Origin of the sequence: Streptomyces sp. CA-146814 (genome assembly GCF_050942385.1) — a bacterium.
In the GTDB taxonomy this organism is placed as follows: domain Bacteria; phylum Actinomycetota; class Actinomycetes; order Streptomycetales; family Streptomycetaceae; genus Streptomyces.
The window spans coordinates 3,014,179-3,071,380 of the sequence record NZ_CP192068.1 but is presented as its reverse complement, the minus strand read 5'-3'; the positions used below and the strand labels follow the sequence as shown (position 1 = coordinate 3,071,380).

The window sequence follows — 57,202 nt, the reverse complement described above, 5'->3', positions numbered from 1 at the left end:
AAGGGGAGTTGGACGCGATGTTCCTCCGAGAGGCCTGGTACGTGCCCGTCACGTACGCCCGGCAGTACGGGTCCCGGCGCGCGCTGCGCCGGCGCCAGCTCGCCCAGCTGAACCGGATGCTGGCGCACGCCCGCGCCCGGGTCCCGTACTACCGCGCGCACCCCGCCTACCGCACCGGCCCGCTCCGCTCGCTCGCCGAGGTGGCGCGGCTGCCGGTCATCGACAAGGAGGTCCTGCGGGGCCGGCCCGTGGCGGAGCTCCTCGCGGACGGGGCCGACCCCGGCGCCCTGCCCACCTTCCGCACCAGCGGGTCCACCGGGCGGCGGGTCACCGTCGTCCACGACCACCGCAGCCACGACTACCACCTCGCCTCCTGCGTACGCCGGTTCCTGGCCACCGGCCGCTACCGGCCCACCGACCGGCTCTCGCACATCCGGCCGTTCGCACCGCCCGCGCGCGGCTACCAGAAGGCCGGGCTGTTCCGCCGCCATGTGCTGCTCACCGACCGGCCGATGGACGAGATCACGGCCGAGCTGCTCGCCGCCCGGCCGCAGGTCATCATCGGCTACCCGGTCCATCTGCGGTCTCTGCTAAGGGCGTTGGGCCCGGCCGAACTCGCCTCCCTGCGCTCCACGTTGAAGCTGGTGATGACGGAGTCCGAGCTGCTCGTGCCGGAGCACCGGGCGCTGCTGGAGCGGGAGTTCGGGGTTCCGGTGCATGACGAGTACTCGGCGTTCGAGGTGCTCAACATCGCGTACGAGTGCCGCCACCAGCGGGCCCACCTCGCGGAGGACCGGCTGCTCGTGGAGATCCTCGGGCCGGACGGGCGGCCGGTGCCCGACGGAGGTGAAGGGCGGGTGGTGGTGACCGCGTTCATGGAGCGCGCGATGCCGCTGATCCGCTACGACCTGGGCGACGTGGGCCGGATCGACGCCGGACCGTGCCCGTGCGGCCGGCGCTTCAGGACCCTGCGGCTGACGGCGGGCCGCGTCAACGACGCCGTATCCCTGCCGAACGGCCGCCAGTTGTACCCGGACACGTTCCTGCACCTGGCCGCGACCTTTCCCGGTATCGCGGAGTGCGGTGTGGTGCAGGACCGGGCGGGAGCGGTACGGCTGAACGTCGTCCCGGACGGAGAGCTGTCCCCGGCCGCGTGGGACGAGCTGACCGCCGGGGTGCGGGAGCGGCTGCTCGCCGTGGCGGGCTGCGGCTTCCCGCTGGAGGTCGTGCGGGCGGAGAGCGTCGAGATCACGGCGGGCGGCAAGGGCCGGTTCGTCACGTCGGACGCGGTGGCGCCGGGCGCTCCGGAGGCGGCCGTCGATCCGGCCCGCACCGCACCGGCATGACCGGGACGTCCGGCGGGCCGAGCCGGGTCCCCGCACCGGACCGGGCCCCCACCGCCACCCCCGCCCGCCCCGACCGCCGCCCCACCGCACGGTCGTTGGCCTCCCTGCTCGCCGGGCGCACCGCTTTCCGGCTGGCGCTGCTCGGCGCCAACGCGGTCCTGCTGGCGAGCTGGGGCGAGGCGGGGTACGAGCCGTACGCCGCCGCCATGGGCACCGCCCAGGTGCTCACCACCCTCACCACGCTCGGCATCGAGAAGTCCGCGCTGAAACTCGTCCCCAGAGCCCTGCGCACCGGGCCCCAGCTCATCACCGTCCTCCTGGCCTCCGCGCTGCTGCTCGCCGGAGCGGCCGTGCTCTGGCTGGCCGGCACGGCGCTCTTCGTACGGTCCGGAGGTTCCGGAGGTTCCGGCGGCTCCACGGTGGCGCTGGGCCTGCTCGCCGGTCTCTACGCCGCGCTCCTCGGGCTGAACACCGTCCTGGTCGGCCTCTGCCGGGCCCTGGACCGCAACCGCGCCGACGTCCTGAACTTCGCGGTGCTGTCGCTGGTCATCGCCACCGGCGCCGGCGGAGCGAGCCTGCTCGGCTGGGGCCCGGCGGCCTTCACCGGCTGGATCCTCGGCGGCACCGCGCTGCTCAACCTGGCCCAGCTGCCCGCCCTGTACCGGGCCACCGGCCGACCGGTGCGCGGCGGGGTCGTACGGCCCGTGATGACCACCTCCGCGCTGATGGCCTGCGGCGACATCGCGGCCTCCGGCACGGTGAGCGTGCTGTTCGTGCTGCTCGGCGCCTCCCGGCACCACGAGCAGACCGGCCACCTGTATCTGATGATCCTCGCCTCGTCCGTGCTGCTGAACGGCTTCGGCTATCTGCTGCGGCTCTTCCAGCCGCACGTGTCCCTCACCCTCCGCTCGGTGGATCCCGCCTCGCTGGACCGCCGCGTGGTCCGGCGGCTGCTGCCGGTCGCGGCCGTGGGAGCGGTGTGGAGCGCCGGGAGCCTGTGGCTGGCGTGGTCGGCGCAGCAGTCCGGTCTCGTCGCGCCACCGGTCGCCGTCCTGCTGCTGTACGTGCTCGGCGTGCCGCTCGTCTTCACCGTCGGCAGCCTCAACTACCTGCTGGAGAACGCCACTCCGTACACCTTGCGGGCCACCGCGGTGAGCGCGCTGGGCGGTCTGCTCTGCGCCGTCCTGTCCGGCCTGGTCCTCGTGCCGGCGCTGGGCGCGCTGGGTGCGGTCACCGCGCTCACGGCGGGCGAGGTGGCCCACGCCGTGCTCGCCCGCCTCCTGCTCCGGAGCCGTACCTTCCGCAGCCCGCCTCTCCGCAGCAGCCCGCCTCTCCGCGGCCGCGCCCCGAAGACCCGTACGACGACCCCACCCATCACGCGGCCCACCGTGCCGACCGACCTTGGAGCACCACGATGACCCAGCCTCCGTCGCGCCCCGCGGGACCGCCCGCCTGGCGTGGCATCGTCTACCCGCTGCTGATCTCCGCCGCCGCCGTCGGCGTGCTCGTCGCCGCGCTCGCGTTCGGCCTCGGCGCGCCGGAACCCGGTGGTACGGGAGGTGCCGGAGGCGGGCCGCCCGCCGAGGGCCCGCATGTCGCCGAGACCGTGCTCCGGGTCGTCCTCGCCCTCGCCGCGGTGGCCGCCGCCGCCACGGCGGGCGGTCTGCTGGCCCGTAAGCTCGGCCAGCCGCCGGTCATCGGCGAGATCGCCACCGGCCTGCTGCTCGGCCCGTCGTTCCTGGCCGGGATCCTCCCCGGCTCCACCGAGCTGTTCTATCCGGAAGCGGCCAAGCCGCTGCTCGGCGTGCTGGCGCAGGTCGGGCTGATCCTCTTCATGTTCGCCATCGGCTCCGAGTTCGACGCCTCCCAGGTGCGGCGCAGCGGACGGGTGGTCGGCGCGGTCAGCCAAGGCAGCATGATCATCCCGTTCGTGCTGGGCGTGCTCTCCGCGGCGCTGGTCTACCGGGAGTTCGCCGGCGGCGGCATCGGCTTCGTCCCGTTCGCGATCTTCCTCGGTACGGCGATGAGCATCACCGCCTTCCCGGTCCTCGCCCGGATCGTCCAGGAGTCGGGCCTGGCCCGCCATCCGCTCGGCACCATGGCCATGACCTGCGCCGCCGCCTGCGATGTGATCGCCTGGTGCGCCCTGGCCACGGCCATGGCGGTCGCGACGGCCGGCAGCGTCTGGGGCGCGGGCGGGACCGTGCTGCTCGCGGCCGCGTTCGCCGCCGTCGTCCTGATCGCCGGCCGCCCGCTGGTGCGCGCCGCCGGCCGCTGGGCGGACCGTACGCAGGTGTCGTCGGCCGTCCGGCTGCTCGCGCTGCTGGTGCTCGCCTTCTCGCTGGCCTGGGTCACCGATCTGATGGGCGTCCACTCGATCTTCGGCGCCTTCCTGGCCGGGATGCTGGTTCCGCACCGCCCGGGCACCGCGCTCACCGCCGTACAGACACGGCTCGACTCCGTGAACCGCCGGCTGTTGCTGCCGCTGTTCTTCGTCTCCGTCGGCATGACCGTGGACCTCACCCAGGTGACCGGCCACGCGGGCCTGCTGCTGGCCGGGACCGTCGCGGTCGTCACCGCCGTGGTCGGCAAGCTCGCCGGGACCGCCGTCACCGCCCGTACGGCCGGACTGCCCTGGCGGATGTCGCTCGGGCTCGGCGTGCTGCTGAACGCGCGGGGCGTCACCGAGATCGTCGTGCTCCGCGCCGGACTGGACGCCGGGCTCATCAACCAGAACGCGTTCACCGTGCTCGTCGTGATGGCGGTGCTGACCACGGTCATGACCGGCCCGGCGCTGCGCCTGCTGAAACTCTCGCACCCGCCCGCCGCCGATTCCGTACCGACGCCCGGCGGGACAGCCTCCCCCTCCGACACCCCCGCCAAGCACAAGGAAATGGAACTGGCATGAACCTCGCCCCTCCCGCCCCCGTCTCCCTCGTCACCGGAGGCGCCGGCTTCATCGGATCGCACGTGGCCCGCGAACTGCTCGCCGCCGGCCACCGCGTCATCGTCCTGGACGACCTCAGCGGCGGCGAGCGCGCCAACGTCCCCGAGGCCGCCGAGTTCCGGCACGGCAGCGTCTGCGACCCGGAGGTGGTCGACGCCGTCTTCGCCGCCCACCGCGTCGACTACGTCTTCCACCTCGCCGCGTACGCCGCCGAAGGGCTCAGCCACTTCATCAAGCGGTTCAACTACATGAACAACGTGGTCGGCAGCGTCAACCTCATCAACGCCGCCGTCAACGCGGGTACGGTCAAGTGCTTCGTCTTCACCTCGTCCATCGCGGTCTACGGCGCCAACCAACTCCCCATGAGCGAGGACCTGGTGCCCGCGCCGGAGGACCCGTACGGCATCGCGAAGTTCTCCGTCGAACAGGAACTCCGCGTCACCCACGAGATGTTCGGCATGCCGTACATCGTCTTCCGGCCGCACAACGTCTACGGCGAGTACCAGAACATCGGCGACCGCTACCGCAACGTCATCGGCATCTTCATGAACCAGGCCCTGCGCGGCGAGGCGTTCACGGTCTTCGGCGACGGCGAACAGACCCGCGCCTTCAGCTACATCAAGGACGTGGCGCCCTCCATCGCCCGGTCCGTGGAGATCCCGGAGGCGTACAACGAGGTCTTCAACATCGGCGGCGACCACGTCTACAGCGTCAACCGCATCGCCTCCGCCGTCTGCGACGCGATGGGCGTGGAGCTGCGCGTCAACCACCTGCCCGAGCGCAATGAGGTACGGGACGCCTACGCCACCCACGAGAAGGCCCGCAAGGTCCTGTCCACCGGCGACCGGCACGTCGGCCTGGAGGAGGGAATCGGCCGGATGGCCGCCTGGGTCAAGGAGGTCGGCCCGCAGGAGCCGTCGGTCTTCTCCGGCATCGAGGTGGTGCGCAACCTCCCGCCGTCCTGGCGGGCCGCGCTGGAGGAGCGCCGGGCGATCTGAGCGGACGCGGAGGTACGGGGGGCGGGCGCGGGTGGCCCGCCCCTTCGGGGTTCAGCGCGCCGGAGCCTCCACCTTCACGATCCTGATCTTGCCGTTGGCCTCCGGCGCGATGGAGCGCACCGCCTCGGCCCGTACGTCGAAGCCGGGAACCGCCTCCCGCACGGCCGCCGCGATCCGCTCGGTGACGGCCGGGCCGGAGCCCGCCGCGAGGACCACGCGTACCGTCACCTGACCCGGCCGCTCCTGCACCAGCTGCATCCGGGACACCTCGGCGAAGTCCTGCACCGCGTACGTCAGGAAGTCGGCGTAGAACTCCCGCCCGTCCAGGCCCCGGAAGCGGTCCTGGCTGCGGCCCTGAACCCGCAGCACCACCGGCGTGTGGCGCCCGCAGCCGCAGTCGGCCGGGCCCACGGCCACCCGGTCGCCGAGCCGGTAGCGGATCAGCGGCATCGCCTCGCTGTGCAGCCGGGTCACCAGGATCTCGCCCTCCGCCTCGCGCGTACCGTCGGCCGGTACGACCGAACCGTCGTCCTGCTCCAGCTCCACCACCACGTCCGCCGCCCGCAGATGCAGCGCGCCGAGCCGGCAGGTGCGGGCGATCGTGAACACTTCCACCGAGGCGTACACCTCGTGGCAGCGCGCCCCGAGATGGCCGAGCACCCGGGCCCGCGCGGTCGGCGTCAGCCGCTCGCCGCCGAACAGCACCCGCCGGGCGGCCCCGTACCGTACGCCTCGCCGCTCCAGCTCCTCCACCACGGAGGCGATCACATGCGGGAAGCCGACGAGGAAGGTCGGCCGGGCCGCGAGAAACGCCGCGACCTGGTCGTCCAGCGTGGTGCTGGTGTCGATGTGGAACGTACGGAGCAGCCCGAACCGCTCCAGCGGGTGGCGCAGGAACGGCGTGACCCGGAAGTAGGCCATCCGGTCCCACGGCCGCAGCCCCGAGGCCAGCATGTCGTAGAGGTACGACGCCCGCAGATAGCCGAGGTCGTGCTCGGAGTTGCGGATGGTGATCGGGATGCCGGACGAGCCGCTGGTGGTGCCCGCCTTGGTGTTCGCCGTGGTGAAACCGGCCGCGAGCAGCTCCTCGGGCGCCCGGTCGTGGAACTCGGCGCGGTCCAGTGTGGGCAGCGACGGCAGGTCCTCCGGACCCCGGAAGGCGGCCGCCGTCTCCGGTGCGACCAGCTCGCGGTAGCGGGGGACGTCCGCCTGCGCGTGCCGGACCAACTCCACCAGCAGGCGCCGCCGTTCGGCGTCGAGCCGCTCCGGCGAGGCCCGCTCGAGACGGTGGGTCCGGACCAGGTTGCGCAGGACGGGCACGAGCCGCATGACGGGTGCCAGGGCTGAGTTCACGGTGTTCTCCCGAGGATCGGTACGCCGTGCCGGGGGCAGGAGGCGGGCGCGAAGGAGCCGGCGCCCTCCGGCCGGACGTGGACGAGCGTGGGGCGGCGCCGGCGCAGCAGCGTCAGCACGGTCGTGCCGTCGAGCAGCCGGGCGTGGACGCGGTCGGCGCTGAGGTGCAGTTCGCCGCAGTCGGCGGGGACCCCGCCGAGGTGGCCGAGCCACGGCTCGTACCAGAGGGATCCGGGCGCGGGGAGGGTACGGGCGGCGGCCGCCAGGGTGACGCGCTCGACGGTCGCGGCACCCGTCCCTTGCGGTTGGCCGGCGTCACCGACGACCAGCGCGTCGCGGCCCGGTCCGCGAGAGTGTCCGGCGTCACCGACGACCAGCGTGTCGCCGCCCGGTCCGCGATCTCCGGTGCCGTACCGCTCGACGACGTGCGGCAGCGCGTCCGCCGTGGGGGCGAGCAGCACGCGCCAGTCGGTGCCGTACGCGCGCACGGGCTCGCGCAGCGCGGTGGAGACCTCGTACACCTCCCGGCCGCCGGTCCGGTGACCGGCGGTCCGCAGAGCGTCGCGCAGCTCGGCGAGGTGCTCGGTGACCGGCCGGCCGGGGTCGCGGCGCGCGAGCAGCGACGAGCCGAGCGGCATCAGCAGGTGGCGCCGGTGCTCGGCCTCGTCGCGGGTGAGCGGCGGCAGGGTTCCGGTCGCCGCGTACCGCTCCCGGTAGTGCGGGACGGTGGAGACGGCTCGGCGCACGGCACGGGTGTAGCGCGCGTGACGCTGTGGGCCGCGCATCTCAGCAGAGGGTGTTCTGGTCGTGGACGAGCAGCCAGTTCCCGTCGGTGCGGGCGAAGACCAGGCTGAGGAGGTAGCGCAGCGCGTACGGCTTCCCGTCCTCGTCCAGGTCGCGGTAGTGGACGTCGAGCACCGCGACGGCGGTGTCCTGGTGCACCACGGTCCGGACCGTCTCGGTCTCCATCGTCCAGTCGGGGTCCGCGAACCAGTTCTGGTGGAAGGCGCGGACGGCCTCGGCGCCCGTCACCGTCCTCCCGTTCGGCAGGATGACCGTCGCCTCGTCGTGGACGGTGGCCATGTAGGCCGCCAGATCGCGGGCGCGGACGGCCGCCAGGTGGCGGTCGAGTGCGGTGGTGAAGTCCATGGGTCTGCTTTCGATGAGGGCGGAGCCGGGGGAGGGGTGGTCAGAAGGGGAGGTGGTCAGAAGGGGACGGCGACCGCGTGGCGCGGGACGGCCGTGGCGCCGAAGGATTCCTTCAGCTCCCGCACACCGGGGCCGAGTTGGACGGCGGGCACGCCGGTGGCGATCAGCCGGTCGATCTCCCGGAGGTACAGGTCGAGATAGAGGTCCCGGCCGCCGTCGGAGCCGGTCACCGTGGTGAGCCAGCCGTCCGGCGCGTCCAGGACCAGATCGAAGGAGACCGGCCGGCCGGAGCTCTTCTCGCGGTGCGCGAAGTAGGAGGCGCCGGGCGACCGGTTGAGCCGGTCGAAGTAGGCGGGCAGCAGCGGTACGACAGCGCTCGGGCGGCTCGTGTGCTTCATCCGGGTCAGCTGGTCCAGCCGGCTGGCGTGCACCGGGTCGATCGCGGCCACCGCCGACTCCACGACCAGCTCCGGGTCGGCGCCGACCCGTGCGTGCAGCGCAGACAGCCGACGCCTGCGGCCCCGGGGCAGCTCCGCGAAGTACGCGTCCATGCTCGGCCAGCGGTTGTGCAGGACGGTGTTGGGCGCGGTGGCCCGCCGCCGCCTCAACGGGCCTTCGAGGTACGGGAGTTCGTGCGCCTCGGCATCGAGGTGGACGACTCCGAGGCAGCGCGGGCCCAGCCGCCGCCGGACTGCCCGCTCGAAGGCGCGGGTGGCGGCTCGACGTCCGGCGGTGTCCAGGCCGGGGGCGTACAGGCGGCCCGCGCTGAAGCTGTTGGGGAGGTGGACCTGGAACCAGCCCGGTACGGCAGCCCGCCCGGCCGGCCGGAACCGCTGCGCGACCGGCCGGATCCCGAGCCGGCCGCAGAACGCCGCGACCGGCTCACCGGCTTCCCGTACCAGCCCGGCGAAGAGCGGCCGCCGACTGCCCCAGGCGGCCGCCTCCAGCAGCTCCGCCTCCCAGAGCACGCAGGCGCGGTGGCCGCGTACGAAGGAGTCCCAGCCGTCGGGCGCGGGCCCGCCGCCCGGAGTGAAGAGTTCAGTGCGCACGGCTCGGGGCCTCCTGGAGGTCGGGGACGCGGAGGTCGGTGGCCCCGGCGGGCAGCTCGACACACAGGGGCCGTTCGCCGCGGTCGCGGTAGGCCTCCAGCGCGTCGGCGAGGACGGCGGGCCCGAAGACATCGGCGAGGGTGTCGAGCCGGGGCCCGTGCTCGGTGCCGAACAGCGCCCCGTAGATCTCCCGGAACTCCGCCCGCGTGCGCCCGGCGTGCGGAGCGCCGGGGCCGGTGTGGGTGCGGAGTCGGTCGATGAGCGGGTCGAGCGGGCTGGCGGCGGGGGCTTGGGGGGCGGCTGGGGCCTGAGGGTTGGCCGGGACCTGAGGGCTGGCCAGGGCCTGGGGGGCAGCTGAGTCCTGAGGGTCGGCCGGAGCCTGGGGGTCGGCCGGAGCCTGGGGGTCGGCCGGGGCCTGAGAGTCAGCCGGGGCCTGAGGGCTGGCCGGCCAGTAGCGGTCGCGGCCGTGGGTCGTGAGCCAGGTGAGCGCGTGGCCGATCCGCTCCGCCAGCAGCGGTTCATCGGCGCGCGGGTGGCGGGCCGCGAGGTGGCGCCGCGCCGCCTCGGGCGCGCAGCCGTGTGCGTACAGCGCTCCGAGGACTGTACGCATCCGGGGCAGCGTCCCGTACCCGTCCGGCTCCTCGTCCGTCAGCAGCTCCCACAGCACACGGTCCCGGGCCCGCTCAGGGCCCGGCCCGTCTCCGGACGCGGACCGCGCGAACCGGTCGAACTCCTCGTACGCGCCCAGGAACGCGGCCGGACCGAAACCCAGCCGCAGATCGGCGAGGCAGTCGCGGCGGGCGTACAGCCACAGCACCAGCGGCACCGGATGGACGGCGAGCAGATCGCGTACGTACGGACCACCGCCGCGCGACCCGGAGATCTTGCCGCTGCCCTGCTCGGCGCGGACCAGCCCGTACGGGACGATGACCGGCTGCGGGAAGCCGAGGTAGCTCTCGTACACCGGCAGCGTCCGGTCCATGGTGCTGCCCGCGCTGACGTGGTCCTGGCCCGCCGGTTCGCAGTCGATGGACTCGTGTGCGACGCGCAGCGTCCAGTCCAGCGCCCAGGACGGCTTGACGTCCGCCGGGTCGCGGGCGGTCAGCTCGGCGCCGCAGGACAGGCAGCGGTAGCGCGCGGCTCGCCGGTCCAGGCGGTGGATCTCGGTGGTGTTGCGGCCGCACTGCAGGCAGTAGACGGCGAAGAGGTCGCGCCCGTCGTCCTTGCCGAGCAGCGCCGCGAGCCGGTCCGCGTCGCGCTGGAAGCGGCGCTGGACCGTCCGGTACGCACCGGCCCGGTACCGCTCGTACTGGTAGTGGGTCTGCCAGTCGCCGCCCGGCGGTGTCCGGCCGTCCTCGTCGGCCTCCGGCGGCAGGATGCCCATGGCCCGCAGCTCGGCGAGGTAGGTGCGGCAGATCCGGGCGGCGCGCTCCCGGTGCTCGCCGAGCGGCCGCCCGCCGTGGCCCGCCAGCTCCGGGTCCCGGGCGGCCTGGCCGGTCCGTACGGGGTCGTAGTCGTCGAAGCTGAGCAGGATCGCGGAACGGCGGCCCATCCGGCGCAGCGCCCGGTGCACCAGGTGCGCGCAGACGGTGTCCCGGAAGTTCCCGACGTGGAAGTAGCCGCTCGGCGACATGCTGGTCTGGATCAGGACGCGGTGGTGCGGAGGATGGCGGTCGGCGAGCCGGCGCGCGTACTCCATGGCCCAGTGCGCCCCGGCGCGCGCTTCGGCGTACGGGTCATCGACGCGTGGGCGCTGCTTGCGCGCACGTGGTCTCCTTGGCATGGCGGGAGTACAGCGCGCGTTCCGATAAACGACCTATACGAGGACGAGTGCGGGTACGAGGCCGTGCACGCCGGCGGTGGTGAACTCGTGGAGGACTCATAGCCAGCCGTTCTCCTTGGCCGTGCGGAGGGCGTCGATACGGTTGCGGGCGCCGAGCTTGTTCACGATCGTCGTGAGGTAGTTGCGGACCGTCCCCACCGACAGGTTCGTGGCGGTGGCGATCTGCCCGGTCTCCGCGCCCGCCGCGACCAGCCCCAGCACCTCCACCTCCCGCCGGGTCAGCGGGTTGTCGCCGATCTCCCAGGCCGACATGGCCAGTTCGGGATCGATGACCCGGCGGCCCGCACCCACCCGGCGTACGCCCTCCACCAACTCGTCCGGTGACGCGTGCTTCGGGAGGAAGCCGCTCACCTGCGCGTCCAGCGCCCGCCAGAGCTGGCCGGGCAGCGCGACGCCGGTGAGGATCAGCGTCCGGCAGCCGGGCACCTGGTCCCGCAGCAGACCGGCGGCGGTGATGCCGTCCAGGCCGGGCATGTCGATGTCGAGCACCGCCGTGTCCGCCTCCGTCCGGATCACCGCCGGTACTACGTCGCTGCCGCTCGCGACCTGGGCGACCACCTCCATGTCCGGTTCCAGTTCCAGGAGCGCGGCCAGCGCCACCCGGATCATGTGCATGTCCTCGGCCAGCACGATCCTCTGCATGGGTCCCCCCGTTGTCCGTCCGGGCCCGGTCCTCCGACGAGGGGCCTCCGGCGGTTCCGGCGCCTTGTGTACCACCGGGGAGGGGGCCACCGGTGGGGCTCGTATAGCCGAGTGATAGCGGCGCCGGTGAAGCTCTGCCACCACCGGAGGACCGGACGCAGAGGGGGACGACATGGTGCGGGGACTGTCCGTACTGTCCGCACGGACCACGGAGAAGGCGACGGACGAGCGGGCGACGGACGAGCGGGCGACGGAAGAGCGGGCGACGGATGAGGTGTCGGCCGACCCCGTCCAACGCCGCGTCGTCGTCCGGGAACGGCTCCGCTTCGCCCGCGATCTGCATGACCTGCTCGGCCCGAGGCTCCTGGCGATCACGCTCCAGTGCGAGCTGGCGCTGCGGCTGATGGACCGCACGCCGGAGACGGCCCGGAACCGGCTGGCCGAGGCGCTCTGCGGGATGAGGGAGATCCAGGAGGAGGCCCGGCGGGTGGCGCACGGCTACCACTGCCTCTCGCTCGACACGGAGATCGAGTCCGTCCGGTGCCTGCTGGAGGCGGCCGGTGTCCGCACCGAGGCGCGGCCGGCGGGCGCACCGCTGCCCCCGCCGCTCCAGACGGTCCTGGCCACGACGGTGCGGGAGGCCGCCGCCAACGTACTGCGGCACAGCCGCGCCCGCAGCTGCCGGGTGGCGGTGGAGACACCGCCGGGCGAGGTGGTGCTGACGGTCTCCAACGACGGGGTCCGGGCCGCCGGGCGATCGGGCGACGATGCCCGCGCGACGGGCCGGCCGGGCGACGGGGTCCGCGCCGCGGGCCGGCCAAGCCCTCTCGCCGCAGCCGCAGCCGGGGATCTCGCCATCAGAGGGCCGGGGCTGGGGCTGTGCAGTCTCGGCGAACGGATCGCCGCCGCCGGGGGCCGGCTGACCCACGGCCCGTATCCTTCCGGTCACTACACGCTGGAGGCCCGCTTCCCGCTGCCCGGCCCCGCGCCGGACGGTCCACGGGTCCCGCCCGCGTAGCGTCAGACCCCTGCCGAGCCAGCGCGAGAGAGGCCGCCCGTGTCCACCACCGCCCCGCCGCCACCGGACCCCGGAGCCGCCGAGCGCGCCGCGACCCTCCTCACCGCTCCCGGCGCACCCTTCGCGGTGGTGCGGGGCGAGCGGGGCACGCTGGAGTACGCCGACGGCCCGCGCACGCTCCGGGAGTTCGTGGAGACGACCTGGGCCTACGGTGACGCGCCTTTCCTGATCGCCGGTGAACGCCGTTGGTCGTACGGGGAGTTCTTCGCGGCCGCGTCCGCACTCGCCGTCCGGCTGGTCGAGCGGTACGGGCTGTGCCCCGGCGACCGGGCCGTGATCGCGATGCGGAACCACCCGGAGTGGCAGGTCGCCTTCTGGGCCGCCCAGCTGGCCGGGCTCATCGCCGTACCGCTCAACTCCTGGTGGACGGAGGAGGAGTTCACGTACGCCCTCGACGACTGCGAGCCCGGCGTGCTCCTCGTCGACGGCGAGCGGCTGGACCGGGTCGCGGGATGGGCCCGGCGGGCTGGGACGCGCGTGGTGCTCTTCCGTTCCGTCCAGGGTGCGGGTCAACTCCCCGACGGCGTAAGCGTCGAGCGGTACGAGGACCTTTCCGCGCCCGATCCGCTGGCCGCGCCGCCGGACGTGGAGCCCCGGCCCGAGGACGACGCCACGATCCTCTACACCTCCGGCACCACGGGCCGCCCCAAGGGCGCGGTGGCCACGCACCTGGCCCAGGCCGGAGCCGCGCTCAACCCCCGCTATCAGGCGGCCTTTTCGGCGCTCGGGCGGGGCGCGATCCCCGGCATGGGCCCGGCCCCGGTCTCGCTGATGACGTTCCCGTTCTTCCACGTCGCCGCTTTCACGAGCTTCTACGGCGTGATGGCGGCGGGCGGCACGCTCGTCCTGATGGAGAGGTGGGACGCCGGCGAGGCGCTCCGGCTCATCCGCGCCCACGGCGTCACGCACGTCGCGGGCGTGCCGACGACGGCCCTCCAACTGCTGGACGCCGCCGAGCGCACCGGCGACGAGCTGGCGACCCTGACCCTGTTCAGCACCGGTGGCGCCCCGGCCCCGCCCGCTCTGGTCGCCCGCCTCACCGCCCGGTACGGCGAACGCGTCGAGCCGCGCAACGGCTACGGCCTGACCGAGACCAGCGGCGGCGTCCTCGCGAACATCGGCGCCGAGTACCGCGCGGACCCGGCCGCCGTCGGCCGCCCGACGCCCGTCACCGAAACCCGGATCGCGGGAGAGACGGGGCCAGAGGGGCCAGAGGGGTCAGAGGGTCAGGAAGTGCAGGAGGTGCCGGAGGGGCAGGTGGGGGAGCTGTGGCTGCGCGGGCAGTCGCTGTTCCGCGGCTACTGGCGCGACCCGGCCGCGACCGCGCAGGCGTTCCGGGACGGCTGGTTCCGTACGGGAGACCTCGCCGTGCGGCGCGAGGGACGCATCGCGGTCGTCGACCGGCTCACCGACCTGGTGATCCGGGGCGGCGAGAACGTGTATTGCGTCGAGGTCGAGGGCGTCCTGCACGACCACCCGGACGTGGCCGACGCCGCCGTCCTCGGTCTCCCGCACGCGGTGCTGGGGGAGGAGGTCGTGGCCGTCGTGCGGCTGCGTACCGGAGCCGGGGCCACCGCCGACACCCTGCGCGACCACGTCGGCCGCTCCCTCGCCCGGTTCAAGGTGCCGGCCCGGGTGCTGTTCACCGAGGAGCCGCTCCCGCGCAACGCCACCGGCAAGCTCCTCAAGCGCGGGCTCCGGGACCGCTTCCCGGCCGGGGGCCGGTTCCCGGCCCGGGCGGAGGACACCGGCACGAACCTGGCTCGGGCGGAGGACACCGGCACGAACCCGGCCCGGGCGGAGGACACCGGCGCGGACCCCGCCCGGGACCAGGCTCACGCACCGCTCACGGCCGAGTGATCCGGATCCGGTAGTTCCCGTTCCCGTCCTCGTCCAGCACGGATATCCGTACGCCGTTGGCCCGGTCGGTGAACGTCTGGCCGGGGCGGAACGGCGCGTCCGACAGCTCCGCGTGCACATTGGGGCGGCGCGTGCAGCCGCCGCTGTCCTGGGTGGCGTCGGCGACGGAGACCGGGCCCTGACCGGTGTCCACGTCCGAGCTGACCTTGTAGATCAGCACGCCGGGCCGGCACACCGCCTCGTCGTTGCCCGCCGCCGTACGGACCTCCACCGCGTAGCCGGACTGGGCGCTCAGCGGGACGAAGGCGAGCTTGGTGCCGCCCTCGGTGGCCAGCGGGCCGAGCGAGTGGTCGCTGGTGCCGGGCTGTGAGGCACAGCTGATCTGCTCGTTGTCGAGCCAGCCGAGCTTCCACTTGTGCCAGCCCAGGAAGTCGTTGTTGGCGCCCCAGTCCTCGGACATGATGTCCCAGTGGCCCACCGAGCCGCCGCCCTCCATCGTGTAGAGGTCGGGCAGGCCGAAGACATGGCCGTTCTCGTGCGGCAGGACGCGGTAGCCGGTCTGCTCGAACGACCCCGAACCGTCGTCCTGGCGGCTGTAGACGAAGGACGTGTTGGCCAGCGGCACGCCGTCCGCCTCCGGGGCGTCGCTGTTGCCGGAGAAGGTCACCGAGAGCACGGTGTCCAGGGCGGAGGGGCCGGCGTTCGGCGTGACGAGGACGTTGACCAGGTCGTACGCCGAGAAGTCCACCTTCGGGTCGGCGACCGCCACCAGGTCCTCGACCAGCTGCCGGTAGCCCGGTTCGAACGGTGAGCCGCGCTCTATCCCGTACTCCGCGAACGGCAACGGCATCCGCAGCCACTCCTGGACGGGGGCCTCGGGGCGGTAGTCGAGGCGGCCGTAGGAGCTGGTCGTGAACCAGTCGGAGGTCTGCGGGAAGAACTCCGCGAACCGGTCCGCCGCCGGTTCGTCCGCCTCCGCGTCCGGGAAGTCGATCATCAGGTTGAGCGCCCTGACCTCGCCGGTGGAGCGGGCGTAGCCGGGCGGGGTCGGCATGCCGAGCGACATCTGCACGCCCATGGTCGTGGCGATCCGGCACGGGGCGACCGCGGAGTCCTGGGCGGTGGACGCCGGGCCCGCCGCGGCCCGTCCGGCGCCGGGGAGCGTGGTGCTCGCCGACGCCATGGCGGCTATGACCAGGGCCGTAGCTCCGGCCAGGGCGATGGGGCGGCGGTGACTGCGTATCCGGTGGCGGGGCTGCTGCATAGAGGCGCCTTCGGGGTCCGCGGCAGCCGGCCGACCCTGACTGCGCTCTGGCGATCAGCCTGTGCCGGGCACTCCGGAGGCGCTCGCTGGGTGCGCCGATCGGAGGGTTTTCGCCACCGGGAGGCGTGACCCAGGTCATAGCAGAAGGCGGAAATAAGCGGGGAGGCTCTCCCCGTTTGCATCGGTGTCCCCCTGAAACGGGGAGCTGATCCCCGGTTACGAGCGGGGGTCGGCCGATCACCCACCGTCCGGAGAGAGGGTCCGCAGCCGTGGAGACCGCCACCGACGCCACCGACGCGCCTGACGTCACGAGTGCCACCGACGCACGTGGCGCCACGTGTGCCACCGGCGCGCCTGACGTCACGTGCGCCACCGACGCCGCCGCACCGGCGGCCCGGCGCCGTACGCCGCGACCGCGGGCCGACGCGCTGCGCAACCGGGAACGGATCGTCGCGGCCGCACGTGAGCTGTTCGTCGAGTTCGGGCCGGACGTGCCGCTCGACGACGTCGCACGGCGGGCGGGCGTCGGCAACGCCACGCTCTACCGGAACTTCCCCGACCGCGCCGCCCTGACCCACGAGGTCGTGCTCGCGGTCACCTCCCGCACCACCGCGCGGGCCGAAGAGGCCACCGCGGCGGAGACCGACCCGTTCGCCGCGCTCAGCCGTTTCGTGCACGCGGCCGCCGACGAACGGATCGGCGCCCTGTGCCCGATGCTCTCCGGCGTCTTCGACAAGGACCACCCCGACCTGCTCGCCGAGCGCGACCGCCTCGAAGCGGCGGTCGAGGGGCTCGTGTCGCGCGCCATGTCCGCGGGGCGGCTGCGTACCGACATCGCCGTCGGTGACGTACTCGTCGCCCTCTCCCAGCTCACCCGGCCGCTGCCCGGCATCGCCTGCCTGGACATCGACCGCTTCACCCACCGCCATCTGCAGCTGTTCCTGGACGGCCTGGAGGCCCCGGCCCGCTCCGTACTGCCCGGATCGGCGGCGACCCTGGAGAACCTGAGGCGCCGCGACTGACGCCCGGGCCCAGGCCCCGTAACCAACGTCCTCTTACGTTCACGCGCTCACCTATTACGTTCACGCGCTCACCTGTTACGTCACGCACGTACCGCATCCCTTACGCACGTACCGCACCACTCAGGCACGTACCGCACCACTCACGCACTCCATCACGCGTACGCCAGCACGTACCGGCGACTGACCTCGCGACGTCCTCGGCGCTCTCGCATGTCCCTAGGTGGCTACTCCCATGTCAAAAACCGCTGACGCCCCGCTGTCGAGAATCGCCGGCACCGGGCTCCCCGATCCCAGCCGCTGGAAGGCGCTCGCCTTCATCGCGCTCGCCCAGCTGATGGTCGTGCTCGACGCGACCATCGTGAACATCGCCCTGCCTTCCGCCCAGACCGACCTCGGCATCTCCGAGGGCAACAAGCAGTGGGTCATCACCGCCTACGCGCTCGCCTTCGGTGGCCTGCTCCTCTTCGGCGGCCGGATCGCCGACCTCTGGGGACGTAAGCGCACCTTCGTCGTCGGGCTGATCGGCTTCGCGCTGGCCTCCGCGCTCGGCGGAGCCGCCCAGAACGAGGCGATGATGTTCGGCTCCCGGGCCCTGCAAGGTGTCTTCGGCGCCCTGCTCGCCCCGGCGGCCCTCTCGCTGCTCGCCGTGATGTTCACCGACGCCAAGGAGCGCGCCAAGGCCTTCGGCATCTACGGGGCCATCGCCGGTGGTGGTGGCGCGGTCGGGCTGATCCTCGGCGGATTCCTCACCGAGTACCTGAACTGGCGCTGGACGTTCTTCGTCAACATCCCGTTCGCCGTCGTCGCCGCCGTGGGCGCGTACTTCGTCATCCGCGAGCCCTCCGGCACCCGCAACCGCTCGCCGCTCGACATCCCCGGCGTCGTGCTCTCCACGCTCGGCCTGGTCGCCCTGGTCTACGGCTTCACCCGCGCCGAGTCGGCCGGCTGGTCGGACGGGCTGACGATCACCATGTTCGTCGCCGCCGCCGGACTGCTGCTGGCCTTCGTCGTGACCGAGTCGCGCGTGAAGTCGCCGCTCCTGCCGCTGCGCGTCCTGACCGAGCGCAACCGCGGCGGGGTCTACCTCTCGCTGGGGCTCGCGATCATCGCGATGTTCGGGCTGTTCCTCTTCCTGACGTACTACCTGCAGATCGTGAAGGGCTACTCGCCGGTCCGTACCGGCTTCGCCTTCCTCCCGATGATCGCGGGCATGATCACCGGCTCCACCCAGATCGGCACCCGGCTGATGACCCGGGTCCCGCCGCGCCTGCTCATGGGCCCCGGCTTCCTGGTCGCCGCCGTCGGCATGCTGCTCCTCACCCAGCTGGACCTGAACACCAGCTACGCGGCCGTCATCCTGCCCGGCATGCTGCTGCTCGGCCTCGGGATGGGTACGGCGTTCATGCCGGCCATGTCCCTGGCCACGCACGGCATCGAGCCGCGTGACGCGGGGGTCGCCTCCGCGATGGTCAACACCTCGCAGCAGGTCGGCGGCGCCATCGGCACCGCCCTGCTCAACACCATCGCTGCCGGTGCCACCACCGCGTACATCGCCGACAACGCGGCCCGCGCCACGGACCCGAAGCTCCTGGAGCTCCAGGCCATGGTGAGCGGCTTCGCCAGCGCGATCTGGTGGGCGGTCGGCATCCTCGTCGTCGCCGCCGTGATCGCGGCCGTACTGATCAACACCGGCCGCCCGGGCACGGGGACCGATGCTGTCTCCGGCGGCGACGCCGAGGGCGCGGAGGACGAGCTCCGGATCCCGGTGGTCGCGCACTGAGGCCACGGCCGCATGGGTCTGCCCCGGTTCCGCCGTACTGGCGGGGCCGGGGCAGGCGTATGTGTGCGGGTTCAGCGGAGCCAGGGCAGGCGTGTGTCCGTCCGGGAGCTCAGCGGAGCCAGGGCAGATCCGCGTCCGGGCCGTCCGGTTCGAGCCCGTGGGCCAGGACCCGCATGATCTCGCCGAGGCTGCGCACCTGCTCGGGCGTGAGCCGGTCGAAGAGCGCCTGCCGTACGGCGTCGACATGGCCCGGCGCCGAACGCCCGAGCATCGCGTACCCCTCCTCGGTGAGCACCGCGTTCTGGCCGCGCTTGTCGGACGGGCACTCCTCGCGCCGCACCCAGCCGTTCTTCTCCAGCCGGGCGATGGCGTGCGAGAGCCGGGAGCGGGTGATCTTCACGTTCCTGGCGAGCTCGGTCATCCGCATCCGGCGGCGGGGGGCCTGGGAGAGCTGGACGAGCAGCCCGTAATAGGTGTGGGGCATGCCCGCGTCCCGCTGCAGCTGACGGTCGAGGTGGTCCTCCAGCAGCGTGGTGGCATGCAGATAGGCGCGCCAGACGCGCTGCTCCTCGTCGGTGAGCCAGCGTGTCGCGCCGGTGGATGCCGTGGTCATGTACTCCACTGTACGACCTTTTCTTGAAAGTTTAACTAGATAGGGCTAAGGTCTCCGGAGGTAGGAACTTGAAGGTTCAATAACCTGACCGGCGGGATTCCGCAGGACCCTTGAAGAACCATCCCCCGGGATCAGGGATTCATGATCGATGTCCAGTGTCCCGTGGACAGGGAGTCTCGTGGACAGGGAGTGGAGTGTCATGACTGTCACCGCCGGGCGCATGCCCGCCCTCTACCTCTCGCACGGCGCCCCGCCGCTCGCCGACGACCCGGTCTGGCCCGGCCAGCTCGCCGCCTGGTCGGCCACGCTGCCGCGCCCGCGCGCGATCCTCATGGTCTCCGCGCACTGGGAGGAGGCGCCGCTCGCGCTCGGCGCCGTCGCGCCCGTCCCGCTGGTCCACGACTTCTGGGGCTTCCCCGAGCACTACTACCGCGTACGGTACGGCGCCCCCGGCGCCCCGCAGCTCGCCGACAGCGTCCGCAAGCTGCTGCGCGGCGCCGGCACGCCGGTCCAGGACATCCCGGACCGCGGCCTCGACCACGGGGCCTACGTCCCGCTGGTGGAGATGTTCCCGGACGCCGACATCCCCGTACTCCAGATCTCCATGCCGACGCTCGACCCGCAGAAGCTGATGGACATCGGGCGCAAGCTCGCGCCGCTGCGCGACGAGGGCGTGCTGATCGTCGGCAGCGGCTTCTTCACCCACAACCTGGCCGCCCTGCGCCACCAGGGCGGCGGGGTCCCCGGCTGGTCGGCGGAGTTCGACGACTGGGGCGACCGCGCGCTGCGGGCCCAGGACGTCGACGCCCTGCTCGACTTCGAGCACACGTCCCCGGCCGGAAAGCTGGCCCACCCGCGCACCGAGCACTTCGCCCCGCTCTTCGTGACGCTGGGCGCCGCCGAGGAGGAGCTGGACCGGGGCCGGAGTGTCATCGACGGCTTCTGGATGGGTCTGGCGAAGCGCTCGGTGCAGTTCGGCTGAGGGGTACCGGCTGGGGGTTGCCGCGTCGGCAGGTCGGCTGAGAGCACCGGTCGCGAGCAACCCCGAGGCGATACGGGTCGTCTTCCGGGGTAGGCGGGGTCTGGGCGCGAGATCGGAACGTTCCGGGCCGTCAGGGACGTTCTCCGTACGGGGGCGGCGTGGCCCGTGGGTGTGGCTTCCTGTGAGCGCGGCCTCACCCGAAACGGAGTCGCAGGCTCCCCGCCAGGGCTGCCGGGGCCTCTGCGCACCGTGCCTGACCTGCGGTTACGTGGGTGCGCTGACCAGGTTTCGCCCGGTCGGCGCCGGACAGGGTACTGCATGATCGCGAAAATGAATGGGCAGCATGGGAATTCTGTCCGGATTCCAGTCGTTGTTTCCATCGGATGCAGGGCACCCGAAAAGGTGTCGCGACCTACTCAGCAAGGGAGCACGCATGGCAACCCGTGCCGTCGCCCGTCGTTCGTCCACCGCCTCCGGTGGGACCGACCGGGCAAGCAGTGTTCGCGCCGTGGGCGGGGAAATCGCCGATCGCGACCTGGTCGGCATGTACCTGGACGAGATCGCTCGTACGCCGCTGCTCGACGCCGCCAAGGAAGTCGACCTCTCCCAGTCCATCGAGGCGGGCGTCTACGCCCAGCAGGTCCTCGACGGCGAGGTGGAGAGCGAGGCCGGTGGCGCGACGCGTGAGGAGCTGGAGGCGCTGGTCGCCGAGGGCGAGCGCGCCAAGGACATATTCATCCGTTCCAACCTCCGCCTCGTCGTTGCCGTGGCCCGCCGCTACCCGCGCGCGGGGCTGCCCCTGCTCGACCTGATCCAGGAGGGCAACGCGGGCCTGGTCCGCGCGGTCGAGAAGTTCGACTACGCGAAGGGCTTCAAGTTCTCCACGTACGCGACGTGGTGGATCCGCCAGGCCATCACCCGGTCCATAGCCGACCAGTCCCGCACGATCCGGCTCCCCGTCCACCTGGTGGAGGAGCTCGGCCGGATCCGCCGGGTCCAGCGCGAGTTCAACCGGGAGAACGGGCGCGATCCCGAGCACGCGGAGATCGCCGCCGAGCTCGACTCCAACGCCGAGCGCGTGGGCAACGTCCTGGACTGGGCCCGCGACCCGGTCAGCCTCAACATGTCGGTCGACGACAACGGCGACACCCAGTTCGGCGACCTGCTGGAGGACACCTCCGCCGTCTCGCCCGAGCAGTCGGTGATGACGCTCCTGCGCAGCGAGGAGCTGGAGGACCTGATCGGCAAGCTCGACAACAGGACCGCCTCCATCATCAAGATGAGGTACGGCATGGAGGACGGCCGCGAGCGGACGCTGACCGAGGTGGGCAAGCAGCACGGCCTGACGCGGGAGCGGATCCGCCAGATAGAGAAGCACGCCCTACTCGAATTGAAGCGAATGGCACACGACACGGGCTTTGACGCTGTGGCGTGAGCGGATAACCCGCTAGCCTCCCCATCAAGCCGGTCAACCCCGGCCGACCGACCGGTATCGCTCCGGTCACCCGACCGGTTTCCCACCGGTCCCCGGAACTGAGTCCCGGCGCCCACCCCCCCCGGCGTCGGGGCTCATCCATGTCCGGGGTGGCACACGGGGCCAGGGTCGGGGGCCGTGTGCGGGTCCGGGGGCACCCCTGGTTCACCGTCCGGGCGAGGCCGCACCGGTCACCACCCGGGCAGGGCCGTACCGGTCACCGCCCGGCCAGGGCCGTGCCGGTCACCGTCCGGCCGAGGCCGCGCGGGTCACCGCCCGACCAGGGCCGTACCGGTCACCGCCCGGCCGTGGCCGCCCGAGTCAGTCGGGCGCCGAGGCTTTCCATGTACGCCACCAGCTCCGGCGGCCCCTCCACGGCGAACTCGCACTCCACCAGCGCCAGCCGCAGCGCCACCCACTCCAGCGAGTCCGTGCACGAGGACCGCAACCGGCAGCCGGCCTCCTCCCCGGCCGGTCCCGAACCGGGCTCCGGCCCGGCCTCCGGCTCCGGCACGCCGAGCGTCGGCGGCAGCCGCGCCGCCACGAACTCCGCCGGCGCCGCGAACCGTACGTCGAGCCGCAGCTCCGGCAGCCGGCTCGCCAGCGACCGCGCGAAGTACCGCGCCGCGTCGTCCGCCCCGCCCTCGCCGCCCTCCACGGGCAGCGGCCGAGCCGTGAACCGGGCGCCCGTCGCGAACGGCTCCGAGACCCGGTCCACCCGGAACGTCCGCCAGTCCTCCCGCAGCAGGTCGTACGCGACCAGGTACCACCGTCGCCCGGTGCTCACCAGCCGGTACGGCTCGACCTGCCGCTTCGTCTCCGTACCGTCGCCACTGCGGTACGAGAACCTCAGCCGCTCCTGTGCGGTGGCCGCCGACGCCAGCGTCGTCAGGGTCCGCGGATCGATGGTGGCCCCGTCGCCCCGCGTCAGCGGCACCGTGGCGTTCTGCAGCGCCGAGACCCGGTGCCGCAACCGCGACGGCAGCACCTGTTCCAGCTTCGCCAGCGCCCGTACGGAGGCCTCGTCGACGCCCTCGATGGCGTGCCCGGCCCCGGCCCGCAGCCCGACCGCGATGGCGACCGCCTCCTCGTCGTCCAGCACGAGCGGCGGCAGGGCGGCGCCCGCGACCAGGCGGTAGCCGCCCATCGCACCGCGCGAGGCCTCGACCGGATAGCCCAGCTCCCGCAGCCGGTCGATGTCGCGGCGGATCGTGCGCGGACTGACGTCGAGCCGTTCGGCCAGCTCACCGCCGGGCCACTCGCGCGGGGTCTGGAGGAGCGACAGCAGCTTCAGCAGTCGTGCCGGGGTGTCGGTCATGGGATCCAGGATGCGCGGCCATCAGGTCACGATCAGTCCTAATGAACGAATAGCTTCTTCTCATGTCTTCTTCCGCAGCGCTGCCGGACCCGGCACCGAACACCGCACCGAGTACAGCGTCGAGCCCAGCGCCGAGAACCGCGCCGAGCACCGCACCGCCTCTGCCCGAACCCGCCGACCGGCGCCGCTGGTTCGCGCTCGCCATCGTGATGACCGCGGCCTTCATGGACCTCGTCGACGTCACGATCGTCAACATCGCCATCCCGAGCATCAGCCAGGACATGGAGGCCTCCGTCTCCGCGATCCAGTGGATCACCGCCGGATACGCGCTCGCGTTCGCGGCCGGACTGATCACCGGCGGCCGGCTCGGCGACATCTACGGGCGCAAGCGGCTCTTCCTCGTCGGCATCGCCGGGTTCACGATCGCCTCGGCCCTCTGCGGCCTCGCCCCCAACGCGGACATCCTGGTCGCCGCCCGCATCCTCCAGGGGGCGACGGCGGCGCTGATGGTGCCCCAGGTGCTCTCGATCGTGCACGCCACCTTCCCGGCGCACGAGCGCGGCAAGGTCTTCGGCCTCTTCGGCGCGGTCGTCGGCCTCGGTGCGGTCTCCGGCCCCCTGCTGGGCGCGCTGCTCACCGAGTGGAACCTCTTCGGCCTCGAATGGCGGCCGATCTTCCTGATCAACCTGCCCGTCGGCATCGCGGGCCTGATCCTCGGCGCCAAGTTCATCACCGAGTCCAAGGCGCCGCGGGCCATGCGGCTGGACCTGACGGGCGTCGGCCTGGTCACGCTCGCCATGCTGATGCTCATCTACCCGCTCACCCGCGGGCACGAGCTGGACTGGCCGCTCTGGTGCTTCTTCTCGATGGCCGGCAGCCTCTTCGTCTTCGCGTTCCTGGTCCTGCACCAGCGGCAGAAGGCGGTCATCGACGGCTCGCCGCTGATCGAGCTCTCCCTGTTCCGGATCAAGAGCTTCGCCGCGGGCATCGCCGTGCAGCTCACCTTCGGCGTCGGCCTCGGCATCTTCTTCCTGGTCTGGACGCTGTACATGCAGCTGGGCCTGGGCTGGAGCGTCCTGCGGGCCGGTACGACGGGCATCCCGTTCTCCGTCGCCGTCTCGGTGGCCGCCGGGATCTCCGTACAGAAGCTGGTGCCCCGCTTCGGCCGCAAGGTCCTCCAGGCGGGCGCGCTCCTGATGGTCGCCGGGCTGCTGACGTACCTCTGGGAGGCCGAGCACTACGGACTCGCCATCACCTCCTGGCAGATGGCGGTTCCGCTGGTCGTCATGGGCGTCGGGATGGGGCTGATCGTGGCGCCGCTGACCGACGCGATCCTCTCCGAGGTCCCCAAGGAGCACGCGGGCTCGGCGTCCGGGCTGATCAACACCGTGCAGCAGATGGGCACCGCGCTCGGCCTCGGCCTGGTGTCGGTGGTCTTCTTCGGCGCGATCGGCGACCGGCTCGCCCCGCAGGAGGTCGTCCCGGCCTTCGTGGACGCCTTCCAGCAGTCGCTGTGGTGGGTGGCCGGAGTGCTCGCGGTGATCTTCCTGCTGATGTTCGCGCTGCCGTCACGGCCGAAGGCGCACGTGGAGGGCGAGGCGGCGGGTGACGACCTCCTCGCCAAGGAACCGGCGCTGAAGGGCTGAGCGGCGGGCGGGCGGCGAAGGGCTGAGCGGCGGGGCGGGCGGCGGCGGCCGAGGGCAGGCCCGCCGCCGCCATAGCGCGGGCGTCCGGCCGGCCCCCCGCCCCCAGGACGCGGGCGCCCGGCCGGGCTCAGCAGATCCTCGTACGGCTCTCCATCGCCGCCCGGGCCGCGTGCTCGTCCTCGTACACCTCGCACATATGGCGGCCGTCCGGGGTCGCCGTGTGCTCGACCTCCCACAGGCTCGTCTCGCTGCCGTCCAGCAGCAGGAAGGCGTGCTCGTAGAGCGTGAACCCGGCCTCCTGTCCGTCCACTTGGCACTGGCGCCCGAAGATCTGGGTGATGTGGTGGGCGAAGGCGGACCGGAGCAGCCGCGCCTTCGCCTCGCCCGGCCGGTCGCCGTTCTCCGCGCGGCGCAGGACCCGGCGGGCGTGGTCGGCCGAGTTGTCGGGGGCGTACGTCCGGGGCGCGGGGGCCGGGGGAGCAGACATCAGGACCGTCAGGATCTCCAGCTCCCCGCGGCTCGCCTCGTCGCCGAAGGCCGGGGCGTCGGAGAGGCTCCCGGCCAGCCGGGCGGCGGCGATATGGGCGTCGCCCTCGTCGGCGTAGAGCTCGTGGCGGTGGGGCTCCTGCTCGTCCCGGCCACCGCTGTGCACCAGCTCCCACAGGGTCAGGTCGGAACCGTCGGTGAGGAGATAGGTGTGGCGGTAGGTCTCCCGGTGCAGCACGGGGCTGTGGTGCGACGAGTGCAGTGAACTGCTGTGCGCCAGCGCCGAACCGAGCAGGTCGACCGTGTCGTCGGGAAGGTCGAAAGAGTTGAGGGCGCGTCGCAGGAGTCGGTCGAGGTGCTGCTCGGTTGTCTCGTACGGATCGCTCAAGGTGCTGTCTCCAGGCCGTCGCCGCGTGTTACTTGATGCGTGCTTAACGTAGTCCCTGGGTCTGACATCGTGACCGGGGTTCGTAAAAACGTAAGGCGCCTGAGATAAGTTCCCCGTCTGTTCCCGGCGCATTTCGGGCGGTTGGGGGGTGAACTCCCTTGCCCCGGTTGTGAGTCGGGCGCCCGCGCGCCCCTTCGCCTCGGCCGCGCGCCCCCTGCCTCCCTACCTCTCCCCGTACAGATCGGCGTAGGCGAGGAACGTGCCGCCGGCCCCGTGGATGCTCCGGGCCGCGCGCACCGCCTTCACGATCGCGCGGGCCAGCACGTCCGCGCCCGCCGCGAGGATCTCGTTGACCGCTGCCGGGTTCTCCGCGGCCACCGGAACCCGGCCCGTGGCCAGCGTGAACACGGTGTCGCCGTCGGTCAGTAGATGGACCGGGCGCACCGCGCGGGCCATGCCGTCGTGCGCGGTGCCCGCCAGCTTCTGCGCCTGGGCCCTGGTGAGATCCGCGTCCGTCGCGACGACCGCGATCGTGGTGTTGAACGGCGGCGCCCCGCCCCCGGCCGCCTCCGCCGCCTCCCGCTCCCGTGCCAGCTGCCGTACCGCCTCCGCATGCGTCGAGTCCGCCGGGTGCGCGGGCGGCTCCCCGGTCCCGTACTCCCCGAACAGCACCCCGGTACGGGGATCGAGCACCGAACCCGCCGCGTTCACCGCGACCAGGGCGGCGACGGTGACCCCGGAAGCCAGCCGCACGCTCGCCGTGCCGATGCCGCCCTTGAGCTGCCCGGCCACCGCACCCGTACCCGCGCCCACGCTCCCCTCGGCCACCGGCGTCCCCGGCTCGGAAGCGGCCGCCGCCTCCACCGCGGCCCGCCCGGTCGACGCGTCGGGCCGGGCTCGCCAGTCGCCGCCGCGGCCGAGGTCGAAGAGGGCGGCCGCCGGAACGACCGGCACCACCTGTCCGGGCTCCGTGCCGACCCGGACGCCCCGGCCCTGCTCCTCCAGCCAGGCCACCACGCCGGACGCGGCGTCGAGCCCGTACGCGCTGCCGCCCGTGAGCACGATCGCGTCGACCCGCTGCACCAGGTTGCGCGGGTCCAGCGCATCCGTCTCCCGGGTCCCCGGCCCGCCGCCCCGCACATCCACGGCCGCCACCGCCCCGCCCTCCGGCGCCAGCACCACGGTCGTCCCGCTCAACGCCCCGACCCCGCCCACCTGCGCATGCCCCACCCGGACCCCGGCCACATCCGTCAACGCATCCAGCAACGGCGCCGCGCCCTGCGACAACGCGGTCTCCTCCGGCAGCGACAACGGGGTCTTCTCCGACAGCGACAACGCGGTCTCCTCCGACAACGGCTGCGCTCCCTCCGGCAGCGGCGGGCGCGGGTCCTCGGCGGCGGTCATCGGGCACTCCTCGGCTCGGCGGCCGGCGCCCACGGCCGGGCGCAGCCTCGTCCACGTACGCTCCGAACGTACCGGCGCCGCCTGAGCCTGTCCCTGCACCTGTCCGAGCGACCCGCTCACCCTCTTACCGCCCAAAACGGGTCCAATTGCCGTAAACGGTCCTACGGTGGCCGAGTGACCGAGCCGCCAGAAGCCTCCGCCTCCTCCGCCGCAGCCGACCCGGATCCGCCCGTCGACCACACGGGCACGCGCCCGGGCAACTCCGCGAGCGCGGCCCGCGCCACCGGCCCCCGCTCCGTCACCGCCCGCGCGACCCTGGCCGGAGTGGTGGTCTCCGCCCTCCTGATCGTCGCGATCGTCCTCGGCAGCCGCATGCTGCGCAACTTCGACTCGGCGCTCCTCCCGTACGCCGTCGCCACGGTCTTCCTCGCCTTCGGTGTCGCCTACCGCTACACGGTCTGGATCTCCGCCCCCGGCGCGCGACGCCTCTTCAAACAGGGCTGGCGCAGCCTCTTCTCGTACGAGAACTTCCGCCAGGCCCCCACCGCCCTGCCGAAGATGATCGGCACCTACCTCGGCTTCCAGAAGTTCCTCGGCGCCCGGTCCCACGCCCGCTGGGCCGCACACCAGCTGATCTTCTGGGGCTGCATCCTCGCCGCGCTGATCACCTTCCCGCTCACCTGGGGCTGGTTCACCTTCACCTCCGGCAGCGGCTCAGGCCCCGGCTACGAGATGCGGATCTGGGGCATCAAGATCCTCGGCTTCGACTCGCTCTCCGTCCTCGGCTGGCTGATGTTCCACGGCCTCGACATCGCCGCCGTGCTCGTCATCCCCGGCGCCTCGTACTTCCTCTGGCGCCGGATGAAGGACCGCGGCGCCTCCACCGGCCAGCGCTTCGCCTACGACCTGGTGCCGCTGATCGCGCTGATCGTCATCTCCGTGACCGGGCTGCTGCTCACCTTCTCCTCGATCTTCCTGCACGGCGGCGGCTACCAGTTCCTGGCGATCCTCCACATGGTCTCGGTGGTCTTCACGCTCATCTACATCCCGTTCGGCAAGTTCTTCCACATCGTCCAGCGCCCGGCCGCGGTCGGGATGCAGCTCTTCAAGTACACCGGCCGCCAGGACGACAAGGTCTTCGCCTGCCGCCGCTGCGAGGAACCCATCGACACCGGCCCGTACGTCGAGAACCTGCGCGGCACCATGCGCGACCTCAGCCTCGACTTCGACGCCTGGGCCGAGTACTGCCCGCGCTGCAAGCGGGTGCTGCGCGGCAGCGCCTACCTCTCCCATGTGAAGAAGGGCTTCAAGTGACCGCGGAACCGCGAGCCGCCGCCGACCGCCGCACCTTCATCCCGCTCGACCCCTCCCTCGCCCCGCCCGGCACCCGCGCCTTCCGCGACGCGGGCGGCATCCCGGCCGACCAGTGGCACGCCGACCAGAACGGCGAGACGCTCGTCCCCACGCACTGCTGCTTCTGCGGCGTCCAGTGCGGGATGTATCTGCGGGTGGACCGCGGCGGCAAGGTCTTCGGCGTCGAACCCCGCAACCACGACATCAACCGGATGCGGCTCTGCCCCAAGGGCATCAACGCCTACCAGCAGGTCAACCACCCCGACCGGCTCACCGCCCCGCTCATGCGCCGCTCCCGCGACGAGGAGTTCCGCGAGGTCTCCTGGGAGGAGGCGCTCGACTTCACCGTCGCCGAGGTCAAGCGCATCCAGCAGACCTACGGCAACGACGCCTTCGGGCTGCTCGGCGGCGCCAGCCTCTTCTCCGAGAAGACGTATCTGGTCGGCAAGTTCGCCCGGGTCGCCCTCAAGTCCCGGCACGTCGACTACAACGGCCGCCTCTGCATGGTCAGTGCGGCGGGCGCCAACAAGCTCGCCTTCGGTATCGACCGGGCCGGCAACCCCTTCTCCGACATCCTCCTCACCGACTGCCTCCTCATCGCCGGATCCAACGTCGGCGAGTGCTTCCCCGTGATGACCCAGTACGTCTGGGGAGCCCGGGACCGCGGGGCCAGCCTCATCGTCATCGACCCGCGCGAGACCGCCATCGCCCGGACCGCCGACATCCACGTCGCCCTCAAGCCCGGCACCGACTCGGCCTTCTTCACCTCCGTACTGAACGTCGTCATCGCCGAAGGACTCACCGACGAGAACTACCTCGCCGCCCACGCCACCGGCTGGGAGGAGGTCAAGGCCAAGGCCGCCGAGTACCCGCCGTCCCGCGCCGCCGCCATCTGCGGCATCCCCGCCGAGCAGATCGTCCAGGTCGCCCGCACCTTCGCCCGCGCGCCGAAGGCCATGGCCTGGCACGCCCGGGGCATCGAACACCACTCGCAGGGCGTCGAGAACTGCCTCTCCGTGATCAGCCTCTGCGCCGCCACCGGCCACATCGGCAAGCCCGGCGCCGGCTACGGCACCATCACCGGCCAGGGCAACGGTCAGGGCGGCCGCGAGCACGGCCAGAAGTCCGACCTCCTGCCGGGCGGCCGCTCCATCACCAACCCCGAGCACCGCCGTCAGATCTGCGAGATCTGGGGCATCGAGGAGTCCGAACTCCCGCCCGCCGGGACCTCCATGATGGAGATGGTCTGGCAGATGCAGCGCCGCGAGATCCGCGGCCTGATCGGCATCTGCAACAACCCCTTCGTCTCCCTGCCCAACTACCAGGTGGTCAAGGAGGGGTACGACGCCACCGAGTTCCACGCCCAGTTCGACTTCTTCCTCTCCGAGACCGCCGCCAACGCGCACGTCGTCTTCCCCGTCACCACCTGGGCCGAGGACGAAGGGGTGATGGCCAACGCCGAGGCCCGCGTGGTCAAGCACAACAAGGCCCAGGACCCGCCCCCCGGCGTCCGCACCGACACCTGGGTCATGTGCGAACTGGCCCGCCGCCTCGGCGCCGGCGACAAGTTCGACTTCCCGGACTCCCGGTCGGTCTTCGAGGAACTGCGCACCGCCTCCGCCGGCACGGTCAACGACTACTACGGCATCACCTACGAGCGGCTGGAGGAGACCGGCGGCATCGCCTGGCCCTGCCCCACCACCGACCACCCCGGCACCCCGCGCCTCTTCGAGGACGGGAAGACCTATCACCCCGACGGCAAGATCCACCTCCAGGTCGTCGAGTGGCACCCGCCGATGGACCCGTACGACGACGAGCACCCCATGTCCCTCACCACCGGCCGGACCGTGGCCCACTTCCTCTCCGGCAACCAGACCCGCAGGCTCGGCGCCCTCGTGGAGCAGACCCCGCGCCCCTGGGCCGAGATCCACCCCTCCCACGGCTTCCGCAACGGCGAGCCCGTACGGATCGTCACCCGGCGCGGCAGCGAGGTCTTCCCCGCCCTGGTCACCGAGGCCATCCGCCCGGACACCGTCTTCGTCCCCTACCACTGGCCCGTCCCGACCGCGGCCAACGCCCTCACCATCGACGCGCTCGACCCGCGCTCGAAGATCCCGGAGTACAAGGTGTGCGCCTGCCGGATCGAGCACGCCGACCGGATCGACGAGGTCCCCGCACCACCGGTCGCTCCCGGCCATGTCGCCTACCCGGAGACCCAGGTCTCCCGTACCGACCCGCTGCCTCCCACGTCCCCGCAGGGCCGTGGCACCTCGGAGAGGAGCTGATCTCCCATGATGGGCCGCACGATCTTCATCGACCCGGGGCGCTGCATCGGCTGCCAGGCCTGTGTCTCCGCCTGCCGCGAATGCGACTCGCACCGCGGCAAATCGATGATCCATCTCGACTACACCGACGAGGGCCACTCCGTCGCCTCCCTTCCGACCGTCTGCATGCACTGCGAGGACCCGGTCGCACCCTGCGCCGAGGTCTGTCCCGCCGACGCGATCCTGGTGACCGCCGACGGGGTGGTGCAGCAGGCCGACACCACCCGCTGCATCGGCTGTGCCAACTGCGTCAACGCCTGCCCTTTCGGCGTACCGAAGATCGACCTCGGCGCCAAGCTCCAGCTGAAGTGCAACCTTTGCTACGACCGCACCGCCTACGGCCTGGCCCCCATGTGCGCCACCGTCTGCCCGACCGGAGCGCTCTTCTACGGGACCGTCGAGGAGCTCCAGGCCGAGCGCCCCGGTGTCCAGGTCGCCGACACCTTCGTCTTCGGCGAGACCGAGGTCCGCACCGGCGTGGCCATGGTCGTCCCCGCCGAGAAGGTGCAGTGGCCGGTACCCGGCGGGCTTCCCGTCGTCGAGATCAACGGGAAGGACGTCCGCCGATGAGCGTCACCGAACAGCAGCCGGGCGGCGACCACCCGGCCGGAGGAGACCCGCGCGAGGCGCTCCACGACCGGATCGCCGCCGACTCCCTCACCACCCGGCGCGACTACCTCCGGATCGTCACCACCGTCTCCGGCGGCCTCGCCGTCGGCGGCATCGGCGTGGCCGCGGGCATCCTGCACCGTCACGGCGACGACGAGGACGGCAAGGCCCCCGAGGCCAAACGCATCGCCCAGCGGCTCCCGCCCGGCGAGTCCATCGCCTTCCGCTACCCGGGCGAGGAGGACCGGGCCGTCGCCGTCCGGCTCGACGACGGCACCCTCGTCGGCTACTCAGCCGTCTGCACCCACCTCGCCTGCGCCGTCCTCTGGCGCAAGGACCGGGGCCGGGAGGGCGAGCTGTACTGTCCCTGCCACGAGGGCGTCTTCGACGCCCGCTCCGGCGAGGTCACCGCCGGGCCGCCGCCGCGCGGGCTGCCGAAGGTCGTGGTCATCGAGGAGACCGACGGCAGCATCTGGGCCGTCGGGACGACCCGCTCCGGCGAGAGCGTCGAGGAGGGACTCTGCCGCCAGCTCGGCGGCGAACGCCCCGACCTCGCCGCCCGCATCGGCTGCCCCGACATCGGCTCCGGCGCCGAATCCCCGCCGCGGGCCGCGGGCGCCCGACCCCCGGCCCGCCCCGCGAGGCCCGGCACCGGGGGCGCCGGTGCGCCGGCCGCCCCGAGCCGCCCCGGCGCTTCCGCCACCTCCGGCCCCACCGAGATCCCCGGCAGGCGGGCATGACCGACGCCCCGCACCCCGAGCAGCCGCTGCCGCCGCCGGGCAGCCACTATCCGACGTACCACCCGGGCAGCGCCGACCCCGCGCTGAACCGGCCCGTCCACGAGCGGTATCCGCAGATCCGCCCCACCAGCGGCTACGGAGACCCGCGCGTCCGCCACACCGGGCCCGGCCCCGGCGCCGGCACCGACCAGGAGCCCGAGCGCTCCTCCAAGCTGACCGCCCGCCTCGCCCTGGCGATGACCGTGGTCGTCGGCCAGCTCTGGGGCCTGACGGTGCTGGTCGACGAGTGGATGGAGGGCAACACCGGGACGGCCTGGTGGGGCGCCGGGTTCCTCTGCCTGTCGTTCCTCGCCGTGCTCGGCCTCTGGCTGATCGACCCGAAGGACCGCTGACGTCCGCCACGCCCGGAAGCCGGACGCGGCCTGCCGGAGGGTCTGCCCGGTCCACCGGCGGCCCGCGCCGAGCACCCGGCCGCCGTACCCTGGAGGCATGAGTGCCGCCCCCACCCCCGGTCCGCGAGAGTCGAAGCAGCAACAGCAGCAACAGCGGCCGGCACAGTCGCCGCAGGAACCGCGGCCGAAGCCCAAGCCGGTCCTGATCTTCGACGATCCGCTGGACCAGCAGTCCGCGGACGACACGGACCGGGGCTGGGGCGAGCGGCCCTCCGGCGGCTCCGCCGCCGACCTCGCCCGCTTCCTCGACGAGAAGCCGCCCCACCACATCTGAACCGCAGACCGGCGGGCTACCTCTCCCCGTCCCGGCCCGGCAGCGTCCCGCCGCCCTCGCCCGGCCCACCGAAGCCGCCGGTCCCGGCACCACCGACGCCGCCCGCGCCACCACCGCGCTGCGCGACCAGGGCGTCGCGGATCTCCTTGAGCACCTCCAGCTCGCTGACCTCCAGCGTCTCCTGCACGCCCTCCTTCGCGGCCTGCATCGCCGCCCGCCGGGCCAGGTACTTGGCCATCGGCAGCACCAGCAGGAAGTACACGACAGCGGCGGTGATCAGGAAGCTGAGGGCGGCGCTGAGCACCGAACCCCACAGGATCTCGATCCCGTCCATCTGTCCGGTGGCCGGGTCCGTCGTGCACGGGCCCCGCAGGCAGGAGCTGTAGTTGTCCAGGTCCTGCGTGCCGAACGCGCCGACCAGCGGATTGATGATGCCCTTGACGAACGCGTTCACGATGTTCGTGAACGCGGCGCCGATGACGACGGCCACCGCCAGGTCCACCACGTTGCCGCGCGTCAGGAAGGCCTTGAAGCCCTCCAGGAGACTGACCTTCTTCTCGCTCACAGGTGAGCCTTCTTTCGCATGTGCGGTGAGGGGAGCAGACTGCTCCGCCACCTAAGGCGGGAGAAGGCGACACTGTCCAGTCCGGTAACGCGCACGGGTGACTTGAGAGGGCGTCAGTTCGCATCGGACACCGCCACCGCCAGCCGCCCCGAAGCGCCCGCGCCCAACAGCGCCGTAGCGGCGGACCGCTCCACGGACAGCACCACCAGAGCCCCTTCCGGCGCCGCGCCCGTACCGGCCGTCCCGTCACCACCGCCCCGCAGGCCACCGCCACCGTCACCGTCGGCCCGACCCGGCACGTGCGACACCCGCACTCCGCGTGCCACCGCACGGGCGTCGTCGCCCGCCTCGCCGACCGCGATCACATCGACCCGGTCTCCCGGGCGCAGCAACCGTACGGTCGCCGCGTCCGCGATCCGCACCGGCGCCGAGACGAGACCTTCCGACGAGCGCCCGGCCTCCGTGCCCGTGCCGCCGGCGCCCGAGAGCCCCGCTCCCGAGACGGCCGTGCCCGAGACCCCCGTACCCGGGACGGCCGGGCCCGGAGCGGACGCATCCGGGACGGCGGCGCTGCCCAGCCCCGTCGTGGCCAGCGCCGCGCCCGCCAGCGCGACTGCCGCCGCGATCGCGCGCCGCTGTCTGCGCAGCATCCGCCGCAGCCGGTACGCCCCGCCGCCCCGCACCCGCAGCGGCGCGAACGGCCCGACCCCGCACGGGGCGGGCGGCGGCGCGGGAGGCCGGGGCGGCGGTTTCACGTGGTCCGCGGCGGTCACGGGCGTGGCGGGGACGTGGGGCGCGGGGAAGGGGGACGGAGACATGGCGTCACCTGCAATCGGATGCGAACGGATGCGAAACGGGTGCGAACGATACGAACTGATGCGAACGACGAAGGGAGTCCGGCCGGTGGTCCCGGCCGAACTCCCCTCACGATCCACGGTCCGCGCGCATCCCGCTGAGGCCTGTGGAGAACCTCGCGCATGTGGAAAACTCCGTCACCCGATCCGGCGACTCCGCCTGCGGCACCTCCCGCCGCTACGGCAGCGCGACCCCCGTGTCGATCCCGTCCAGCGCGTGAGCGCAGGCGCAGTTGCGGGCCGATGCCGCCGGCAGCCCGCTCACCGCGTCGAACAGCACCGACCGCAGCCGGTCCACGTTGGCCGCGAAGACCTGGAGCACCTCCTCGTGCGAGACGCCCTCACCGGCCTCCGCGCCCGCGTCCAGGTCGGTCACCAGGGTCATCGTCGTGTAGCAGAGCCCCAGTTCGCGGGCGAGCACGGCTTCCGGATGTCCGGTCATCCCGACCACCGACCAGCCCATCGCCGCGTGCCAGCGGGATTCCGCGCGGGTGGAGAAGCGCGGTCCCTCGACCACCACCAGGGTCCCGCCGTCCACCGGCTCCCAGCCGCGTCCGCGCGCCGCGGTGAGCGCGGCCTTCCGGCCCTCGGGGCAGTACGGATCGGCGAAGCCCAGGTGCACGACGTTGGGTACGGTCCCGTCGGCGCGGGCCTCACCGTCGTAATACGTCTGCACGCGGTTCTTGGTGCGGTCCACCAGCTGGTCCGGGACGAGCAGCGTGCCCGGGCCGAACTCCGGGCGCAGCCCGCCGACGGCGCACGGGCCCAGCACCTGGCGGACCCCGACCGAGCGCAGCGCCCAGAGGTTGGCCCGGTAGTTGATGCGGTGGGGCGGCAGATGGTGACCGCGGCCGTGGCGGGGGAGGAAGGCCACCCGGCGGCCGGCGATCTCGCCGAGGAAGACCGAGTCGCTGGGCTTCCCGTACGGGGTGTCCACGGCGACCTCGGTGACGTCCTCCAGGAAGGAGTAGAAGCCCGAGCCGCCGATGACCCCGATCTCCGCGCCCGGCGCCGTACCCGCGATGTCTGTGCCGGAGCTCGTGTCCGTATGTGCGTTCACCATGCGGTCACCGTATCCGGGGGCGCATCCGGAGCCGCGCGCGGGAAACGTACGGACCCCGCCGAGTCGATCGGCGGGGTCCGGTGAAGCGTTTGGGGCGTACGCGGGCTCAGGCGGCCGACGTACCGCTCGACGACGAGGCCGGCGCGGCGGCCGACGACGAGGAAGCGGAGGACGAGGACGACGACGAAGCGCTCGACTTCGCGTCCGAACCCGTCGACGAGGACGACGAACCGGAGTCGGACGACTTCGAGGACGACGACGCCGGCGTGCTGCTCGACGAGGAGCCGCGGCTGTCGTTCCGGTAGAAACCGGAACCCTTGAAGACGATGCCGACCGCAGAGAACACCTTCTTGAGGCGTCCGTCGCAGCTCGGGCACACGGTCAGGGCATCATCGGTGAACTTCTGCACCGCCTCGAGGCCCTCGCCGCACTCGGTGCACTGGTACTGATAGGTCGGCACTTGCTCCTCCTGGCACTCTCACTCAGTGAGTGCTAACGACGCTCCATACTGACGTATTCCGCGGGATCAGTCCACCGTGACCGGCTCGCGGTGACCGATCCCACGTGCCACCGTGCGGCCCACCGACCTCGGAGCCAGCCGTGAGCGCAGGGCCAGCAGGGTCGCCAGCGCCAGTACGGTACCGGCCAGCGGGACCAGGAATCCGGTGCTCGCGCCGTGGGCGTCGGCGAGTTGACCCGCCACGGTCACGGCGGCGGCCTGGCCCAGGGCCACGGCGCCGGTCAGCCAGGTGAAGGCCTCGGTGCGGGCGGTGGCGGGCACCAGCGACTCGACCAGCGTGTAGCCGCTGATCAGCGCCGGGGCGATGCAGAGGCCGACCAGCAGGCCGAGCCCGGCCAGCAGCGGTACGGAGTGCACGGCCCAGAGGCCGGACGCCATGAGGGTCAGCGCCACATAGCCGACGACGAGGCGGCGCTGCGGGCTGCTCTTCCAGGCGATGGCACCGCAGACGATGCCGGCCAGCATGTTGCCCGCCGCGAAGATCCCGTACAGCAGACCGTTGACGCCGGGGTGGCCGATCTCCTCGGAGAACGCCGTCAGCGAGACCTGCATGCCGCCGAAGACCGCGCCGATGCCCAGGAAGGCGACGATCAGCACCCGGACGCCGGGGATCGAGAGGGCCGAGGTGTGCGGCCGGTCCGCCGTGGCGGCGGGGCGGGGAGCGGGCTGGGTGGCGCGCTGCGCGGCGAAGAGCAGGCCGCCGACCAGGGTGAGGGCGGCCTCGGTGATCAGTCCGGCCGCCGGGTGCACGCCGGTGCACAGCGCCGTCGCGATCACGGGGCCGAGGACGAAGGTGAACTCGTCCGTCACCGACTCGAAGGCGGCGGCGGTGGACATCAGCGGGGAGGCGGGCCGGTCCGGGGTGGCCCCCAGCATCGCGGCCCAGCGGGCGCGCACCATCGGCCCGATCTGCGGGACCGAGGCGCCGGTGGGCACCGCGGCGGCGAACAGCGCCCACAGGGGCGCGTCCGCCAGCGCCAGCGCGGTCAGGGCGCCGACAGAGACGGTGTGCAGCAGGACGCCGGGCAGCAGGACGGCCCGCTGGCCGAACCGGTCGGCGAGTTTGCCGCCCTGCGGGGCGACCAGCGCCATGGAGACGCCGGCGACGGCCGCGACGGCACCCGCGCTGCCGTAGGAGCCGGTGGTGTGCTGGACGAGCAGCACGATGCCGATGGTCAGCATCGCGAAGGGCTGCCGTGCGGCGAAGCCCGGAAGGAGGAAGGTCCACGCACCGGGGGTGCGGAGCAGTTGTCCGTATCCGGGGCGGTCGGTGACCGTGTTTGCCACGGTCCTTGCCTTTCTGCTGCCTGGTGGCAGTGCTTCCCGGCGCCTTTGTGGGGCGGGCCGGACGGAAGCGGCCGAGAGCTGTCCTCTTCGCGCGGAACTGCGGTAGATGCCGGGCGACTCGCTGCCATCGGCGAAGAAACGCCGGGCGAAGAGACACCACGACCGCCATACGGTCGCGCCAGCTCTGCATCAGACAGAGTTGGTCGTTCAGTGTGCCTTTTATCGTACAGGCCGGAAGCCCTGTACGCCTGTGAATGCGCACAGGGCCTCCTGGTGGGCCTGTGATCCGCGTCCTAGAGGTGACGCGTGTGCCTACTTCCAGCGGCCTTCCAGCGACTTTCCAGCGACTTTCTAGCGACGCGCGTTCGTACTAGGGGTGTTGCTGGAGGAATCACCAGGGGTGCCGTCGGACGGCCCCAGCTTCTTGACCGGCGTCACGGGTGTCACCGGTGTCATTCGCCGCGCCGGCTTCGCCGGCTTCACCGCCTGGCGGAGGGCGGACCCGCCCGCTCCCGAGGCCGTCGAGCGCTCGGACGGCCCGGGATTCCCCGGCGTACCGGACGATCCGGCGCCGCCGCCCGTGCCCAGCCAGCCGGCCAGCTTGCCGCCCTCGCCGACCGCCCGCAGCCGGGCCTCCGCCTGGTCGCGCACCGGGTCGGTGGCCACCACCAGCAGCTCGTCGCCGCGCCGCAGGACCGTGGTGGGGGAGGGCACGAAGCTCTCCTTCTCGCGGACCACCAGTGTGACCGCGGACCCGGCCGGGAGCCGGAGCTCGCCGACCTCGACGCCGTGCATCTTGGACTTCTCCGGGATGTCGACCGACAGCAGATGGCCGCGCAGCCGCTCCAGCGGAGCCGACTCGACGCCCAGGTCGTCGGCCTCGGCCTCGTCGTCGGCGATCTTCAGCTTGGCCGCGACCCACGGCAGCGTCGGGCCCTGGATCAGTGTGTAGACGATGACGAGGACGAAGACGATGTTGAAGATCCTCGTGCTGCCCTCCACGCCGGAGACCATCGGAATGGTCGCCAGGATGATGGGCACCGCCCCGCGCAGCCCGGCCCATGACATCAGGGCCTTCTCGCGCGCCGGCAGCCGGAACGGCGCCAGGCTGAGGAAGACCGACAGCGGCCGGGCCACCATGGTCAGCACCAGCCCCACCACGACGGCCGGCCAGAAGTCGTCGACCAGGTCGTGCGGGGTGACCAGCAGGCCGAGCAGCACGAACATGCCGATCTGGGCCAGCCAGCCCAGCCCGTCGGCGAAGCCACGGGTGGCGGGCCAGTGCGGCAGCTTGGAGTTGCCGAGGATCATGGCCGCCAGGTAGACCGCGAGGAACCCGCTGCCGTGGGCCATGGCACCGGCCGCGTACGCCATCACGGCGATGGCCATCACGGCGATCGGGTAGAGGCCGGAGGCGGGCAGGGCGACGTGCCGCAGCCCGAGCGAACCCAGCCAGCCCACCGTGATGCCGATGGCGGCGCCGATGGTCAGCTCCAGGGCGATCTCGCCGATCAGCAGATACCAGTGCTCGACCGGGCCGACCGCGGAGAACGCGACGACGAGGATGACCACCGGGGCGTCGTTGAAGCCGGACTCGGCCTCCAGGACGCCGGTGATCCGGGACGGCAGCGGCACTCTGCGCAGCACGGAGAAGACGGCGGCGGCGTCGGTGGAGGAGACGACCGCGCCGATGATGAGGGCCTGGCGCCAGTCCAGTCCGACCAGGTAGTGCGCGGCGGCGGCCGTGATGCCCACGCTGATGCCGACGCCGACGGTGGAGACCACCGCGGCCGCGGGGAGGACGGGCCCAACCTCTTTCCACTTCGCCCCGAGTCCGCCCTCGGCGAGGATGACGACCAGCGCGGCGTAGCCGATCACCTGGGTCAGCTCGGCGTTGTCGAACTTGACGTCGAAGATGCCGTCCTGCCCGAGGGCGATCCCGATGCCGAGATAGAGGAGCAGGCTGGGGAGCCCGCTGCGCGAGGAGATCCGTACCGCCGCCACGGCGACGAGCAGGACGAGTGAGCAGACGAGCAGGAGTTCGTTGAGCGCGTGGACAGTCAGGGTCCGTTCCTTCCCTGCGTGCGCCTGCCGGATCGTCCTCCGGCAGCCAGTTACTTCGTTACCTTACCTAATCTTTAACGGTTCCTTGACGGCTTCCGTGATCGCATGACGGCTACGCGTGTCCATACAAGGGATGCGCGCAAATGGATGCATCCCTATACCGCGTCCGAGTGGCTTCCCGGCTGCGCCTATGGTTGCTCCTGCACTCCCAGGACCACCCTGCCCCTCGAAGGACAGCGATGCCCGCCAATACAACCGACTCTTCCGGCCCTTCCGACGACGCGAAGAAGCCCGGCAGGAAGAAGAAGGGGCGCCGCGTTCGCCTCCTTCTGCTCGTCCTGGTGCTGGCGCTCGTCGCGGGTGTCGGGTTCGGTTCCTACTGGTCCGTCTCCACCGTGCGGGCCTCGTACCCGCAGACCACCGGAACGATCACCCTGGACGGCCTGTCCGGTGACGTCGAGGTCAAGCGGGACGCGTACGGCATTCCGCAGATCTACGCGGACTCCGACGCCGACCTCTTCCGCGCCCAGGGCTTCGTCCAGGCCCAGGACCGCTTCTGGGAGATGGACGTCCGGCGCCATCTGACGGCGGGCCGGCTCTCCGAGATGTTCGGCTCCGGTCAGGTCGAGACCGACTCCTTCCTGCGCACGCTCGGCTGGCGGAAGGTCGCGCAGGAGGAGTACGACACGGTCCTGGACGAGGACACCAAGAAGAACCTCCAGTCGTACGCGGAGGGCGTCAACGCCTATCTGAAGGGCAAGGAAGGCCGGGACATCTCGGTCGAGTACGCGGCGCTGGGGCTGACCAACGACTACAAGCCGACCGAGTGGACCCCGGTCGACTCGGTCGCCTGGCTCAAGGCCATGGCCTGGGACCTGCGCGGCAACATGCAGGACGAGATCGACCGCTCGCTGCTGACCAGCCGGCTCGACGCCGACCAGATCCAGGACCTGTACCCGGACTACCCCTACGACACCCACAAGCCGATCGTCGACCGCGGAGCGGTCTCCCCGGGCACCGGGAAGTTCGACCTCGACGCCGACCCGTCCGACGACATCGGCTCGCAGACCGCCCAGGGCGCCACCGAGGGCCTCAACACGCAGCTCTCCGCGCTCTCCGACACCCTGGACAAGATTCCCGCGCTGCTCGGCCCGAACGGCAACGGCATCGGATCGAACTCCTGGGTCGTCGGCGGCACCCACACGACGACCGGCAAGGCGCTGCTCGCCAACGACCCGCACCTCGCGCCGATGCTGCCCTCGCTCTGGTACCAGATGGGCCTGCACTGCCGGCAGCTCTCCAAGACCTGCCAGTACGACACCGCGGGCTACACCTTCTCCGGCATGCCCGGTGTGATCATCGGCCACAACCAGGACATCGCCTGGGGCCTCACCAACCTCGGTGCCGACGTCACCGACCTCTTCCTGGAGAAGGTCTCCGGCGACGGCTATCTGTACGACGACAAGGTGGAGCCGTTCGTCACCCGCGAGGAGACCATCAAGGTCGCCGGCGGCAGGGACCGGAAGATCACCGTCCGTGAGACGAACAACGGGCCCCTGGTCTCCGACCGCAGCAAGGAGCTGGACAGGGTCGGCCAGAAGGCGCCCGTCTCCAACGCCGCCCCCGACCGCGCCGACGGTTACGCGGTCGCGCTGAAGTGGACCGCCCTGCAGCCGGGCAAGTCCATGGACGCGGTCTTCGCGATCAACCGGGCCAAGGACTTCGCGACCTTCCGGGCGGCCGCCAAGAACTTCGAGGTCCCCTCCCAGAACCTCATCTACGCCGACACCGAGGGCAACATCGGCTACCAGGCGCCGGGCACCATCCCGGTCCGCCGCAAGGGCGACGGCACGCTGCCCAGCCCCGGGTGGGACCCGGCGTACGGCTGGGAGAAGGACCCGATCCCCTTCGACGAGCTGCCCTGGGAGTACAACCCGAAGCGCGGCTACATCGTCACCGCCAACCAGGCCGTGATCGACGAGGACGAGTACCCGCACCTGCTGACCAAGGACTGGGGCTACGGCGCCCGCAGCCAGCGGATCAACGACCTCCTCGCCCAGAAGATCAAGGGTGGCGAGAAGGTCTCGACCGACGACATGCAGAAGCTGCAGATGGACAACTCCAGCGAGATCGCCAGGCTCCTGGTGCCCGAGCTGCTGAAGATCAACGTCTCCGACCCGAGCGTGCGTGAGGCGCAGAAGCTGCTGGAGGGCTGGGACTACACCCAGGAGTCCGACTCGGCCGCCGCCGCGTACTTCAACGGCGTCTGGCGCAACATCCTCAAGCTCGCCTTCGGCAACAAGCTGCCCAAGGAGCTGCGGGTCAAGGGCGACTGCCTCAATGTGCCGCCGGCCAAGAACAGCGGCCCGGCCGACCAGCAGAAGAAGCTCGTACGCGAGTGCGGCCAGCGCGACGGCGACTCCGCGCAGCCGGACGGCGGCGACCGCTGGTTCCAGGTGGTCCGCGACATCGTCAAGGACCAGGACAACGAGTGGTGGAAGGCGCCCGCCAGGGGCCGCGAGGCCGCGCTGGAGAACCGGGACGACCTCTTCGCCCGGGCGATGGAGGACGCGCGCTGGGAGCTGACCGCCAAGCTCGGCAAGGACATCTCCACCTGGAGCTGGGGCCGGTTGCACCGGCTGATGCTGAAGAACCAGACCCTCGGTACCGAAGGGCCCGATCTGCTCCAGCGGGCGCTCAACCGCGGCCCCTGGAACCTCGGCGGCGGCGAGGCGACGGTCAACGCCACCGGCTGGAACGCGGCGAGCGGCTACGAGGTGATCTGGGTGCCGTCGATGCGGATGGTGGTCAACGTGGGGGACTGGGACAAGTCCCGCTGGATCAACCTCACCGGGGCCTCCGGGCACGCGTTCAACGGGCACTACACCGACCAGACCGACAAGTGGGCCGACGGTGAACTGCTCGACTGGTCCTTCGGTACGGACGCGGTCGGCGCGTCCACCGTCGACACGCTGACGCTCAAGCCGTAGAGGCCTCCGCGGCGCTTGACCGGCCGTCAGGCGGTGAAGCGCCGCGCTCCGGCCGGGGTGACCACGGCGTCCACGGGGTGGTCGTGCGGTTCCGCAGGGACCCGCGCGACCACCTCGTTCGCGTACAGGAGCACGATCAGCGCCGGGTCGGCCCCGGCCACCGCGAGCCGGGCCAGCACCCGGTCGTAGCTGCCCCCGCCGCGTCCCAGCCGCATGCCCGCCCCGTCCACGGCCAGCCCGGGCAGCAGGACCGCGTCGGCCTCCACGACGGCGGCGGGGCCGAGCCGGGGCCCGTCCGGCTCCAGGAGCCCGCGCCCGGCCGGCAGCAGGTGCTCCACGCCCTCGTACGCGGCCCAGTCGAGGTCGTTGTCCGCCAGGAGCACCGGAAGCAGCACCCGTACGCCACGCTCCCGCAGCGTGTCCAGCAGGGCCCGCGTCCCCGGTTCGCGTCCCACGGAGACGTACGCGGCGACCGTTCGGGCGTCAGCCAGTTCGGGGAGGGCCAGCGCGCCGGCCGCGAGAACCGTGGCCGCTCCTGTGACGTCTTCCTTGGTCAGGAGAGCGCGGGCGGCGAGCAGTTCGCGGCGAAGAGAGGCTTTTGCGGGCACCTTCACAGATACCTTTCCGGACTTGTCAGGGTTCATTGGAGAGTCACACGGTTCTCGTATGGGCATATTTAAGGGCAAAGTTAACCGGAAGCTCATCTTCCGGGTGTGTGCACCCGTTAAGGTTCTGCGCATGACTCAGTCGCCCCCCAGGATCAGCAAGGCCGTCATCCCGGCAGCAGGTCTCGGAACCCGCTTCCTGCCCGCCACGAAGGCCACTCCCAAAGAGATGCTGCCTGTCGTCGACAAGCCGGCCATCCAGTATGTCGTCGAAGAAGCCGTAGCGGCGGGCCTCTCCGACGTACTGATGATCACCGGTCGGAACAAGCGTCCTCTTGAGGACCATTTCGACCGCAACTACGAACTGGAGTCCGCGCTCACCCGTAAGGGAGACGCCGAACGGCTCGCCAAGGTCCAGGAGTCCAGCGACCTGGCCACCATGCACTACGTGCGCCAGGGCGACCCGCGCGGCCTCGGCCACGCCGTGCTCTGCGCCGCCCCGCACGTGGGCGACCAGCCGTTCGCGGTGCTGCTCGGTGACGACCTGATCGACCCGCGCGACGCCCTGCTGGCCCGCATGGTGGAGATCCAGGAGCGGGAGGGCGGCAGCGTCGTCGCGCTGATGGAGGTCGACCCCTCCCAGGTCCACCTCTACGGCTGCGCGGCCGCCGACACCACCGTCGACAGCGACGTCGTCCGGGTCACGGGCCTGGTCGAGAAGCCGGAGCCGGCCGACGCGCCCAGCAATCTCGCCGTCATCGGCCGGTACGTTCTGGACCCCGCGATCTTCGACATACTGCGACACACCGAGCCGGGCCGCGGCGGCGAGATCCAGCTCACCGACGCTCTCCAGCTGCTGGCCCAGGACGAGAAGATCGGCGGCCCCGTGCACGGCGTCGTGTTCAAGGGCCGCCGCTATGACACCGGTGACCGGGGCGACTATCTGCGTGCCATTGTCAGACTGGCGTGCGAACGTGAAGACCTGGGGCCGGACTTCCGGACCTGGCTCCGTAAGTACGTCACCGAGGAGATGTAACCCCGTGAGCAGCACGATCTGGTCGGTGGACGAGCACCTGGACGACATCCTCGCCACGGTGAGGCCGCTCGAACCCATCGAGCTGCAGCTGCCCGACGCACAGGGCTGCGTCCTGGTGAAGGACGTCGTCGTGGAGGTGGCCCTGCCGCCCTTCGACAACAGCTCGATGGACGGTTACGCGGTGCGGATCGCCGATGTCGAGGGGGCCAGCGAGGAGTTCCCCGCCGTCCTCACGGTCATCGGCGACGTCGCCGCGGGCAGCGCCGGGCTCGCCGACGACCAGGTCGTGGGGCCGGGGCAGGCCGCCCGCATCATGACGGGCGCGCCGCTGCCCGTCGGCGCGGAAGCCGTGGTCCCGGTCGAGTGGACGGACGGCGGTACGGGCGAGGGCCCGGCCGCCGCCATGCGGGCCCACTCCGATGCCCCGGAGGGCGCCACCGGTGAGGTCCGCGTCCACCGGTCCGTCGAGGCCGGTGCCCATGTCCGCGAGCGCGGCAGCGACGTCAAGCCGGGTGACCTGGCCCTGCGCGCCGGATCGATCGTCGGCCCGCCGCAGATCGGGCTGCTCGCCGCGATCGGCTGCTCGACCGTCGTCGTACGGCCCCGCCCGCGCGTCGTCGTCCTCTCCACCGGCAGCGAACTGGTCCAGCCCGGCGAGCAGCTGACCGGCGGCCAGATCTACGACTCCAACAGCTTCGCGCTCACCGCCGCCGCCCGGGACGCCGGAGCCATCGCCTACCGGGTCGGCGCGGTCACCGACGACGCCGAGACCCTGCGCGCGACGATCGAGGACCAGCTGATCCGCGCGGACGTCATCGTCACCACGGGCGGCGTCAGCGTCGGCGCGTACGACGTCGTCAAGGAGGCGCTCTCCTCCGTCGGCGACGAGGACGAACCGGGCAGCGGGATCGACTTCCGCAAGCTCGCCATGCAGCCGGGCAAGCCGCAGGGCTTCGGCTCGATCGGCCCCGACCACACCCCGCTGCTGGCCCTGCCGGGCAACCCGGTCTCCAGTTACGTCTCTTTCGAGCTGTTCGTCCGCCCCGCCATCCGCGCCCTGATGGGCCGCACGGACGACCTCCACCGCCCCACCGTCCGGGCCGTGCTGAGCACCGACAAGGCGCTCACCTCACCCGCCGGCCGCCGCCAGTTCCTGCGCGGTACGTACGACGAGGAGGCGGGCACCGTCACCCCCGTCGGCGGCTCCGGATCGCATCTGGTGGCCGCTCTCGCGCAGGCGGACGCGCTGATTGTGCTGCCCGAGGACACCACCTCCGCCGAGCCCGGCACGGAGACGGACGTGATCCTGCTCCGCTGACCGCCGCCCGGTGGCGGTACGGTATCTGCCGCCGTGCCTTCCGGAGGACCCCCTCCGGGCCCGGCCCGGAGGATCCCCTCCGGCCGGGCCGATCGGCGCCCTTACCGCTGGGTGGAGTGAGTTGAGTACGCAGAACAGGCTGACGCACATCGACGAGGCGGGTGCGGCCCGTATGGTCGACGTGTCCGAGAAGGACGTCACCACGCGCGTCGCCCGCGCGAGCGGCCGGGTCCTCGTCTCGCCGCGCGTCATCGAGCTGCTCCGGGGCGAAGGAGTCCCCAAGGGCGACGCCCTCGCCACCGCGAGGATCGCCGGGATCATGGGCGCCAAGCGCACCCCGGACCTGATCCCGCTCTGCCATCCTCTGGCCGTCTCCGGCGTCAACGTCGACCTGGCCGTGGCCGACGACGCAGTGGAGATCACGGCCACCGTGAAGACGACCGACCGCACGGGCGTCGAGATGGAGGCGCTGACCGCCGTGTCGGTGGCGGCCCTCACGGTGATCGACATGGTCAAGGCCGTCGACAAGAGCGCGGTCATCACCGACGTACGGGTCGAGGCGAAGTCGGGCGGCAAGTCCGGCGACTACCGGCGCACCGCGCCGGAGGGACCGGCGGGACCGGACGCGTGACGCCGCCCGAGCCCGGAGCCCCCGGCCACGAACCCGTGACGCAGCCCGATCCCACCGGAGCCCCCGGCCACGAACAGCCCGCGAACGCGCAGGCGCCGGCGCACCACCGGAGCGCACACCAGGCCGAGCCCACCGGCGCCGCTCTGACCGCCCCGTACGCCGCCCTCGTCGTCACCGCCTCCAACCGGGCCTCCGCCGGCGTGTACGCGGACAAGGGCGGCCCCCTGATCGCCGAAGGCCTCACCGCTCTCGGCTTCACGGTCGACGGCCCGCAGGTCGTGCCCGACGGCGACCCGGTCGAGGCGGCCCTGCGCGCCGGAGTGGCCGCCGGGTACGACGTGATCGTCACCACCGGCGGTACGGGCATCTCACCGACCGACGCCACGCCCGAGGCGACCCGCCGCGTCCTGGACCACGAGATCCCCGGCATCCCCGAGGCGATCCGGGCCGAGGGACTTGCCAAGGTCTCCACGGCCGCGCTCTCCCGGGGCCTCGCGGGCGTCGCCTCCGGCACCCTGATCGTCAACCTGCCCGGCTCCACCGGCGGGGTGAAGGACGGCCTGGCGGTCCTCGGCCGGCTCCTGGTGCACGCCGTCGACCAGCTCCGCGGCGGCGACCACCCCCGACAGGGGAGCTCGAGCTGAACATCGCGACCTGGCCGGTGACGCTGACCGACGGCGAGATCGTCCTGCGCCCGATAAAGATGCGCGACCAGCGGGCATGGCGTGAGGTCAACCGGCGCAACCGCGACTGGCTGCGCCCCTGGGAGGCCACCGTTCCGCCGCCCGCGCCCGGCGGCCCGGTCGCACAGCGGCCCACGTACCGGCAGATGGTCCGCCACCTGCGCGCCGAGGCGCACGCCGGGCGGATGCTGCCGTTCGCCATCGAGTACGAGGGCCGGCTCGTCGGCCAGCTCACGGTCGCGGGCATCACCTGGGGCTCGATGTGCTCGGGCCATATCGGCTACTGGGTCGACCGGAGCGTCGCCGGACGCGGAGTGATGCCGACGGCCGTGGCGCTCGCGGTGGACCACTGCTTCCGCTCGGTGGGGCTGCACCGCATCGAGGTCTGCATCCGCCCGGAGAACGCGCCGAGCCGCCGGGTGGTGGAGAAGCTCGGGTTCCGCTCCGAGGGCGTGCGCCCGCGCTATCTCCACATCGACGGCGCCTGGCGGGACCACCTGATCTTCGCGCTCACGGCCGAGGAGGTGCCGGAGGGGATGCTCCGGCGCTGGCGCCGCACGCGGCCGGTGACGCCGCAGGGCCCGGGGGAGTCCGGGCAGTGGCCCGGACGATCCACGTAATAAAATAAGTGTTCGAATTTGATCGACAGATGGCAGCAATGGTTCGCACTATTGGTGACTGTTGATCCGATCAATCACAAAAAAAGTCCGTGATATCAGCCGGATCGTGCGACACACCGGGCCAATTGGCGGATGCCTCCGCGTAAACCCCTCTACGGTGTGAGCGTGAGCAGCAGCGGCCTCATCTACGCAGTCATCGTCGGGGCCTGGGCCGCCTACTTGGTGCCGATGTGGCTCCGCAGGCAGGACGAGCTCAACGAAGCCCGTCCGACGGAACGCTTCAGCACCGCCATCCGGCTGCTGTCCGGACGGGCGGCGATGGAGCGCCGGTATGCCAGGGAGCTGCGGGAGCGCACCGCCGAGGAGGCGGGGCCCGACGTGGACCCGGACGCCGAGACGGACCGTATGGATTCCGTCGACGTCCGGGCCTTTGCCGCGCCTCCGGCGCATATGGAAGCCAGGGGGCACGACCCGGCGCACGCTCCCGAGCGCGCCCCGGGCCCCCATGCCTCCGACCGCCAGGCGCCCGACCGCCGACCGGCGCACCAGCCACCGGACCGCCAGGCGCCCGACCGCCGGTCCGGCGAGCGCACCGCGCATTCCGGGCCGTCCGCGCCCGCCGGCCCACCGGCCCAGCGCCGCCCGCGCACCGGAGACGCCGACGCCGAGCGGGCCCGGCGTGCCCAGCGCTCCCAGGTTCTGGCCCGGCGCCGACGGACGACCGTCGTCCTCTTCCTCGCCTTCACCCTCGGCGCGGTCGTGGCCGCGGTCGGCGGGCTCGGCTTCCTCTGGGCGCCGGCCGTCCCGGCCGTTCTGCTGAGCACGTACATCGTGCATCTGCGCGCGCAGGAACGGCGCCGGTTCGCGTTCACCATGGACCGCCGCCGGGCCGAGGTCGCGGCGCAGCGGCTGCGCGAGAACCGCCCCCGCAGGCACCAGTCCGCCGCCTCCGCCCCCGCCGACCAGGACGACGACTCCGACGCCCACCACCCGGAGTCGGAACCTGTCCCCACGGTCTCCCCGCAGGAGGCCGGCCGCCGCGCGCTCGTCGAGCAGACGGACCACGCGGAGTGGGTGGACCAGCAGCGCGAACGCGGCCGGGTCCAGGGCGACAGCTGGGAGCCCGTCCCCGTACCGCTCCCCACCTATGTCACCGCCCCCGTCGCCCCCCGGGCCACCGGCGGCGTCGAGGTCGGCGACCCGGAGACGTGGAGCGCGGCCCGCTCCAGCACCGCCGAGCCCACCCAGACCGGCACCTCCCACCCGACCACCCCCGCGGTGGACCCGGCGCCGCGCCAGCGCACCAACCAGTCCCGCCGCACCCGCGACCGGGGCCGGACCCCCCTCTTCGACCAGTACGACGACGAGGACCGGCCCCGCGCCGCCAACGAGTGAGACCCCGGAATCCCGGCACCGCTGACCAGCGGAGGAACGGATTTCCAAGCACCGGGGTGAGGGTGCTAGAGTTTCACTCGTTGCAAGGGCCTGTGGCGCAGTCTGGTAGCGCACCTCGTTCGCATCGAGGGGGTCTGGGGTTCAAATCCCCACAGGTCCACAACGGGCCGTTCACGAGTTAGCTCGGGATCGGTTCACGAATTCCCGTTCAGTTACTTCAACTGGGCGGGATTTCGTGGTTTTCAGGCTTGGTACGACGCGGATGCCGCTCGGGGAAGCCCGGTTCGGCTCTGTGGGCACGGTGAGCGGAGCTGGCTGTGGTTGTGCGGGCATGGCGAAGCGGCCGCAGGACTCGGACGGTCCTGCGGCGCGCTGATGGCTGTCTGGTTGAGCCCGCTTCGTCGCCGACGGAGTTTCTACGGTTCGGGTGGTGGGGCGGAGCTGTCTGCTCCGACCTCCTCGACAGGGTCCTCGTACGGGTCCGGGGTCTCGGGGATGTCGCCGAGGGTGTAGTTCTCCTCCTTCCACAGGCGCTGGTCGCGCAGGAAGGACTCGATGGTCCTCAGGTTCTCGACCATGAGCTGGATGGCGCTCAGCAGGGTCTGGGCGACTCGGCCTCGGCTCTGCCGCTTCTCGCGGGAGTGCAGGAACGTATCGACGTTCTTGGCGCGGCCGTTGAGTCCTTCGACGTGGCTGCGCAGACTTCGGTAGGCACGCTGCCATGCCTCTCGGCCCCAGGGCAGGTCCTGGCGGAGCTTGGGCATGATGTCGACCGGCACGGTGATCGTGGACTGCTGGCAGATGGCCGGACGCTGGTGGGCGGGTCGTTCCGGTGGGCGCACGGTCGGCCTGGCGTCCGGATGGGTCTGCCTGGCACGGTGGTTGGTCAGGTCGATGGTGTGGGGCCGGGCGCGGACGGGACGTCGTGGCGTGTGAACCCGGCGCCGGTGGGCTCCGGAGGCGTCGCGTTCCTTGGCCCAGGGGCAGGTGACGCGGGGGCTGGTGCCGGCGGCGGGGCATTGGCGGCGTTCCAGACCGCGGTGGTCGGCGGACTGTTTGAGCGGGAGGACGTAGGAGTCTGCTTCCAGCATTTCGGGCAACAGCTCTTCGCGGGTCTTGCTCTGCTTGGCGGCGGCCATGCGGTGGTAGGTGTCGATGATCCGCTGGGGGGTGTGAGGGCAGAGCAGGTCGCCCGCGATGGCGAGGGTGCCTTCGACGGCGTTCTTGTCCTTGCGGACCATGGTGGTCTTGTAGTCGAGGACCGGTTTGTAGCCGACGGCCCGTACGGGGTCGTGGAAGTTCTCGACCTTGGCGCCGGAGTAGGCGAGGTCACCGGCCAGGTACCCCTGGATGGGCCACAGACGCTTGACGACCTGGAGCAGGCGGACGGCTTGAGGGCCGATCTGCTTGCCGGGTGTGTGCAGGGACATACCCATGCACAGCTGGGGGTAGCGGCCAGCGAGGGACGCTTCGGTGTGACCGGCGACCAGCAGCGTTGCGCTGTAGCCGAAGGTCTGGTGGCCGCCACCGGAGACGTGGATGCCCGCGCTCACTTCGAGCGAGGCGTGGCGCTTCGTGCTGTGGCGGGCCCAGGTGGGAAGGGCGGTGGCGTCCACCGACAGGTCGCCGGCCCAGGCGTCCATCAGACCTCGGGCGACAGCGGTGCGTACGGGCGTGAGCACCAGCTTGTTGGCGATCCGGGACAGGACCGGTGTCGAGTCGTGGTGCCTGCGGTGCAGCCAGGCGCGCCGGTAGATGACGGCCTGCTCGCGTGGCATACGGGTCCGGCGGTCGTGCCGGGCCGGGTCCAGGACCGTTGTGATGCGCGACCAGGCGTCGTAGAAGCGCTTCGCCGACGCACGCGTCGCCTCGACGTCCGTCCGGTCTACTTCCGTCAGTCCGAAGTACTTGAGCCAGGGCTTGCGCAGGCGGAACTGCACGCACTCCCAGGCGTCGTCCACGTTGGTGCTGCGCAACTCCCGTGCCGCCAGCACCATGCCGACCAGGACGGTCTCCGACATGAGGCCGCGCGGGCCGGGGCGGCAGGACTCCAGCACCGCGAGTTCGTCCAAGACTCCGCTGGCCCGGACGAGGTCGACGACCTGCCGCACGAGGCGGTCGTTCAGCTGGGAGGGGTGAGGTGAGGGGGCGGGCCGGTGCTGCCCGCTGCGGCGCTTCACGCCCAGCCCCGCAGCATGCGCACGGCGGCGTCGCGAGAGATCGCCGGTACCCAGGCCATGTAGGGGGCGAGCGCCGCGGTCGTTTTCATGCCTGCCGCACGGGCCACCAGGTCGGCCGGCACGCGGTCGCGCAACAGGGACACGATCCAGGTGGCTCGCAGGCGCCGGGTGTCCAGGGCGGGGATCTTCGGGTCGCCGGGCTTGGTGCGTTTGACCCAGTTGCTGATGGCGTTCTTCGGGTAGGGGACCTGCCGGTCGGGTGCGTACAGGTAATTGTCCCCGGCGGTCCGGGCGAGTGCGGCGAGTGTCTCCTCCCACAGCGAGCGGCACACGATGAGCCGATCGGTGTCCGGGACGTGGACGACGACGGCGTCGCTGGGCAGAACGTGGATGTCCGTGCCGCGCACGGTGAGGAGTTCCTTGGGCGGCAGGCCGCACCCGGCGCCGAGCGCCAGCAGCGCCTTGCCGTTGCCCCGGCCGGTGGGGACGGGCGGCAGATTGTCGGACCAGGCGTCCAGACGGGTCAGGTCACTGGTGCCGTAGGGCTCGGCGCGGGAGCGGTCCCCACTCAGGTGAGGGCGGGGCGCTTCGCCGCGCTCGACCCAGATGAGGGTCTCCCGGACGCGGGCGAGGATCGAGGCGTAGGTCTGGGTGCTGTTCGGAGCGATGTCGGTATTCAGCAGGAGCGAACGGGTGATGGTGCCCTGCTCCAGCCAGACCGCCGGATCGCGTGCCAGTCCTGCGCGTTCGGCGCTGATGGCGAGGGTCGCCATGACGCCCAGCACCGTGGTGAGCCGGTAGGGCACGTGGTCGGCGACGGTGGCGACGACCATCCGCACCCCGTCGGCCACCGCCTCCCACTCGGGAGCGGCGTCCTTGGGGCGGTACCGCAGGATTGCCTGACTCATCTCGGTATCCAGCGCGATGCACCACGAATATCGGCTGAACAAATAGCCGCATTGCTCGACATAGTGCACATCAACCTGGAGGAGCGCATCTCGATGCCCGGTGGCACGCAGCGCAGTACGGCGCCGAGGGACTTTGCCGAGAACCCGGACGCGTGGCCCCACGCGATCATGATCGGTCACCCTCAGGCGAGGGTCGTCCAGGCGCTCGCGCGCATCCTCGGGAAGAGGTTGGAGGAGCAGGGGCTGAGCCTGCGGCGGGCCGCCGCGCTGACCGGGGTCAACCGGCAGGCGATCGTCAATCTGCTCAGCGGAATCAGCTGGCCCGACGTCGTCACCGTGAGCTTGCTGGAGGACGGACTCGGGGTCGCGCTGTGGCCGGGAGCTGTGAGCCCCGCCTCGGCGGAGTGCTGATGATTTAGGTGAAGTATCCGACATGAAGGCCTGCCTTCTATGCCATTAGTCAGTAAATGGCATGCAGAACTAGGCCACGCGATCCCAGCGGGCGTGCCGTCGATTAGACTGGGATGCACGTGAACCATGATCAGGGGCACGTACGGTGCCGCCGGAGGGCAATCCGGCGGCGCCACCCCTCTCACACAACTGATCAGAGGCGCGTTTCTAGGTCAGGCGGCCTCGGCCTTCTGAGCTGTCGGCAGGTCCTTGGCCACGGCGTAGGTGGCGGAGGCGACCTTCTCCACGCGCCCCTTGCCGACCAGCCGGTTGAGCGCGGTGCGCACGTCCTCGCTGGGGCGCTTGGAATTTCCGAGCTTCCCGGTGTGTCCCTTGGCCCGCAGAAGCTCGATGGTCTCGACCACCTCATCGACGTGCATGGCGCGGTCCGACGTGGCAAGGATCGTCATGACGAAGTCCTGCAGGCTGTTGGACTCATCGTCCTGGAGCTCGTCCAGAGAGGCCGAAACAGCGCCCTGCCGCGGCACGGACGGTTCTTCCGGCGTGTGGGGCGGCGGTTCGGGGCTCTGCGGTGCGGCGGGGTCTGGCTGTGCAGCGTCCCTGGGGCCAGGAACGCGGGCCTCGATGAACTGGTACATCGTCTCCGCCTGCTCCAAGCCCTGCTCCTCGCCTGCGAGCCGGTCCTGGAGTTCGGCGACCACGACGAGAGCCTGCGCGAGTTCGTCGCGCAGCGCGGCGCAGTCGGCACGCCGTTCGTCCCGGTTCTGCCGTATGAGAGCCAGCGCATCGACGAGCAGGTCGGAGCGCCTCTCTGCTCCCTGCGCCATGTGACCTCCTGTGTCTGACGTTGCCTACAGGCACACCCTACGGGGTCTGCCAGGCAGAACATAGAATGATCTTCCAATCTGTAGGTTCTGGATGCGTCCATGCGGTGGTGGTGCATTACGGCCTGCAAGCAGAAGGGCGGCCTCGACCGGCACCGGCTTGCCGCGCGTGGGAACGGTTGTGGGGTGCCCTGGTTCGGTCCGCGAGGTTGCTCGGCGGATGCTGGCCGCCGCTCTGGAGTCGGAGGTGGACCAGTACATAGCCGAACTCGCCGGGCAGCGTGACGAGGCCGGTCGTCGGCTGGTGGTCCGCAACGGCCGGCACCGGCCGCGGACCGTGACCACGGCTGCCGGGCCCATCGAGGTGGCCGCCCCGCGCGTGAACGACAAGCGGGTCGACGAGACCACGGGTGAACGTCGGCGGTTCACCTCGAAGATCCTGGCGCCCTGGTGCCGGGAGTCCCCGAAGATCAGCGAGGTGCTGCCGCTGCTCTATCTCCACAGCCTGTCGTCGGGCGACTTCGTGCCCGCGATGGAATAGTTCCTGGGCTCCTCGGCCGGGCTGTCGCCGACCAGGGTGACTCGGCTGACGCGGCAGTGGACCGCCGATCACGCCGAGTTCCAGCGCCGTGACCTGGCCGGATCCGACTACGTCTACGTCTGGGCCGACGGCGTCCATCCCAAGATCCGCTTGTCCCAGACGCACTCCTGCCTCCTGGTCCTGATGGGCGTCCGCGTCGACGGCACCAAGGAACTCATCGCGATCACCGAGGGCCTGCGCGAGTCCACCGAGTCCTGGGCGGGCCTGCTGCGCGACTGTCGGCGGCGCGGGATGCGCGACCCGATGCTCGTGGTCGGCGACGGTGCGATGGGCCTGTGGAGGGCGCTGGCGGAGGTGTTTCCGCAGACCAGGTACCAGAGGTGTTGGGTACACAAAACAAGGACGTCTCGAACGCGCTGCCGAAGTCCGCGCAGCCCGGCGCGAAGAAGGCTCTGCAGGAGATCTGCAACGCCGAGGACCGTGCGCACGCCGAGAAGGCGGTCACCGCGGTCGAGAAGGCGTACGGGGCGGAGTTCCCCAAGGCCGTCAAGAAGATCACCGGCGAGGTAGACGAGCTGCTGGCGTTCTACGACTTCCCCGCCGAGCACTGGGTCCATCTCAGGACGACGAATCTGATCGAGTCGACCTTCTTCACCGTGAAGCTTCGGACCAAGGTCACCCGCGGCGCCGTCAGCCCGGCCGCGGCCCTCGCGATGGTCTTCAAGCTCGTCGAGTCCGCCCAGGCCCGCTGGCGAGCGGTCGCCGCGCCGCACCTCGTCGCCCTCGTCCGAGCCGGCGCCCGCTTCGAGAATGGCCTCCTCGTCGAACGAGATGAGACCCTCGCAGCGTGATCCACCTTGTGACTGTTCGCGATAGTTGGCGGTTGAGCGGGTGCGCCTGACTGGTCACGGCGCTTCTGTTCACCGCAGTTGGCAAGTGCAGTTCACGGTAGCCGGCGAGCCCGTGGCCGAAGCAGCCGGTTCCGCGAGGTCTGGGCGGGAAATGCTCGGTGAGGGCGTCGCGTGCGATGAGGTACGACGCCCCTTCACCGAGGGCAGGGCCTGCGGGTTGCTGGTGACCGACTTGACCGATGGGGATTCGGGTCGGTCTATGCGGCGAGTTCCGGCTCCAGGCCGTCGAGGAGGGCTTGGAGGCCGAACTCGAAGGTCTTGTCGGGAGCGGCGGCGTAGTCGGCCGCCGCCTGGGTGTCCAGCCGGGCGCGCAGGCGCGGATAGCGCATGGCGATCTCCTGCGCCTTGGTCATGGTGTGCTGGAACTGCTCTTCGGCGGTGCTGTGGGCCTCGTTGAGTTTCCGTGTGAGTGAGGCGGTCGCGGCGATGCCGGCCGCGTTGCCGAGGACGTAGGTGAAGACGGCGGCCGCGGCCTGGTCGGCCTGGGCGCCGGTGAAGCCGGCGGATTCGTAGACGGCGAGGCTGTGGTCGTCGTGGCGGGCTTTGCCCTCGCCGTAGACGACGTGCGCGGTGAAGACCTGCACCAGCCATGGGTGCCGGGTGAACATCGCGTACAGGTCGGTGGCCATGGCGGTGGCCGCGGTGCGCCAGTCGGCCTCGTCAGGGTCGGGCAGCGTGAGCTCGCCCCACACCTGGTCGGTGGCGAGCAGGACGAGGTTGTCCTTGTTCTTGACGTGCCAGTACATGGCCGTGGCGGCGGAGTTGAGCCGGTTGCCCAAGGCGCGCATGTTGAGCCCCTCCAAGCCCTCGGCGTCCAGGAGCTCGACGGCGGTGCGGACGATCTGGTCCCGGGTGAGGGTGTCGCGTGCCATGGCCTCACCGTACGCAGCGCTTGCACAAAGTTCAAGAAGGTACTTGCACGCTGTTCAAGTCTGGGCTTACCGTCTTCTCGGCCAGCCAGTTGAACTAAGTGCAAGCCCAAGGAGAGTCCCGTGAACACTCTTGCCGCCGTCATGCAGCTGCTCGTCGCCGCCGCCTTCATCAGCATCCTGTTGGTCCGCCACCGTTCGGCCCCGCCGCGAAGGCCGCCGCGGTGGCCGAGCTCCGCCGCCAGAACGTCCGTCCGGAGGTGCTGGAGGAGAACAAGCTCCGGTTCGACGCCGGCGGTCACGAGACCGCGGCCCCGGTGGCCGTGGCCGTCGTGATGACCGCCACCGCCGCCGTGAACTTCGCGGGCGCCGACCTGGCCCAGCTGCTGACCTGGATATTCTCCTCGCTGGTGCTGCTGATGAACGCGGTGATCGTCTACAGCAACCTCACCGCGGTGAAGTCCGTGGAGGCCGCCTTCCGGCGCAAGGACGACCCGGAGCTGGCTCGCGTCGAAGTCGAGCCTTTCCTCCAGGCCGCCGAGGGCGCCTTCCCCCACTGGGTGCGCGCCCAGACCTACCTGCGCAACACCGTGGTCTTCGGCGGCTCCGCCGTCGCGCTGGTCGCCGTCTCCCTTATCTGACAACGCTTATGGGGTAGGGCCTTCGCGGCGATGTGGTCGCAGCGAAGGCCTGCGCCGTTCTCCAGCCGCATGCGCCCGGGTCGACGAGGAGGCCCTCTGCCCACAAGCCGGACACCGGCCCCACTCGTCCGCTGCCCCGGCTCGCCAACTGCATGAACATCCGCCAGCCATCGCGAACAGTCACACACCTCAACTAAATGCACAGGTCTTGAAAATTACTCCTACCTCAGCGGGTCCGCGTCAGCCGCCTCAACGGTGGCGTTCGGGCCGCGAGGCTCTGCAACGGCCTTCGTGCGGTTCGCGGATGCATGCCTGTCGAGCGGGCCAGCAGATCGTGCAGGTCGGAGGTTGCGAACTACCACTGCGACGGTTTTGCTGTGGGCCGGGAACGCGGTCGGCAGTCGGCCCGCTGCATTCTTGCCGCGATGGGAGGAGCCGTTGCGAAGGGCTCGGAACACACGTCGCTCGCGAAGGGCTCCTGGTGCCGTGGACCTGGACAGAGGCATTCTCGCCGGTGCCGATGACGTGCTCGCCCGCGCCCGGGGACTTGCCCTGCCGCCTTCGGGGCCAAGGCCCAGTACCCGCTGGGCCTTGGCGCGGAAGATGCGGGCGACGATGAGATTCAAGGTCGGTGCTGCCAGTGTTCGAGCGCGTCCCTGCGCAGCCGGCGGCGCACCGTGGACGCCGAGACGCTGTTGGTGATGCCACGCGCGGTCGGCCCGGCAGCAGTACGGCGACTCGCCGGTCTCGGCCGGCAGCCGGGAGACCAGTGCTGTGGTCTCGGCGGTGATACGGGCGTCGGCGCGGCCCGGGCCGTGTGCGGCACGACCTGCGCGCGCATTCGGGCCTGGCCATTGAGGACGGTCAGGCACCGGCCGCGGCCTCCTGTTCGCGTGGCCGCTGGGGCTGGGCCGGATCCTCACCCCCGATGCTCGTCGGCCGGCGCCTTCAGCAGCCGGTCCAGCTCCTGCCCGGCCTCGTCGTACCCGGCGTCGGCGATCCGTTGCAGCTCGCGCAGGTCGTCGGCGGCGGCCGCGCGTCGAGTGAGGAGGAGCCCGGCATGCTGGGATCCTTCGTCCAGCAGATCGTTCAGCTCCCCGAGATCGTCGGCCGCGTCGGCAAGGTCGGCCAGCCGGTCCAGAGCGGTCTCGTTACCCGCGTCGGCCAGTTCGCGCAGGGTCTTCCGATCGATGTTCGTGTTCGTCATGACGCCATGCTGCAACCCTGCCCCAGGGGCAGGGTCAAGTGGGACGATGGCCAGGTGATCACCATCGGGCGGCTGGCCGGGTACGTCGGAGTGTCGATCAAGACCATCCGCGTCTATCACGACAAGGGGCTGCTTCCGGAGCCCGACCGCGACGCGTCCGGCTACCGGCGCTACGGTGCGAGCGACGTCATCGAGCTGATCAAGGTCCGTACGCTGGCCGAAGCCGGTGTACCGCTGGCCCGTATCCGGGATCTGAGATCAGCGAACGAGGAGGACTACCGGCGGGCGCTGCGCGAGTTCGACGACGAGCTCACGGGCCGCATTCGTGGCCTGCGGGCGGCGCAGCGTCGGATGCGACAGCTCGCCTTCGGGCACCCGGCCCCGCTGCCCGCCGAGGTCGACGCCCATCTGGAGCACCTGGCCGACTGGGGATTCACCGCTCGCTGGGTGGACCTGCAACGCGACTTGTGGATCCTCGTGTTCGCCACCCATCCGGACCGCGCGATCAACCTGTTTCACGACCAGGCCGACATCTTGGCCGATCCGCCGCTGCGCCAGTTGTTCCTCGACTACGACCGTGCCCACGGACTTGACGTCGACGATGCCCGCATCCATGACCTCGCCCGCCGGATCGCGGGGGCGACCCGGCAACGCTACGGAGCGGACGAGCCACCCGAGCTGGACG

General features: G+C 71.6%; 50 protein-coding genes, 1 tRNA gene and 1 pseudogene (1 of these 52 cut by a window edge). 29 read left to right on the top strand and 23 right to left on the bottom strand.

Annotated features, from left to right (window positions below):
• The first annotated feature begins 17 nt into the window (after window positions 1–17).
• Genes ACQP09_RS13580 through ACQP09_RS13565 form a run of 4 tightly spaced genes read left to right on the top strand, consistent with a single transcriptional unit; the run spans window position 18 to window position 5,291 of the window.
• Window positions 18–1,346 carry a phenylacetate--CoA ligase family protein gene (locus ACQP09_RS13580; RefSeq protein ID WP_433398912.1) on the top strand — a complete coding sequence of 443 codons (1,329 nt, stop codon included), beginning with the start codon at window positions 18–20 and terminating at the stop codon, window positions 1,344–1,346.
• Window positions 1,343–2,764 carry a hypothetical protein gene (locus ACQP09_RS13575; RefSeq protein ID WP_433398909.1) on the top strand — a complete coding sequence of 474 codons (1,422 nt, stop codon included), beginning with the start codon at window positions 1,343–1,345 and terminating at the stop codon, window positions 2,762–2,764. Before ACQP09_RS13580 ends, ACQP09_RS13575 begins: the two co-directional genes overlap by 4 nt.
• Entirely contained in the window at window positions 2,761–4,254 is a 1,494-nt protein-coding gene (locus ACQP09_RS13570) for a cation:proton antiporter (RefSeq protein WP_433398906.1), read from the top strand. Before ACQP09_RS13575 ends, ACQP09_RS13570 begins: the two co-directional genes overlap by 4 nt.
• The gene (locus tag ACQP09_RS13565) at window positions 4,251–5,291 is read left to right on the top strand and encodes an NAD-dependent epimerase/dehydratase family protein (protein WP_433398903.1); all 1,041 of its coding nucleotides are present in this window, start codon (window positions 4,251–4,253) and stop codon (window positions 5,289–5,291) included. The genes ACQP09_RS13570 and ACQP09_RS13565 overlap by 4 nt, the downstream gene beginning before the upstream one ends.
• 51 nt (window positions 5,292–5,342) lie before the next feature.
• On the opposite strand, the gene ACQP09_RS13560 is transcribed toward ACQP09_RS13565, so the two are convergent.
• From ACQP09_RS13560 to ACQP09_RS13535, 6 genes are all read right to left on the bottom strand, one after another.
• The gene (locus ACQP09_RS13560; RefSeq protein ID WP_433398900.1) at window positions 5,343–6,644 is read right to left on the bottom strand and encodes a phenylacetate--CoA ligase family protein; all 1,302 of its coding nucleotides are present in this window, start codon (window positions 6,642–6,644) and stop codon (window positions 5,343–5,345) included.
• Complete coding sequence (locus ACQP09_RS13555; protein ID WP_433398897.1) at window positions 6,641–7,390, bottom strand: hypothetical protein; 750 nt, start codon at window positions 7,388–7,390, stop codon at window positions 6,641–6,643. Before ACQP09_RS13555 ends, ACQP09_RS13560 begins: the two co-directional genes overlap by 4 nt.
• A gap of 40 nt (window positions 7,391–7,430) precedes the next feature.
• Complete coding sequence (locus tag ACQP09_RS13550; protein WP_433398894.1) at window positions 7,431–7,793, bottom strand: YybH family protein; 363 nt, start codon at window positions 7,791–7,793, stop codon at window positions 7,431–7,433.
• Window positions 7,794–7,849: 56 nt separating this feature from the next.
• Entirely contained in the window at window positions 7,850–8,842 is a 993-nt protein-coding gene (locus tag ACQP09_RS13545; protein WP_433398891.1) for a hypothetical protein, read from the bottom strand.
• Window positions 8,832–10,625: a lysine--tRNA ligase gene (locus tag ACQP09_RS13540; RefSeq protein WP_433398888.1), complete on the bottom strand. Its 1,794-nt coding sequence runs from the start codon at window positions 10,623–10,625 to the stop codon at window positions 8,832–8,834. Before ACQP09_RS13540 ends, ACQP09_RS13545 begins: the two co-directional genes overlap by 11 nt.
• A 96-nt stretch (window positions 10,626–10,721) precedes the next feature.
• Complete coding sequence (locus tag ACQP09_RS13535) at window positions 10,722–11,327, bottom strand: response regulator transcription factor (RefSeq protein WP_404069146.1); 606 nt, start codon at window positions 11,325–11,327, stop codon at window positions 10,722–10,724.
• 172 nt (window positions 11,328–11,499) lie between these two features.
• Here ACQP09_RS13535 and ACQP09_RS13530 point away from each other — a divergent pair, with 172 nt between their 5' ends.
• The gene (locus tag ACQP09_RS13530; RefSeq protein WP_433398885.1) at window positions 11,500–12,345 is read left to right on the top strand and encodes a sensor histidine kinase; all 846 of its coding nucleotides are present in this window, start codon (window positions 11,500–11,502) and stop codon (window positions 12,343–12,345) included.
• A gap of 39 nt (window positions 12,346–12,384) precedes the next feature.
• Window positions 12,385–14,265 carry a class I adenylate-forming enzyme family protein gene (locus tag ACQP09_RS13525; protein WP_433398882.1) on the top strand — a complete coding sequence of 627 codons (1,881 nt, stop codon included), beginning with the start codon at window positions 12,385–12,387 and terminating at the stop codon, window positions 14,263–14,265.
• On the opposite strand, the gene ACQP09_RS13520 is transcribed toward ACQP09_RS13525, so the two are convergent.
• A complete protein-coding gene (locus ACQP09_RS13520) occupies window positions 14,252–15,529 on the bottom strand; it encodes a M6 family metalloprotease domain-containing protein (RefSeq protein WP_433398879.1) in 1,278 nt (425 codons plus the stop codon). The genes ACQP09_RS13525 and ACQP09_RS13520 overlap by 14 nt on opposite strands.
• A 428-nt stretch (window positions 15,530–15,957) precedes the next feature.
• On the opposite strand from ACQP09_RS13520, the gene ACQP09_RS13515 reads away from it, so the two are divergent.
• Both ACQP09_RS13515 and ACQP09_RS13510 read left to right on the top strand, forming a co-directional pair.
• On the top strand, window positions 15,958–16,551 hold the full coding sequence (locus tag ACQP09_RS13515; RefSeq protein WP_433406581.1) for a TetR/AcrR family transcriptional regulator: 594 nt from the start codon (window positions 15,958–15,960) through the stop codon (window positions 16,549–16,551).
• Between the two features lie 232 nt (window positions 16,552–16,783).
• Window positions 16,784–18,331: an MFS transporter gene (locus ACQP09_RS13510; RefSeq protein ID WP_433398876.1), complete on the top strand. Its 1,548-nt coding sequence runs from the start codon at window positions 16,784–16,786 to the stop codon at window positions 18,329–18,331.
• A 109-nt stretch (window positions 18,332–18,440) separates the two neighbouring features.
• Here the strand turns inward: ACQP09_RS13510 and ACQP09_RS13505 are convergent, their stop codons facing one another.
• On the bottom strand, window positions 18,441–18,953 hold the full coding sequence (locus ACQP09_RS13505; RefSeq protein ID WP_433398873.1) for a MarR family winged helix-turn-helix transcriptional regulator: 513 nt from the start codon (window positions 18,951–18,953) through the stop codon (window positions 18,441–18,443).
• A 190-nt stretch (window positions 18,954–19,143) separates the two neighbouring features.
• Between ACQP09_RS13505 and ACQP09_RS13500 the strand changes: the two genes are divergently transcribed.
• A complete protein-coding gene (locus tag ACQP09_RS13500) occupies window positions 19,144–19,926 on the top strand; it encodes a dioxygenase family protein (protein WP_433398870.1) in 783 nt (260 codons plus the stop codon).
• Window positions 19,927–20,359: 433 nt separating this feature from the next.
• Window positions 20,360–21,361 carry a sigma-70 family RNA polymerase sigma factor gene (locus ACQP09_RS13495; protein ID WP_433398867.1) on the top strand — a complete coding sequence of 334 codons (1,002 nt, stop codon included), beginning with the start codon at window positions 20,360–20,362 and terminating at the stop codon, window positions 21,359–21,361.
• 334 nt (window positions 21,362–21,695) lie between these two features.
• Here ACQP09_RS13495 and ACQP09_RS13490 read toward each other — a convergent pair whose 3' ends face one another.
• A complete protein-coding gene (locus ACQP09_RS13490; protein ID WP_433398864.1) occupies window positions 21,696–22,718 on the bottom strand; it encodes a helix-turn-helix transcriptional regulator in 1,023 nt (340 codons plus the stop codon).
• Between the two features lie 62 nt (window positions 22,719–22,780).
• On the opposite strand from ACQP09_RS13490, the gene ACQP09_RS13485 reads away from it, so the two are divergent.
• The gene (locus tag ACQP09_RS13485; RefSeq protein WP_433398861.1) at window positions 22,781–24,364 is read left to right on the top strand and encodes an MFS transporter; all 1,584 of its coding nucleotides are present in this window, start codon (window positions 22,781–22,783) and stop codon (window positions 24,362–24,364) included.
• Window positions 24,365–24,491: 127 nt separating this feature from the next.
• On the opposite strand, the gene ACQP09_RS13480 is transcribed toward ACQP09_RS13485, so the two are convergent.
• Window positions 24,492–25,238: a DUF6227 family protein gene (locus ACQP09_RS13480; RefSeq protein ID WP_433398859.1), complete on the bottom strand. Its 747-nt coding sequence runs from the start codon at window positions 25,236–25,238 to the stop codon at window positions 24,492–24,494.
• A 222-nt stretch (window positions 25,239–25,460) separates the two neighbouring features.
• Complete coding sequence (locus ACQP09_RS13475) at window positions 25,461–26,504, bottom strand: P1 family peptidase (RefSeq protein WP_433406580.1); 1,044 nt, start codon at window positions 26,502–26,504, stop codon at window positions 25,461–25,463.
• A gap of 312 nt (window positions 26,505–26,816) precedes the next feature.
• On the opposite strand from ACQP09_RS13475, the gene ACQP09_RS13470 reads away from it, so the two are divergent.
• The 6 genes from ACQP09_RS13470 (at window position 26,817) to ACQP09_RS13445 (ending at window position 32,394) form a co-directional block, all read left to right on the top strand.
• Complete coding sequence (locus tag ACQP09_RS13470; protein WP_433398856.1) at window positions 26,817–27,956, top strand: MFS transporter; 1,140 nt, start codon at window positions 26,817–26,819, stop codon at window positions 27,954–27,956.
• Window positions 27,953–30,280 (top strand): molybdopterin oxidoreductase family protein, encoded by a 2,328-nt coding sequence (locus ACQP09_RS13465; protein WP_432148013.1) that lies wholly within the window; start codon window positions 27,953–27,955, stop codon window positions 30,278–30,280. Before ACQP09_RS13470 ends, ACQP09_RS13465 begins: the two co-directional genes overlap by 4 nt.
• A 6-nt stretch (window positions 30,281–30,286) precedes the next feature.
• Window positions 30,287–30,889: a 4Fe-4S dicluster domain-containing protein gene (locus tag ACQP09_RS13460; RefSeq protein WP_015609150.1), complete on the top strand. Its 603-nt coding sequence runs from the start codon at window positions 30,287–30,289 to the stop codon at window positions 30,887–30,889.
• Window positions 30,886–31,668: a ubiquinol-cytochrome c reductase iron-sulfur subunit gene (locus ACQP09_RS13455; protein WP_433398852.1), complete on the top strand. Its 783-nt coding sequence runs from the start codon at window positions 30,886–30,888 to the stop codon at window positions 31,666–31,668. Before ACQP09_RS13460 ends, ACQP09_RS13455 begins: the two co-directional genes overlap by 4 nt.
• Window positions 31,665–32,060 carry a hypothetical protein gene (locus tag ACQP09_RS13450; protein ID WP_404069114.1) on the top strand — a complete coding sequence of 132 codons (396 nt, stop codon included), beginning with the start codon at window positions 31,665–31,667 and terminating at the stop codon, window positions 32,058–32,060. The genes ACQP09_RS13455 and ACQP09_RS13450 overlap by 4 nt, the downstream gene beginning before the upstream one ends.
• 97 nt (window positions 32,061–32,157) lie before the next feature.
• Window positions 32,158–32,394: a hypothetical protein gene (locus tag ACQP09_RS13445; protein WP_433398848.1), complete on the top strand. Its 237-nt coding sequence runs from the start codon at window positions 32,158–32,160 to the stop codon at window positions 32,392–32,394.
• Window positions 32,395–32,410: 16 nt separating this feature from the next.
• On the opposite strand, the gene ACQP09_RS13440 is transcribed toward ACQP09_RS13445, so the two are convergent.
• The 6 genes from ACQP09_RS13440 to ACQP09_RS13415 form a co-directional block, all read right to left on the bottom strand.
• The gene (locus tag ACQP09_RS13440) at window positions 32,411–32,959 is read right to left on the bottom strand and encodes an MscL family protein (protein ID WP_432148016.1); all 549 of its coding nucleotides are present in this window, start codon (window positions 32,957–32,959) and stop codon (window positions 32,411–32,413) included.
• Window positions 32,960–33,072: 113 nt separating this feature from the next.
• Window positions 33,073–33,777, bottom strand: a complete 705-nt coding sequence (locus tag ACQP09_RS13435) for a hypothetical protein (RefSeq protein ID WP_433398845.1) — start codon at window positions 33,775–33,777, stop codon at window positions 33,073–33,075.
• A gap of 214 nt (window positions 33,778–33,991) precedes the next feature.
• Window positions 33,992–34,876, bottom strand: a complete 885-nt coding sequence (locus ACQP09_RS13430) for an S-methyl-5'-thioadenosine phosphorylase (RefSeq protein ID WP_433398842.1) — start codon at window positions 34,874–34,876, stop codon at window positions 33,992–33,994.
• 106 nt (window positions 34,877–34,982) lie between these two features.
• Window positions 34,983–35,336, bottom strand: coding sequence for an FmdB family zinc ribbon protein (locus ACQP09_RS13425; protein WP_432148018.1), 354 nt, complete (start codon window positions 35,334–35,336; stop codon window positions 34,983–34,985).
• 66 nt (window positions 35,337–35,402) lie between these two features.
• Window positions 35,403–36,683: an MFS transporter gene (locus ACQP09_RS13420; protein ID WP_433398838.1), complete on the bottom strand. Its 1,281-nt coding sequence runs from the start codon at window positions 36,681–36,683 to the stop codon at window positions 35,403–35,405.
• Between the two features lie 351 nt (window positions 36,684–37,034).
• A complete protein-coding gene (locus ACQP09_RS13415; protein ID WP_433398835.1) occupies window positions 37,035–38,687 on the bottom strand; it encodes a potassium/proton antiporter in 1,653 nt (550 codons plus the stop codon).
• 299 nt (window positions 38,688–38,986) lie between these two features.
• Here ACQP09_RS13415 and ACQP09_RS13410 point away from each other — a divergent pair, with 299 nt between their 5' ends.
• Window positions 38,987–41,737, top strand: a complete 2,751-nt coding sequence (locus ACQP09_RS13410; protein WP_433398832.1) for a penicillin acylase family protein — start codon at window positions 38,987–38,989, stop codon at window positions 41,735–41,737.
• Between the two features lie 26 nt (window positions 41,738–41,763).
• On the opposite strand, the gene ACQP09_RS13405 is transcribed toward ACQP09_RS13410, so the two are convergent.
• Window positions 41,764–42,381, bottom strand: a complete 618-nt coding sequence (locus ACQP09_RS13405; protein WP_433398829.1) for a 5-formyltetrahydrofolate cyclo-ligase — start codon at window positions 42,379–42,381, stop codon at window positions 41,764–41,766.
• Between the two features lie 94 nt (window positions 42,382–42,475).
• Between ACQP09_RS13405 and galU the strand changes: the two genes are divergently transcribed.
• The 7 genes from galU (at window position 42,476) to ACQP09_RS13370 (ending at window position 48,185) form a co-directional block, all read left to right on the top strand.
• Window positions 42,476–43,378 carry a UTP--glucose-1-phosphate uridylyltransferase GalU gene (galU, locus tag ACQP09_RS13400; protein WP_432148023.1) on the top strand — a complete coding sequence of 301 codons (903 nt, stop codon included), beginning with the start codon at window positions 42,476–42,478 and terminating at the stop codon, window positions 43,376–43,378.
• Window positions 43,379–43,382: 4 nt separating this feature from the next.
• Window positions 43,383–44,696, top strand: a complete 1,314-nt coding sequence (glp, locus tag ACQP09_RS13395; protein WP_433398825.1) for a molybdotransferase-like divisome protein Glp — start codon at window positions 43,383–43,385, stop codon at window positions 44,694–44,696.
• Window positions 44,697–44,817: 121 nt separating this feature from the next.
• Window positions 44,818–45,327: a cyclic pyranopterin monophosphate synthase MoaC gene (moaC, locus tag ACQP09_RS13390; RefSeq protein ID WP_432148025.1), complete on the top strand. Its 510-nt coding sequence runs from the start codon at window positions 44,818–44,820 to the stop codon at window positions 45,325–45,327.
• A 143-nt stretch (window positions 45,328–45,470) separates the two neighbouring features.
• Window positions 45,471–45,971 (top strand): MogA/MoaB family molybdenum cofactor biosynthesis protein, encoded by a 501-nt coding sequence (locus ACQP09_RS13385; RefSeq protein WP_433406579.1) that lies wholly within the window; start codon window positions 45,471–45,473, stop codon window positions 45,969–45,971.
• 17 nt (window positions 45,972–45,988) lie between these two features.
• On the top strand, window positions 45,989–46,630 hold the full coding sequence (locus ACQP09_RS13380; protein ID WP_404069079.1) for a GNAT family N-acetyltransferase: 642 nt from the start codon (window positions 45,989–45,991) through the stop codon (window positions 46,628–46,630).
• Window positions 46,631–46,795: 165 nt separating this feature from the next.
• Entirely contained in the window at window positions 46,796–48,025 is a 1,230-nt protein-coding gene (gene sepX, locus ACQP09_RS13375) for a divisome protein SepX/GlpR (RefSeq protein ID WP_433398821.1), read from the top strand.
• Between the two features lie 86 nt (window positions 48,026–48,111).
• A tRNA-Ala gene (locus tag ACQP09_RS13370) sits at window positions 48,112–48,185 on the top strand.
• Window positions 48,186–48,441: 256 nt separating this feature from the next.
• Here ACQP09_RS13370 and ACQP09_RS13365 read toward each other — a convergent pair.
• Both ACQP09_RS13365 and ACQP09_RS13360 read right to left on the bottom strand, forming a co-directional pair.
• Entirely contained in the window at window positions 48,442–50,205 is a 1,764-nt protein-coding gene (locus tag ACQP09_RS13365; protein ID WP_433398819.1) for a hypothetical protein, read from the bottom strand.
• Entirely contained in the window at window positions 50,202–51,113 is a 912-nt protein-coding gene (locus ACQP09_RS13360) for a hypothetical protein (protein ID WP_433398817.1), read from the bottom strand. Before ACQP09_RS13360 ends, ACQP09_RS13365 begins: the two co-directional genes overlap by 4 nt.
• A gap of 51 nt (window positions 51,114–51,164) precedes the next feature.
• Between ACQP09_RS13360 and ACQP09_RS13355 the strand changes: the two genes are divergently transcribed.
• On the top strand, window positions 51,165–51,524 hold the full coding sequence (locus tag ACQP09_RS13355; RefSeq protein ID WP_433398815.1) for a helix-turn-helix domain-containing protein: 360 nt from the start codon (window positions 51,165–51,167) through the stop codon (window positions 51,522–51,524).
• A gap of 212 nt (window positions 51,525–51,736) precedes the next feature.
• On the opposite strand, the gene ACQP09_RS13350 is transcribed toward ACQP09_RS13355, so the two are convergent.
• Window positions 51,737–52,351 (bottom strand): hypothetical protein, encoded by a 615-nt coding sequence (locus tag ACQP09_RS13350; RefSeq protein WP_433398813.1) that lies wholly within the window; start codon window positions 52,349–52,351, stop codon window positions 51,737–51,739.
• A 157-nt stretch (window positions 52,352–52,508) separates the two neighbouring features.
• Between ACQP09_RS13350 and ACQP09_RS13345 the strand changes: the two are divergent.
• Window positions 52,509–53,740 (top strand): annotated as a pseudogene (locus tag ACQP09_RS13345) (IS256 family transposase).
• Between the two features lie 257 nt (window positions 53,741–53,997).
• On the opposite strand, the gene ACQP09_RS13340 reads toward ACQP09_RS13345, so the two are convergent.
• On the bottom strand, window positions 53,998–54,672 hold the full coding sequence (locus ACQP09_RS13340; RefSeq protein WP_433398811.1) for a TetR/AcrR family transcriptional regulator: 675 nt from the start codon (window positions 54,670–54,672) through the stop codon (window positions 53,998–54,000).
• A 221-nt stretch (window positions 54,673–54,893) separates the two neighbouring features.
• Here ACQP09_RS13340 and ACQP09_RS13335 point away from each other — a divergent pair, with 221 nt between their 5' ends.
• Window positions 54,894–55,310 carry a hypothetical protein gene (locus ACQP09_RS13335; RefSeq protein WP_433398808.1) on the top strand — a complete coding sequence of 139 codons (417 nt, stop codon included), beginning with the start codon at window positions 54,894–54,896 and terminating at the stop codon, window positions 55,308–55,310.
• A 919-nt stretch (window positions 55,311–56,229) separates the two neighbouring features.
• On the opposite strand, the gene ACQP09_RS13330 is transcribed toward ACQP09_RS13335, so the two are convergent.
• The gene (locus tag ACQP09_RS13330; RefSeq protein ID WP_433398805.1) at window positions 56,230–56,517 is read right to left on the bottom strand and encodes a hypothetical protein; all 288 of its coding nucleotides are present in this window, start codon (window positions 56,515–56,517) and stop codon (window positions 56,230–56,232) included.
• 54 nt (window positions 56,518–56,571) lie between these two features.
• On the opposite strand from ACQP09_RS13330, the gene ACQP09_RS13325 reads away from it, so the two are divergent.
• On the top strand, window positions 56,572–57,202 hold the 5' portion of the coding sequence (locus tag ACQP09_RS13325; protein ID WP_433398802.1) for a MerR family transcriptional regulator. Its footprint extends 101 nt past the window's final position; 631 of the gene's 732 nt are visible here — the first part of the coding sequence; it begins with the start codon at window positions 56,572–56,574; the stop codon falls past the right edge of the window.

Coding starts and splice junctions, on each gene's coding strand:
- ACQP09_RS13510 (WP_433398876.1), top strand. CDS start 16,784: ATGTCAAAAACCGCTGACGCCCCGCTGTCGAGAATCGCCGGCACCGGG.
- ACQP09_RS13550 (WP_433398894.1), bottom strand. CDS start 7,793: ATGGACTTCACCACCGCACTCGACCGCCACCTGGCGGCCGTCCGCGCC.
- ACQP09_RS13520 (WP_433398879.1), bottom strand. CDS start 15,529: ATGCAGCAGCCCCGCCACCGGATACGCAGTCACCGCCGCCCCATCGCC.
- ACQP09_RS13330 (WP_433398805.1), bottom strand. CDS start 56,517: ATGACGAACACGAACATCGATCGGAAGACCCTGCGCGAACTGGCCGAC.
- ACQP09_RS13580 (WP_433398912.1), top strand. CDS start 18: ATGTTCCTCCGAGAGGCCTGGTACGTGCCCGTCACGTACGCCCGGCAG.
- ACQP09_RS13405 (WP_433398829.1), bottom strand. CDS start 42,381: ATGAACCCTGACAAGTCCGGAAAGGTATCTGTGAAGGTGCCCGCAAAA.
- ACQP09_RS13460 (WP_015609150.1), top strand. CDS start 30,287: ATGATGGGCCGCACGATCTTCATCGACCCGGGGCGCTGCATCGGCTGC.
- ACQP09_RS13445 (WP_433398848.1), top strand. CDS start 32,158: ATGAGTGCCGCCCCCACCCCCGGTCCGCGAGAGTCGAAGCAGCAACAG.
- ACQP09_RS13450 (WP_404069114.1), top strand. CDS start 31,665: ATGACCGACGCCCCGCACCCCGAGCAGCCGCTGCCGCCGCCGGGCAGC.
- ACQP09_RS13410 (WP_433398832.1), top strand. CDS start 38,987: ATGCCCGCCAATACAACCGACTCTTCCGGCCCTTCCGACGACGCGAAG.
- ACQP09_RS13340 (WP_433398811.1), bottom strand. CDS start 54,672: ATGGCACGCGACACCCTCACCCGGGACCAGATCGTCCGCACCGCCGTC.
- ACQP09_RS13540 (WP_433398888.1), bottom strand. CDS start 10,625: ATGCCAAGGAGACCACGTGCGCGCAAGCAGCGCCCACGCGTCGATGAC.
- ACQP09_RS13430 (WP_433398842.1), bottom strand. CDS start 34,876: ATGGTGAACGCACATACGGACACGAGCTCCGGCACAGACATCGCGGGT.
- ACQP09_RS13350 (WP_433398813.1), bottom strand. CDS start 52,351: ATGGCGCAGGGAGCAGAGAGGCGCTCCGACCTGCTCGTCGATGCGCTG.
- ACQP09_RS13490 (WP_433398864.1), bottom strand. CDS start 22,718: ATGACCGACACCCCGGCACGACTGCTGAAGCTGCTGTCGCTCCTCCAG.
- ACQP09_RS13565 (WP_433398903.1), top strand. CDS start 4,251: ATGAACCTCGCCCCTCCCGCCCCCGTCTCCCTCGTCACCGGAGGCGCC.
- galU (WP_432148023.1), top strand. CDS start 42,476: ATGACTCAGTCGCCCCCCAGGATCAGCAAGGCCGTCATCCCGGCAGCA.
- ACQP09_RS13535 (WP_404069146.1), bottom strand. CDS start 11,327: ATGCAGAGGATCGTGCTGGCCGAGGACATGCACATGATCCGGGTGGCG.
- ACQP09_RS13495 (WP_433398867.1), top strand. CDS start 20,360: ATGGCAACCCGTGCCGTCGCCCGTCGTTCGTCCACCGCCTCCGGTGGG.
- ACQP09_RS13575 (WP_433398909.1), top strand. CDS start 1,343: ATGACCGGGACGTCCGGCGGGCCGAGCCGGGTCCCCGCACCGGACCGG.
- ACQP09_RS13360 (WP_433398817.1), bottom strand. CDS start 51,113: ATGAGTCAGGCAATCCTGCGGTACCGCCCCAAGGACGCCGCTCCCGAG.
- ACQP09_RS13435 (WP_433398845.1), bottom strand. CDS start 33,777: ATGTCTCCGTCCCCCTTCCCCGCGCCCCACGTCCCCGCCACGCCCGTG.
- ACQP09_RS13485 (WP_433398861.1), top strand. CDS start 22,781: ATGTCTTCTTCCGCAGCGCTGCCGGACCCGGCACCGAACACCGCACCG.
- ACQP09_RS13455 (WP_433398852.1), top strand. CDS start 30,886: ATGAGCGTCACCGAACAGCAGCCGGGCGGCGACCACCCGGCCGGAGGA.
- ACQP09_RS13530 (WP_433398885.1), top strand. CDS start 11,500: ATGGTGCGGGGACTGTCCGTACTGTCCGCACGGACCACGGAGAAGGCG.
- ACQP09_RS13570 (WP_433398906.1), top strand. CDS start 2,761: ATGACCCAGCCTCCGTCGCGCCCCGCGGGACCGCCCGCCTGGCGTGGC.
- ACQP09_RS13500 (WP_433398870.1), top strand. CDS start 19,144: ATGACTGTCACCGCCGGGCGCATGCCCGCCCTCTACCTCTCGCACGGC.